This window comes from Telluria sp. RB2R28 (genome assembly GCF_059685835.1).
Genome location: NZ_JCASIK010000003.1, coordinates 517,701 through 573,842, shown reverse-complemented (window position 1 = coordinate 573,842; position 56,142 = coordinate 517,701). Strand labels below are relative to the sequence as shown.

Here is a 56,142-nt window from a genome sequence, read left to right as displayed (position 1 = left end):
ATGCAGGCGGCCATCTTCGCGCACGACCAATTGGTGGCCGGCAGTGCCGATGTCGTCGTTGCGGGCGGCATGGAATCGATGACCGGCGCGCCCTACCTGATCCCGAAGGCGCGCGGCGGCTACCGCATCGGCCACGCGCCGATGTTCGACCACATGATGCTCGACGGCCTCGAAGACGCCTACTCGCGCAACGAAAAAACGGGTGAAGGCCGCTCGATGGGCACCTTCGCCGAAGAGTGCGTGGCCAGCTACGGCTTCACGCGCGAAGAGCAGGACAACTTCGCGATCGCCTCGGTCAAGCGTGCGCAGGCCGCCGCCACCGACGGTGGCTTCGACTGGGAAATCGCACCGGTCACCGTCACCAGCCGCGCAGGCGACACCGTCATCGACAAGGACGAAGGCCCGCTCAAGGCCAAGGTCGACAAGATCCCGTCACTCAAACCCGCGTTCAAGAAGGATGGCACCGTCACCGCCGCTTCGTCGTCGTCGATCAACGATGGCGCCGCCGCTCTCGTGATGATGCGCGAATCGACCGCCAAGGAACTCGGCCTGACGCCGATCGCGCGCGTGCTCGGTCACGCCACGCATGCGCAGGAACCGAACCTGTTTACCACCGCCCCGATCGGCGCGATGCAGAAGCTGTTCAAGAAAACCGGCTGGACGGCGGGCGACGTCGACCTGTACGAGATCAACGAAGCGTTTGCTGCGGTGCCGATGGCGGCGATGCGCGATCTGGCCATCCCGCACGAGAAGGTCAATGTGCACGGCGGCGCCTGCGCGCTGGGCCACCCGATCGGCGCGTCCGGTGCGCGCATCGTCGTCACGCTGCTTGGCGCGCTCAAGCGCACCGGCGGCAAGCGCGGTGTGGCGGCGCTGTGCATCGGCGGCGGCGAGGCCACGGCGATGGCGATCGAGCTGGTGTAAACCGGCCCGCACGGTGCGCTGCAACGATGAACAAAGCATGCGACTATTGAAGGTCTATCGTTGCCAACCCTTCACAAGGAGCACAGCATGCCCACTGTATTGATCGTCGGCGCCTCGCGCGGCATTGGCCATGAAATGGCCGCCCAATATCGCCAGGATGGCTGGCGCGTCATCGCCACCGCACGCAAGCAGGAAGACTGCGATGGCCTCGTCGCGCTGGGCGCCGAAGCGCACCAGCTCGACGTGCTCGATGCCGAATCGATCGCCGCGCTGGCCTGGCGCCTGGACGACGAAAAAATCGACAGCGCCTGGCTGGTAGCCGGCGTGTATGGCCTGGCCCACGGGAGCTTCCCGACCGGCCCCGAATTCGACACCGTCATGCACACCAATGTGCTCTCGGCGATGCGCCTGATTCCGATCGTCGCGCCGTTGCTGGCCGATTCGAAAGGCAAGCTGGCGGTGCTCTCGTCGCGCATGGGCTCCATCGGCGAGCGCTCGGGCACCGACGGCACGCTGTACCGCGCCAGCAAGGCCGCGCTGAATTCGGTGCTCAAGGATGCATCGATCACCTACGGCGCGCAAGGCGTGACCTGCATCGCCTTCCATCCGGGCTGGGTTCAGACCGATATGGGCGGCAGCGGCGCCGCGCTCACCGTGCAGGACAGCGTACGCGATCTGCGCGCCACGCTGGCCAGGGTGGACGCGGGCGCCAACGGCAGTTTCCTGAACCACGACGGCGAGCCGATCGCCTGGTAACACACAATAGCGAGACCCCATGATCCTGTCCGACGAACACCAGATGATCCGCGACGCCCTGCGCAGCTTTGCCCAGGAGCGCCTGGCCCCCAATGCTGCGCGCTGGGACCGTGAGCACCACTTCCCGCGCGAAGAATTGCAGGAACTGGCGGCGCTGGGCGCCTTCGGCGTGGCAGTGCCGGAGCAGTACGGCGGTGCCGGCCTGGATTATGTGGCGCTCGCGCTGGTACTCGAAGAAATCGCGGCCGGTGACGGCGGCGTCTCCACCATCATCTCCGTCAACAACTGCCCCGTGTGCAGCATCGCGATGATGTATGCGAGCGAAGCGCAGAAACAGCAGTGGCTGCGGCCCCTGGCGCAGGGTGAGCTGCTGGGTGCATTCGCGCTGACCGAGCCGCACACGGGCAGCGACGCCGCAGCGCTGCGCACGACCGCCACGCGCGATGGCGAGCATTACGTCATCAACGGCACCAAGCAGTTCATCACCAGCGGCAAGTACGGCGACGTGGCGATCGTCATGGCCGTCACCGACAAGGCGGCCGGCAAGAAGGGCATCAGCGCATTCTGGGTCCCGACCAACACGCCCGGGTACATTGTGGCCGGCGTCGAACACAAGATGGGCCAGCACTCGTCGGACACCGCGCAGATCGTGTTCGACAATTGCCGCGTCCCGCAGGAAAACCTGATCGGCGAAGAAGGCATGGGCTACAAGATCGCGCTGTCGGGCCTGGAGGGCGGGCGCATCGGCATCGCCTCGCAGGCAGTGGGCATGGCGCGCGCCGCGTACGAGGCCGCGCTGGCGTATGCGAAGGACCGCGAAAGCTTCGGCAAGGCGATCTTCGAGCACCAGGCGGTGCAGTTCCGCCTGGCCGAGATGGCGATGAAGATCGAGGCCGCGCGCCAGCTGATCCTGCATGCGGCGTCGATGAAGGATGCGGGCCTGCCCTGCCTGAAGGAAGCCGCGATGGCCAAGCTGTTCGCGTCCGAAATGGCCGAGCGCGTGGTGTCCGATGCAATGCAGGTCTTCGGCGGCTACGGCTACGTGGCCGACTTCCCCGTCGAGCGCATCTACCGCGATGTGCGCGTGTGCCAGATCTACGAAGGCACCAGCGACATCCAGAAAATCCTGATCGCCCGCGCATTGTGAACGGACCGTTGACCCTGCAGGCGCTGGTGCCGGAACAGCTGCCGCAGTTGTTCATGTACCTCGACGACCAGCTGCAGGAAAACGGCCGCGGTGCCGTGCCGCTGTTCCAGCCCATCTCGCGCGGGCAGTCGCGCCTGCCGCCCGACAAGGCGGCGTCGTTCGCCGCCAGTTTTACCGTGCCGTTCGGCCAGCCGCGCTGGCGTCGCATGTGGCTCGCGCTCGACGGCCAGGGCGCGATCGCCGGCCACGTCGACCTGCGCGCACGGCCTGAAATTGCGGCCTTCCACCGCGCGCTGCTGGGCATGGGCGTGCACCGCGATTACCGCCGTGCGGGACTGGGCCGTCAGCTGGTCGAGCACGCGCTGGCGTGGGCCAGCGTCACGCCGCCTCTCGAATGGGTCGACCTGGATGTCCTGTCGGGCAATCTGGCGGCGCGCCGGCTGTACGAGCGCGCCGGGTTCATCGTCACCGGCGAGGTGCACGACCTGTACCGGATCGATGGCGAGTCGCACGGCTCTGTGACGATGAGCCGGCGCCTTACGCCATACCCGAGGTAGGGTGGGCGGGTTTCCCGCCCACGCGTTCAACCCACCTGTCACAAGCCCGCGCGCTCAACAGCACCACCAGAAAATTCTCAGGACACCGCTGCTTCCAGCAGCGTGATCGTCTGCGCCCGCGTATCGAGCGTCGCGCGCACACCCATGGGCAGCGTGCACTGGTTGCGGATATGCCCAATGGAATAGCCACTCACCGCCGGAATGACCAGCGGATGCAGGTGCAGCGCCAGCGTGCGCTCGAGCGTCAGCGACACGTCCTCGTGTTCCGGCCCGCAGTTCTGGCAAATCCCCACCACCAGCGCCGCCGCATTGGCAAAGCCCCCGGCCAGGTCGAGCTGCGTCATCCAGCGGTCGATCCGGTACGGCGCCTCGTTGACGTCTTCCAGGAACAGGATGCTGTTGCCGATATCGGCCGCGTACGGCGTGCCGGCCAGCGCCGCGACCATCGACAGGTTGCCGCCCATGAGCGGCCCCGTGGCCACGCCGTGCGTGAAGGTATGAATGCCGAAGTGCGGCTCCTGCGCGGCGCGTTCGGCGTTCTCGAGCGACATCGGAATCGTGTAAGTCGCTTGCGGTTCGGTCAGCACTGCCATCATGTGCTGCGTCGCATAGTCGGTCAGCGTCGACGAGGCCACCGGTCCATGGAACGTCACGAGGCCCGTCTGCCTGACGATTGCCAGGTGCAGCGCCGTGATGTCCGAATACCCGATCAGCACTTTCGGATTGCGGCGGATCAGCGCGATGTCCAGGCCCGAGAGCAGCGAGATGCAGCCCGAGCCACCGCGGATCGGCCAGATCGCCTTGACCTCGGGATCGGCGAACATCGCATGCAGGTCGGCCAGGCGCTGCTGGCTTGATCCGGCGTAGTTGCCAAACACCTCTCGCAGATAGGCGCCAGGCTTGACCCTGAAGCCCAGCGCCTCGATATTGCGCACCGCCTTCTCGATGGCGGCATCGTTCGTGTAGCCGCCCGGCGCAATCAGGCCGACAACGTCGCCCCGGCGCAGGCGTGGAGGTTTGATGAGCATGGGTCGCGAAGAGGGACGCGCAGCAGCTGATGCAGTCACAGACATGGCGGCGGCAATGGCACCAAAGTGGCGGCGGTTGATCTTCATGTGCAATCCAGAATTAGCTGTAGGGTGGACGGCAGAGCCGTCCACCCTACCGGCCCGCGAGGCTTGCAAGCCCTCAGCCGGGGTCAGGTCTGACATTCGGACACGACCTCGGCCTTGGACCTTTCCAATGGTGTCTTGCACAGTATTGGCATGGCCCGGTGCAAGCCAGTTCTGACCACCCGATTGTCGAGCTTGTGTCCGAATGTCAGACCTGACCCCCGCTTTTTGATCAGAAGAACTTGTAGGTTGCCATCATCGTGAACGAACGGCCACGCGGGTCGGCGACACGCGGCTCCCAGCTGCTGCCGGCGCCGGTGTTGCTGTCGTAGGTGATCGCGAACGGTGGATCTTCGTCCAGGATGTTCTTGATGCCGGCGGTGAGCGTCAGGTTCTTGAAGCCCGTGTAGTTCGCGGTCAGGTGGAAGATCGAGTAATCGTCTACCTTGCTGTTGTACTCGGACGGCTTGATGCGGCCGCTGGCCACGCCTGGCAGCACCTGGTCGGTGTAACCCGAGCGGAAGATATTCTGCAGCATGCCGCTCCAGTTGCCGTACTTGTAGGTCACGTAGGCGCTATGCTTCCACTTCAGGCCCAGGTCGCCGGTGTACAGGAAGCGGCCGATTTCGCTCTCGCCGAATTCGGCGTTTCTGGTGGCGCGCGACTTCTTCTCGAGCAGGCGCGAACCGTCGATGCCGATGCCCCAGATCGAACCGGTGCTGAACTTGCCGGTCATGCGTGCGCCAACCTCCAGGCCGCGCGTGATGCGCTCGCCGGCATTGAGCCAGCGCTGGTCGATCTCGGTCAGGTTGCCGGCGGCGTCGCGACGGAACTGGTCCTGGAACAGGCTGTAGTTCGCGATCATGGTCACCGCATTGAACGAGTCGATCGTGTTTTCCTTGCGGATTTCCCACAGGTCGGCATTGGCCGAGAAGCCGCCGGCCGGCTCGAACACGACGCCCAGGCTGCCCTGCTTGGCCGTTTCCGGACCCAGCGTGTTCTTGCCGCCGGTGAGAACGACCGGATTGACGGCCTGGCAACCGGCGACTGCGGTGTCGACACGGCCGCTTGGGCAGGTAGCCGGATCGGCCAGGTCCTTGCCGACATACTGGCTCTCGGTCACGCCGTTGAACAGCTGGTTGAACGACGGCGCGCGGAAGCCCTCGTTGTACGAACCGCGGAACATCAGTTGCGGGATCGGCTGGTAACGGAACGAGACCTTCGGATTGGTCGTCGCGCCAAAGCCCGTGTAATCGTCGCGGCGGATGGCGAACGTCAGCTCCAGCGCCTGCGTGACCGGCACCAGCATCTCGGCATACACGGCCTTGATGTCGCGGCTCACCTTCGGCAGCGCATTGACGTCATCGAACGGCGCATTCAGGATCGCCGGGCGCGCACTGACGGCGCGCAAGTCGCCATTGAACTTGTATTCTTCGCGGCGCAGGTCGGTGCCCAGCGCCATCATCACGGCGCCGGCCGGCAGCTTGAAGATTTCACCCGACAGCGCGGCGTCGAACTGGGTCAGCGTCGTTTTACCGCCGTACATGACGACGCCGGCGGCCGAGGTGGCGCGGATCGCATCGATCGCGGCCTGGCTCTGGGTCTGGCCCGGCAGCAGGAACGGGTTGACGATGCCCGAGCCGAGCACATCGCGCAGCGCCGCCGTGTAGTTGTAGCCGGTGCCCAGCAGCGACTCCGATTCGCTGTAGGCGCGCGACAGGCCGACGCGATAATCGTAGCGGTTGCCGAACAAGGTCAGCGGCCCATCGGCGCCCACCAGCACGCGGCTGGCCTTGGTCTCGGTGGTGATCTCGCGGTTGCCGCACTCCATGCAGCGCCAGCGGTACGCGATCGGCAAGCCGTAGTTGGCGGAGATCCCCGGGAAGGTCTTGACCAGCGCGTTGTAGACGTCATTGTAGGCAGCGCCCGTGCTCGGGTAGAACGAGCTCGCGTTGAAGGTCGACGCCGATGGCGAAATCTGGTTCGGCGAGAAGCGCTTGGACACTTCGACGCGCGAGGCGACGCCTTCGGCGAACAGCTCGTGCTCGCCGATGCGGAAGGTGGCGCGGCCCAGCGCATTGGTGTTCTTGACCGGCTGCTGCAGCACGGCGGCGCGGCCCGTATCCCAGGCGCAGCCATAGGCGGCGCCCGGCGTGTCCCACAGCTTTTCGTCGTACGCGCCCATGCCGTCGATGCTGTCGCAACCGGCGCCGCCCGGCAGGTCGAGCAGGCTGATGCCGTTGTAGGCAACGCTGCTGCCCGGCAGGGTCGGGCCGGTGCCGGTGCGCGAGAGCAGCGTTGGCGCCAGCGTCGTGGCGAAGATATTGCCGCTCGGCGTACCGCGCGTATCGACCGACACGCCGCGGTTCGGCTGGAAGGTGTTGACGAAGTCCCGCTGGTTGCCACGCAGCGCCTTGTTCTCGCTGTGGGACAGGGTCGCCAGCACGTTCCAGCCCTGGGTATCGAGGTCGCCCCAGCCGCCGGTGAGGCTGGCGCGGCCGATTTCACCGCCGCTCGCCTCGGCCACGTCGGTGAAGGCTTGCGCTTCCAGGCCCTTGTAGTTCTTGCGCAGGATGAAGTTGATCACGCCGCCGATGGCGTCGGTGCCGTACACGGCCGACGCGCCATCCTTGAGCACTTCGACGCGCTCGACCGCCGCCATCGGGATCGAATTCAGGTCGACCGCCGAGCCCTTCATGCCGTGCGTCGCGACGCGCCGGCCGTTGAGCAGCACCAGCGTCGAATCGGAACCCTGGCCGCGCAGGTTGGCGCTCGAGGCGCCGTTGTTGCCGCGCTGGGCGCCCGACGTGACGTCGGCGTTCGAGGCCAGGTTGTCCGAGCCATTGCCGTTGATGTTCAGCGTGGCGATGAGTTGCTCGGCCGTGACGATGCCCTGGTCTTCGATCTGTTTGCGCGAAATGATTTCAACCGGCAGCGCGCCCTCCTTGGCGATACGCTTGATGCTCGAGCCGGTGATTTCCACCCGCTGCATCGACGTGTCGGTTTGCGCTTGCGCCACGAGCGGCATGGCAGCAGGGGCAACTGCCCCCATCAAGGCAATCAGCTGGGCCAGTTTCTTCAATTTCACGATGTTTCTCCTTGCGTTCCGGGGCGGTCGTCGGCCGGCGCACTGTATTGGACTGCACTGCGCCGGCCTGCGTGTCGCATGCCAAGTTGATTCTTGGCATTACGTTATGTTTTCAATTCAGAGTACGCTCACAATTTTGTGACAAGCCAATGAATTATCCGGAGGGGAGTATAACCAGCGGGAATATTTTCTTGCGGAAAAACTAACGAAATCTATCGCTCGCCCCTGACCGAGCGTGCCCTTTGCGCAACATCGATATCGAGGTAGCGCCAGTTCGTGAATTCGACGGGATGGCGTTTGTAGTTTTTCAACCACGGATGCCGCAGATCGCCCGATAAAACATGGGTCAACGGCACCCACGGGTTGTACGCATGGAGCAGCTGGTTCATCTCGAAATAGAGTCTGTTTCGCTCTGCACCATCCTGCAGCAAGCGTGCTTTTTCATAGCGCACATTGTATTGAGGCAGGTTGAAACGCGCGTAGTTGGCCCGCCCTGCATTGGGCCCGTACAACAGCTGATAAAAGTTGTCGCCGTCGGGGAAATCGGCGATCCAGTTACTCTCGAACATTTGCACCGTTCCGAGGCGCGAGGCCTTGATGATCTCGGTTTTCTTGTCGGACTTGAAAACGACGCGCACACCGATGGCATTCAGGCATTTTCGCCAGAGTTCATCGCGCAGGCGCCCGCCGACGGTCGCTTCGCTGTGCATCGTCAAGGTCAGTGGCTTGCCATCGGGTGCGCGCCGAAAACCATCCGGGTCGCGCCCGTCGTAGCCATGGCTGTCGAGCAAGGCATTGGCCAGCGCCGGGTCGTACGGCACCGGACTGCGGTAGCGCGGATCGTAGCCGCGCACGTTCGGTGGCAGCGGCGACTCGGCCTTGATCGCAAACCCTTTCTTCAATAGCGCAATGTCTTCGGCGCTGTTGTACGCCATCGAGATCGCACGTCGCAATGCAATGCGGTCCTTGCTGTAGCCGCCCACGACCGGGTCGGTCATGTTCATCCACATATAGTAGGTCTGCAGCACCGGAAAGCGCGACAGCACGATCCCGCGCGTAGCCAGTTCGGGCTTCAGGGCGCCGTCGTGCACGACCATCCCGGTCATCGATTCGGGGATCTGCTCCAGATAATCGTATTCGGCATTCAAAAAGCCCAGCATACGGCCCTGGAATTCCTCGGCAATGCGCACCTCGACCCGGTCCACGCGCGGCAGGCGCTTGCCATTCAGTGCGGCGGCAATCGCCCGGTCCTCCGGGTCATTACCGGGCGTGGCTGCAAACACGGCCGTGGAATCCGGATTGGCCAGCAATACGATGCGGTCGCTGCGCTTCCACTGCCCCAGCATGAACGGCCCGGTGCCGATCGGGTGATTGCCCGCCTGGCCCGGATACGCCTCAATGACTTCGCGCGCCACCACACTGCTGGCCGCCGTCGCCAGATAGAACAGGAAATTGTTGTCGGGCGCGGTCAGCTGGATGCGCAACGTATAGCGGTCCGGCGCCTGCAGGCCGGCCACCTCTACGTCCGGGCCGAAGCGCGCGCGCAGCGCGGCGTCGCCTGCGATCTTGCCTTCGAACATATACGCCCAGGGCGACTTGAGCGCCGGGTCGTACAGGCGCTTGAGGCTGTAGACATAGTCGGCGGCCGTGACTTCGCGCTTGCGGCCCTTGAACGCAGGGTCAGGCGTGAAATGGATGCCGGGGCGGATGCGGAAGGTGTAGGTCAGGCCGTCGCTGCTGACGGTCGGCATGGCCGTGGCCGTGTTGGGGCGCAACGTGGCCGGGCGCGCCAGGTAGTCGTAGCGCAGCAGCGGGTCGAACAGGTTTTCCAGCAGCGACAGCGTGGCGTTGTCGGACGCCACTGCCGGGTCGAGCCCCGTCTCGCTGGTCGAGAGGAACATGTGCAGGACCTTGTCCTGCGCCTGTGCCTGCACGACCGGGCATGACGCAAACAGGGACAGCGACAACAGCGCAGCAGCGGCGGAGCGAAATTTCATGACGGCAGATCCTTTGGAGCATCCCATACGGCGTGCCGTATCATAGGCGCGCCGCGCCTTGGCAAGCAACGCTCATAACTTTTGCGCATGGCGCGGCTGCATTCTTTCATCCACGCGGCTTGCCCTTGGCCCCTGGGCGCTGCACAATCGTCCGAACCCGGCGGCAACGCTTCGATCAGCACCGATCAGCACCTCTCAGCATTTACTGGTTATCGATGGCACTCAATTACATCTGGACAGGCTTCTTCCTCGTCGGCTTCCTCGCAGCAATGGCGCAGTGGCTCTTCCTTGGCGACACCGAAATCTTCAAGCGCATCATCGACGGCACCTTCGACTCGGCCAAGATGGCCGTGATGGACATCGCCCTGCCGCTGGCCGGCGTGATGACGTTCTGGCTCGGGATCATGAATGTCGGCGAGAAGGCCGGCGCCATCAACCTGTTCGCGCGCGTGATCGGCCCGTTCTTTTCGCGCATCTTTCCGGGCGTGCCGCGCAACCACCCGGCCAATGGCCACATGGTGATGAACTTCTCGGCCAATATGCTGGGCCTCGATAACGCCGCCACGCCGTTCGGTCTGAAGGCCATGGAAAGCCTGCAGTCGCTCAATCCGAACAAGGATGAAGCCACCGATGCGCAGCTGATGTTTTTGGTGATCCAGACCTCGGGCCTGACGATCATTCCGCTGGCCGTGATGGCCCAGCGCGCGGTGCTGGGCGCAGCCAACCCGGCCGACATCTTCATCCCGACGCTGATCGCGACCTACACCGCCACCATCTTCAGCATCATCATGGTGGGCCTGCGTCAGCGCATCAACCTGTTCGACCCGGTGATCTTCGCCTGGATCGGCGGCACCGCAGCGCTGATCGCGTCGATGGTCCTGTCCTTCACCTACTTCCTCGACAAGACGCAGATCCAGCTGGTGTCGTCGGTCGCAGCCAACCTGGTGCTGTTCGGCGTCATCGCCGCGTTCATGACCGGGGCGCTGCGCAAGAAGGTCAATGTGTTCGAGGCCTTCATCGAAGGCGCCAAGGGCGGCGTCGAAACGTCGATCAAGATCATCCCCTATCTGGTCGGCATGATCGTGGCGATCAGCGTGGTGCGCAACTCGGGCATCCTCGGCATGGTCACGAGCGGCTTCGCGTGGGTGTTTTCCGCGCTGGGTCTGCAGACCGATTTCGTCGGCGCGCTGCCGACCGCGCTCATGAAGTCGCTCTCGGGCAGTGGCGCGCGCGCCATGATGATCGATGCGATCAAGACCTATGGCGTGGACTCGTTCGTCGGCCGCCTGGCCAGCATCATGCAGGGCGCGTCGGACACCACGTTCTACATCATCGCGCTGTATTTCGGCTCGGTCGGCATTCGCAAGACGCGCTATGCGGTCAGCTATGGCCTGCTGGCCGACCTGGTCGGCATCATCGCTGCGATCTTCGTGGCCTATCTCTTCTTCGGTTAAGGATTCACGCATGTTCAAACGCGCCACCCTCGTCCTGTCGCTGCTGTGCGCCACGTCGCTCGCCCAGGCCCAGCTACCGGCGCCGGTGGCGCAGCTGATGCAGCAAAGCGGCATCGCAGCCAGCGAAGTGGGCCTGCTCGTGCTGCGCGGCGACGCCGCCGTGCTGTCGCACCAGGCGGCGCTGCCGATGCAGCCGGCGTCGACGATCAAGCTGGTGACGACGCTGATCGGCCTTGAGCGGCTTGGCCCCACGTTCCGCGGCCGCACCGAACTGCGCACGACCGGCGACGTCAAGGATGGCGTGCTGCGCGGCAGCCTGTACCTCAAGGGCGGCGCCGACGCCGACCTGGCCGGCGAACATCTCGAGGCCATGCTGCGCGCGCTGCGCTACCAGGGCATCGAGCGCATCGAGGGCGACCTGGTGCTCGATCGCAGCCTGTTTCAGCCGGCGCGGCCGGACGTCGGCCTGCCGCCGTTCGACGAGTCGCCCGACGCGTATTACAACGTGATTCCCGACGCCCTCCTCCTCAACAAGAACATGCTGCAGCTGGACATGCGCGCGACCGGCGCCACGCTGCAACTGCGCATGTACCCGGAACTAGAACGCGTGTCTGTCACGTCGGCGATGACGCTGGTCGAGCGCGATTGCGCGAAGTGGGAAGACGGCTGGCAGCTGCCCGAGACGCGGCGCGCGCCCGATGGCCGCATCGAGGTGGTCTTGCGCGGCACCTTCCCGAAAAACTGCAACCGCAGCTACAGCGTCAATGTGCTCGACCGCGACGATTACGTGGGCCGCTTCGTGCGCCGCGCCTGGACCGATCTGGGCGGCACGCTCAGTGGCCGCACGATCACCGGCGCCACGCCGCCCGATGCGCGCGTGCTGGCCGCGCACGCCGCGCGCGCCTTGCCGGAACTGGTCCGCGACATCAACAAGACCTCCGACAACACGCTGGCGCGCCTGCTGTTTCTGAGCCTGGGCAGCCTGCAGGGCGATCCCGTCGATGGCAGCCTGGCGCTCCCGTCTGGCGAGGTCACCACCTTCGCGCGCGCCGATGCCGCCGTGCGCGACTGGCTGCGTGCACAGCGCATCGACGACACCGGGTTCGTGATCGACAACGGCTCGGGCCTGTCGCGCACCGAGCGCATCAGCGCGCAGCAGATGGGCAGCCTGCTGCAGGCGGGCTTGAAGAGTCCATGGGCGCCCGAATTCCAGGCCAGCCTGCCGATCGGCGCGGTCGATGGCACCATGCGCCGGCGCCTGGCCGGCACGCCGGCCGCCGGGCGCGCGCGCCTGAAGACCGGCACGCTGCGCAACGTCACCGCCGTGGCCGGCTATGTGCCGGATGCCAATGGCAATCTGTGCGTGGTAGTGGCGATGGTCAACAGCGAACGGGCCGGCGACGGGCGCGGGCGCGCGGTGCTCGATGCGCTGGTCGACTGGGTGGCGCGGTCGGGAACCACACAAGCGGTAGCGGCGCAGCGTTGATACAAATTGTTACGGGATTGAACCGGCTTATCTTGCAAAATTAACAAAGTAATTAATGAACTGATACATTTTGTTAGTTTTTAGTAAGAAAACTTTGCCACAATAGTCATTTGTCCGACACCGCTACCGGTGATCGGTCCGGCCGGCGCCGACGCCGGATCATCCTGTCCTGTCCGACTACCGCCGAATGATGAATCGTGTGTCGCAGGCATCATCACCTGCCGCATTGTCCATCGCATGCACATCCATTACCTGACCGGCGAGTTCGCGCGCAGCACCAGCGAAACTGCTTTCCTTTCCAGCCAGATCGAACGCACGCGCGCCATGCTCGGCTTTACGCTGCTGTTCTGCGTCGCGTTCTTTCTGTCATTTTTTGTGACGGATATCGCTGTTCTGGGCATGGCTGCAGCACTGCGCGACACGCTGCCGGCACGCCTTCTGGTCGCGGCCATCGCCGGTACCTGGGCCTGGCTGGCCTATTGCCGTCCGCTGTCGATCCGTGCCATGCGCCTGGCGGCGTCGCTGTCCGAGGGCATCGCGCTAGGCTGCTTCATGGTGGTGGCGCTGGCGCGGCCGCATGAAGTGCACTGGCATGCGATGTCGATGCTGATCATGCTGGTGGTGATCTACCTGTATATCCCGAACCGCCTGGTGTATTCAACCGCGCTCGGCACGGGCGCCTCGATCGTCTTCCTGGCGCTGGTCACGTTCATGCTGCCGCCAAGGCCCGTGTCCGACCTGGTCACGATGGCCATGCTGCTGGTGCTGATCAACACGTTCGGCATCCTGGCGGCGCGCCGCTACAACTGCGTCGCGCGCGAACAGTTCCGGCTGCAGATGACACTCAAGCAGCTCGCCCAGCGCGACCAGCTCACGGGCTGCTACAACCGCCACTACCTGCACGATCATCTGCTGGGGCATGAGCTGGAACAGGCCCGCCGCCGCAAGCATCCGGTATCGGTCATCCTGTGCGACATCGATCACTTCAAGCGCATCAACGACACCTTCGGCCACCACGAGGGCGATGCGGTGATCCGTACCTTTGCCAGTTTGCTGCACGGGATGGTGCGCGACGGCGTCGATGCCGTGGTGCGCTACGGCGGCGAGGAATTTTTGCTGGTCTTGCCCGATACCGGCCTGACGCAGGGGGCACGTCTGGCCGAGGACCTGCGCGCGGCGTTCGCGGCAAACCGGGTTGCGCCCGTTACCGATGGCCCCGGGTTGCAGACCACCGCCAGCTTCGGCCTGGCCACGTTCGATTTCGCCCGCGACGACGGGCGCATCACGCTGCCCGACCTGATCCTGGCGGCCGACAAGCGGCTGTACGCAGCCAAGCACAATGGCCGCAACCGGGTCGAAGCGATCGCGATGAACTGACGGCTACAGCACGCGCTGAAAGGTGCGCCGCACCAGGTCGCGGTCGCCGCAATCGAAGTGCCACCATTCGGTTTTGATGCCCAGGAAGCCCGCCGCCAGCATCGCCTCGCGCAGCAGGCGCCGGTTGGCCACCTGCACTTCGGTGAGGCGTCCGGCCAGCAAAAACCCTTCTTCGAGCGCCGGATGCGACAGCTCGGTCATGTCATCGAAGCCGGTGCCCATGTCCAGTTCATGGCCAGCCGCATCGACCAGCGTCAGGTCCAGCGCCATGCCGTACGAGTGGATCGAGCCGCGCGCCGGATCGGCCAGGTACAGGCGCAGGTCGGTGCCCTCGAGCGCATCCCACAATTGCTGCTGGACGCGCTGCGGCCGCAGTGCATCGAGCACCAGCACCGTCAGGTCGGGCCGGCGTTCAGCCAGCCACGCCACCACGCGCTCGAGCGCTGCGGCCGCCTGCACATGCAGCCAGGCGCAATCGAACGGCGAATACAGATCGCGTCCGACGAAGTTGTTGACGGTGGCGTAGCGCAGGTCGACCCGGATGCCGGCAATGGAATCCAGGTGCCGGAATGCCGGGCTGGCGGCAATGTCTTCGCTGGCGATGAACGCGTGCATGGTGCTGAAAGAATCCTAGGCTGGTTCGAGACAGGCGCGCGCGGTCACGCCGATGCAATTGGCCAGCTCGCGCGCGCCGTGCGACAGCGGCGCGTGACTGGCCGTCAGCAGGTACAGGTGCACGGGAATCGACGGCGACCACTGGCGGCACTGCACCTGGCCCGCTGCGGCCGATGCGGCCGTGAACGGATCGACCACCGCCGTGCCGGCGCCGGCTTCGACCAGCGAGCGGGCGATCTGGTACGTTTGCACGACGGTGCGAAACACCGGTTGCACGCCCTGCGCTTCGCAGGCCGCCATCACCATCTCGCCCAGCGGATCGCGGTCGGCCATGCCGATCAGTTCACCCGTCAAACCATCGGCCGCAATCGGCGTGCGGCATTCGGCGTCGCTCCAGGTGCCGCGCGGCGCCATCACCGTCAGCAGGCCGTGCGCGATCGGCTCGGCCACGATGCCGGGATGGCGCGGGTCCTGCAGCGACAGGCCGACATCGGCTTCGCCCAGGCGCAGTGCATTGACGATTTCGCTCGTGTGGTGCGTGGCCAGCTCGCAGCGTGTTTCGGGAAAGGCGCGGCGCCAGGCGGTCATCCCGGCCGGCAGCACGCTGACCGCAATGGTCGGCGTGGACACCAGGCGCACGGTTTCCACCGCGCGCCCCTTCAGGCTCGCGGCCAGGCGGCGGATGCCCTGCAGGTCGCGATGAAGCTTTTCGGTTTCGACGAACAGGCGGTGCGCTTCCGGCCTGGGATACAGCTTGCCGCGCACGCGCTCGAACAGCGGCATGCCCAGTTGCAGCTCGGCGTGCTGCAGCACCTTGGTCACCGCCGGCTGCGAGATATGCAGCACCTGGGCGGCGCCGCTGATGGTGCCGACCTGCATGATGGCGTGGAATACTTCGATATGGCGCAGACGCATCGCTTATCCCCCAATTGCCGCCATCATGGCGTGGTGATGACCGGCGTGGCCGGGGCCGGGGCGGTTTCCGGCGTCGGCTCGACCGGCAGGACGGGCGTCGGCTCGGGCAAGGTCGGTGTCGGTGTCGGTGTCGGTATCGGTGTCGGTGTCGGCATCGGTGTCGGTGTCGGTGTCGGCATCGGCATCGGCGCTGGCATCGCAGCTGGTGCCACGGGCGCCAGCGCTGCCGGCACCACCGGTGGCGGCGTGTTTGCCGGCGTGGTCAGGACTTCGAGCAGCGCAGCCGTCTCGGCATCGGCAACGCCCGAGATATCGCGCGGCCGGTACTTCATCTGGAACGCCGCCAGCGTGGTGCGCGTCGCGTCGTCATACATGCCGCTCTGCACCAGGCCGAAGCCGTGCGTGGCCAGCTTGCGCTGGAACCAGGCGACGTCCGGCAGCAGGGCTTCGAAGGCCGGGCGCACGGCGGCGACGCGGTTCGCGTCCGGCCACAGCACCAGGCCTTCCTGCGCCAGGCGCTGCCACGGGAACTGCGGCCCCGGATCTTGCTTCCTCAGCGGCGCGATATCGCTGTGACCGAGCACGTTCTCGGGCGCGATGCCGTGGCGCGCCACGATGTCCTTCACCAGCGGAAGCAGCGCATCCATCTGCGCCTGCGGGAACGGCGCATAGACGCGGCCCTGCGGCGTGTCCTTCCAGCCGGCGTTGACGATCTCGATGCCGATCGAGCTGTTGTTCAGTTGCGTGAAGTTCTTCCAGCTCGAATTGCCCGCATGCCAGGCGGCGCGGTTCTCGTCGACCAGGCGGTATATCTTCGGCTGCGCTTCGTCGGTCAGCAGGTAGTGCGAGCTGACCTGCTGCTGCGTCAGGATCTTGATCGAGGCCGGCGTGTTGGCCACCGTGTAGTGCAGCACCAGAAAGCGCGCGCGGCTCGACTGGCCAACCGCATCGTAGGTGGTGTCGTACTTCGGCGTGGTCGGGGCGGTGGTGGTACAACCTGCCAGCACGGCCAGGGCGAGAGCGGCAAAGATCGATTTCATGGGGATTCCTCGTTGATGTTCTTGTGGGTTGCGCGCGCGGGCGGCGTGGCGGCCGGTTGCAATGCGAGCCGCGCGGCGCCGTGGTGGGCGCGCAGGCCGGTCTGCGTGAGCTCCAGCCCGGCCGGCAGCGCGGCGCGCATGGTCTCGATGATCAGTGGATGCAGTTCGCTTGCGCGGCCGGCCAGCACCACCGGACGCGGGCCGAAACGGCGCGTGAGCGCCAGCGCCAGGCGCGCCAGTTCCAGGCCGGCTTCGCTCAGGATCGTGGCAGCGGCCGGATCGCGCTGTGCGCTGGCGGCAACGGCCAGCGCCAGCTTGCCGATCGCGCCGCGCTCGCCCTGATAGATGAACTGGCGCGACACATTCCAGTCAGCGCCGCCGATGTGTTCGAACACGGCCTGCGCCAGCGGCGAATCGCGCCAGCAGCCGGGCTGCTCGTCTTCGTTGCGCCAGATGTGGCGCAGCGCTTCGCGCGCGATCCAGAAGCCCCCGCCGCCATCGTCGAGCAGCACGCCGCGCCCGCCGGCGCGATGAAACACGTGGTCGGCGTCGATGTAGGCGCCGATCGAGCCGGTGCCCGCGTACACGAGGTAGCCGGCGCCGGGCGCGAAATTGGCGCGGTACGCCAGTTCGATATCGTTCGACAGCGTGACGGCGCTGGGCGCGACGCCCAGCAACTGGGCCAGCCACGATTGCAGCAGTTCGTCGTCGCCGCCGAACCCCGTCAGGCCGGCCTGGATGCGCAGCGGACTGGCATGTGCAAGCACCGCCGCCGCCAGTTCTTCGAGGCTGGCGCGCACCGCTGCGCGCCCGTCGGACGTGGCCATCTGCAGCGCCGACAGGCCCGCCACCACACCGTCGGCCAGGATGGCGCCGCCGGGGGCCGCCAGCGCCCAGCGCGTCTCGGTGCCGCCGGCGTCGATCCCCAGGCCAAACCCGCTCACGTTGTCACGATCAGATGACATCACAAAATCCGCCCATAAAACCCGATGCTACCTGCATTACGCTTTGCCCCATACCCGCACCCGTGCGCCCTCGTTGCCCAGGCGGTCGACTGCGCTGACCACCACGATCTCGGCCGCGCCCAGCGTTGCGTCATCCGGCACCGACCAGGCCACGCGCACCGCCGGCACCACGGCGAAGCGCCATTGACCACCATGGCGCGACCAGACCGCGTACAGCGCATTGGCCTTGCCCGCCTTGAGCGTCAGGTCGACCGAGCGCGCGCGGCGTGAGGACCCTACCAGCGGCGTACCGGGCCGCTCGGTGCCCAGCCACGGCGTGGCCGGCACCAGCGCCTGACCGGCGTAGCGGGTCGTGCGCAGCTGGTCGGCGATCCCTTTGCGGTTCTGCATCAGGGCCACCATGCTGAAGTGGACGTGGCCGGTAGCCAGCGGCCGCGTACGGGTCAGGTCGACCTGCGCCAGCACCTCCTGCGGCTCGTAGGCCTTGGTCGGCGCACCGATGCGGCTCGTAAACAGGCCTGGCCAGATGTGGCGGCGCTGCGGATTTTGCCTGATCCAGTAATCGAGCAGCACGCCGTAGGCCTGGCCCGGCGGCTTGATCGGCCAGTACAGCTGCGGCACGAAGTAATCGAGCCAGCCTTTCTCGAGCCACAGTTCGGCGTCGGCATACAGCTTGTCGTACTGCGAAAAGCCGTTGATGCCGGGCGGGCGGCGGTCCGGGCGGCCCAGTCCAAAGGGACTGACGCCGAAGCGTACCCAGCTCTTTTCGGCGTGGATCCCCTTGTACATCGCTTCGATCAGGCGGTTGACGTTGTCGCGGCGCCAGTTGGCACGATCGAGCTGGCCGCCGCCGGCCAGATAGCGGTGCCAGGCCGGATCGTCCGGGAAGTCCAGTTCGCGCGTGCCGGTGCGCCCGTCAAGGGCTGCGGCGTTGCCGGCCACCTGCGGCGCGGCGTCGACCGGGTACGGATAAAAATAATCGTCGATGTGCACGCCGTCGATGTCGTAGCGGCGCACGACGTCGAGGATCACGTCGAGCGTCTGCTTGACGGCGGCCGGCTCGCCCGGGTCCATCCACATGAATTTGCCGTAGCGCTTGACGATCGCCGGATTGGTGTTGGTGATGTGGTTCGGCGCCGACTGGCCGCGCGACGCGTCCATGCGCGCGCGATAGGGATTGAACCACGCGTGCAGCTCGATGCCGCGCGCATGCGCTTCGGTGATCCAGTACGCGAGCGGATCGTAGAACGGCTGCGGCGCCTTGCCCTGGATGCCGCTCAGGTATTCGGTCCACGGTTCGAGGTTCGACGGATAGATGGTGTCGGCGGCCGGGCGCACCTGCAGCACGATCGCATTCAGGTTCATGGCCTGGGCGCGGTCGAGGATGGCGAGCACTTCCTGCTGCTGCTTGGCAGCGCTCAGGTTCGGTCGGCTGGGCCAGTCGATATTGGCGACCGTGGACACCCAGGCGGCGCGAAACTCGCGCGGCGCGGCCGGCGGCTCGTTGCCACCGATGAAAGTTGTGGCGCCGGGCTTGGTGGGCTTGGTGCCGCAGGCGGCCAGGCCCAGGGCGACGGCGCTGGCCATGCCGAGCGTGAAAGTACGTTTGTTCAGGTTGGGAAGCAAAAAAGAACTCCTTGATGTTGCTGTACCGGAGGTTGACGCTCCGCGCCGGCGCCACGTCGGGCGCGGCAGCGCGGGCGTCAGCCGTCCGCTTATTTTTTTCCGAATTCCGGATCGATCTTGACGAGCGCCGCCACGATGAAGGCGGGAATGGTCGCAAGACAGGTCCAGATGAAGAAGTGCTGGTAGCCGAGGTATTCCTGCAGGTCGCCGCTCCACATGCCGGGCACCATCATCCCGAGCGCCATCAGGCCCGTGCAGATCGCATAGTGCGCGGTCTTGTTCGGGCCATCGGCCACCATGATCATGTACATCATCATCGCGGTAAAGCCGAAGCCGTAGCCGAACTGCTCGAGCGCGAGGAAGCTTGATACGACCATCAGGTCGGTCGGCTGGGTTTGCGACAGGTAGACGAAGACCACGTCAGGCAAGTGAATCGCAAACACCATCAGCCACAGGCAGCGCTTGAGGCCCACGCGCGAAATCAGCCAGCCGCCGGCCAGGCCGCCTAGCGTCAGCGCGATGATGCCCACCGTGCCGTAGGCGATGCCGTATTCGGCGGTCGTTAAACCCAGGCCGCCGGCGCTGATGGGGTCTTTCAAAAATGGCGCGACGAGTTTGAGCAGCTGCGCTTCACCGAGGCGGAACGTGAGGATGAACGCGACGATCATCCAGATATCGCGCTTCTTGAAAAAGGCGACGAAGGTGCCGACGAAGTCGCGCAGCGGGTTGTCGCTCTTGGGGACGGCGTGGTCATCATCCGGCACGGGCAGCGCCCACTGGTGCCACGCAAAGGCGGCGAAGAACAGGCCGGCCAGCACGTAGAACACGATCGACCAGGCCTGGCGCACATCGCCCAGGCTCACGGCCAGGTAACCGGCCAGCACCACTAGCGGACCTTGTCCGAACAGCGTGGCCAGGCGGTAGAAGGTGCTGCGCACGCCGACGAACGCCGCCTGCTGCTTCTGGCGCAGGCCGAGCATGTAGAAGCCGTCAGCCGAGATGTCGTGGGTGGCGGAGCTGAACGCCATGATCCACAGGACGGCCAGGCTGACGACGAAGAAGGTGGGCAGGTGCAGCACCGTGCCCACGGCAATCAGCGAGGCGCCGACGGCCAGTTGCAGCAGCACGGTCCAGCGGCGCTTGGTGCCGAACATGTCGACGATCGGGGACCACAGCGGCTTGATCACCCACGGCAGGTACAGCAGGCTCGTATAGAAGGCGATGTCGGAATTGGAAATCCCCATGTCCTTGTACATGATGACCGACAGGCTCATCACGACGACATACGGAATCGCCTGGGCAAAGTACAGGGACGGCACCCACAGCCACGGGCTGTTCGCTTGCGGTTTTTGCATGACTCTTTCGTGCGCCGTGCAGGCCGGTGCTGCTGAAAGGGCGCGTGCTTACGCGAGCGCCTGGCGCACGCTGCCGCGCGCCGCTTCCAGCAGCGCTTGCGCCTGCTCGACACTGGTTTGTTTGGACAAGGCCACGATCGCGGTCTTGACGTGGAAGCCGCATTGTTCCAGCACCGCCTGCGCGGCCGCCTCGTCGGCGCCGGTGGCAAAGCTCGTCAGGCGGATTGCACGTCGTACCAGTTTGGCATTGGTGGCCTTCAAGTCTACCATCAGGTTGCCGTAAACCTTGTTCAAACGCACCATCAGCGCGCTGGAAAAGGTGTTCAGCGCGATCTTTTGCGAGGTGCCCGCTTTCAGGCGCGTGCTGCCCGAAATGACTTCGGCGCCCGTGTCGAGCGTGATGCCGATCTCCGCCTGCGTGGCCACCGGCGCATCCGGGTTGTTGGCAAAACCGACCGTCAGCGCGCCGGCGGCGCGGGCGGCGCGGAGCGCGCCCAGCACGTACGGCGTGGCGCCCGACGCCGCCAGCGCCAGCACGACATCGTTCGGGCCCACGTTCACACCCGCGATATCCACCGCGCCCTGCTCCAGGTCATCTTCAGCGCCTTCGACTGCGGCGAACATCGCGCCGTGGCCGCCGGCCAGCAGCGCCACCGCGCGTTCGGCGGGCCAGGAAAAGGTGGGATACAGCTCGACGCTGTCGAGCACGCCGAGGCGGCCCGAAGTGCCGGCGCCGACATAGACCAGGCGCCCGCCCGCTTCCATGCGCGGCAATGCGGCTGTCACGGCAGCGGCGATGCGCGGCCCGGCGCGGCGCACGGCGTCCACCGCATGGAACTGGTCATCGACCAGGGCATTGACCAGTTCGGTCGTCGGGTACTGGTCGAGCGCGGTGTGCGCCAGGGAGGGGGTTTCGGTATTGAGCATCGCTGTCTCGAACCTGCACAGTTTGGTTAAAACCAGTGTAATACCACTTTGACAAGCGCTTCCATGAAAGGATCGGGCGCCGTCATGCCGCCAGGTTATGCATTCAGGCTTGCCGGCGCAGCTCGGCCACGAAATCGTAATGGTCGCTGCGGCAGTAGGAATGGGTCAATTCAACAGGCTGGCCCGATTCGAGATACCCCACGCGAGTGATGAACAGCACCGCGCGGCCCTCGGGCACCTCGAGCCGCGTGGCCAGCTCCAGGTCGGCATTCATCGCGCGGATGTGCTGCAGCGCGCGCACCGGCAGGTGGCCCGACTTGGACAGGTGCGCGTACAGGGACGCGGCCACCAGCTCGGGGCGCGGCAGTACGGCGGCCGGGATCACGCTCACTTCGTAGGCCATGACGATGTCGTCGGCAAAGCGCAGGCGCTCGAGGCGCGCCACGCGCGCGCCGGGCGACAGGCCGAGCGAGAGCTGCTCGTCGGCGTCGGCCAGCATCGTGTCGCGCCGCAGCCATTGCGAGCGTGGGGTATAGCCGCGCTGCTGCAGTTGCTCGGAAAAGCTCGACAGCGTCGACAGCGGCTGCTCGATGCGCGGCGCGATGTAGTTGCCAGAACCGCGCCGGCGCACAACCAGGCCCTGGTCCACCAGCTGGTCGATCGCCTTGCGCGCCGTGACGCGCGAGACGTCGAGCTGCTCGGACAGCATGCGCTCGGACGGCAGCGCCTGGTCAGCCTGGTAACGGCCATCGCGCACGTCCTGCGCCAGCTTGCGCGCAAGCTGCTTGTAGAGCGGCGAATTGTCGTCGTGGTCAACCTGGAATCCGGGGCTGGGGCTGTTCATGGCATCGTGGCAAGGGGGGCGGGCATACGACGAAAGCATACCACTTGCGACCAATGCAAAACGGTTATGCCCTGCGCACGGGTATTCATTGGTCAAGGGTTTCGCGCAGTCCGTATGCTGGACCGATAGTCACAATCACGCAACGCCAAGGGACGAACATGAATCACGGCAGGCGCACCCTGCTCGGCATGGCCATGCTGGGGACGATGGGACCATTATTTGCAGCGATGCCAACAGGCGGTGGCGCGGCAGACACCTTGCAGCGCCAGCTCGACGCCGAACTGGCGGCGATTGCCGACGATCCGTCCTGCCCGCTGGCGAGCCTGTCGGTGCTGGCGCTGCGCGCCGGGCAGCCGGTGTACGAAGGCGCCTTCGGGCGGCGCACGATCGGCAACGGCCTGTTCCCCGACCGCCCGGCCACACCGGCGACGCTGTACCGGATTGCGTCGATCTCGAAACTCGTCACCACGCTCGGGCTGATGCGGCTGCTGGAAGCCGGGCGCGTCGACCTGGACGCCGACGTCTCGGGCTACCTCGGCTTCACGCTGCGTAATCCCCATTTCCCGACCCAGGCCATCACGCTGCGCCAGCTGCTCGTGCACACGTCGTCGCTGCGCGATGATGCAGGCTACTTCTGGCCGGCCACGACGGCGCTGAAGGACGTCGTCACGCCGGCTGCGCAGCCGATGTGGTCAAGCCTGGCCGGACCGGGCGCCTACTACACCTACTGCAACCTGGGGTTCGGCATCATCGGCACGATCATGGAGCGTATCGCGGGCGAACGGTTCGACCTGCTGATGACGCGCCTGGTGCTGCAGCCGCTCGGGCTGCAGGCCGGCTACAACCCGGCCGGATTGCCAAAGGCCGCGCAAGACCAGATCGCAACCATCTACCGCAAGCGCGCCGTCGACAGCGAGGTCTGGGCGCCGAACGGGCCATGGATCGCCCAGGCCGACGATGTCGGCGCGCGGCCACCGGTACCGCCACCGGGCCTGGACGGCTACGTCCCGGGCACCAACGCGACACCCTTCAGCCCGACCGGCGGCTTGCGCATCGCCGCGCGCGACCTGGGCGTCATCATGCGCATGCTGATGGCTGGCGGCGTGCATGGCGGGCAGCGCCTGCTGCAGGGCGCGACGCTCGAGCGCATGTTCGCGCGCCACTGGTCGTACGACGGCGTGGGCGGCAATGGCAATCCGCTGGGCAGCATCCTTAGTCCGCGCGGATTCGGTAACGCCCATTATCCTGACCGCCCCGGCCTGCGGCTGGCGCCAGGCTTCGATGCCGTGGGCCACCTGGGCGACGCCTACGGATTGCGTTCCGTGTTCGCCATGGACCGCGCACGGGGCCATGGCGTGGTCGTGCTGGCCGGCGGCACGGGAACCGACCCGGCCGCTACGCCAGGGCGCGAGACGGCACTGGCGCGTTATGAAGAGCGCATCGTAGCGGCCTTGCACCGCCGCGCGATCCTCGGGCTGGCCGATTGACCGGCATGCGGGCGCGTACATATATCCCGGTTATGAGCGCGCGCGCTAGATTCATTGGCAGTGCGTGCCTGCTGCCCCTAAGCTCCCTGTCCCCACCCGAAAAAAAGAGTCTGGCATGCAGCACATAATCGTCATTGGCGGCGGCGTCGTCGGCCTGGCCTCCGCCTGGTGGCTGCTCGAGGCGGGCCACGAGGTCACGCTGCTCGAGCGCGCGCCGGACGTGGGCAGTGGCGCCAGCTACGGCAATGGCGGGCAGCTCAGCTACCGGTACGTGGCGCCGCTGGCCGACGCCGGCATCCCGCTCAAGGCCTTCAAATGGCTGTTCCAGGCCGACGGCCCGTTGCGCTTCAGGCCCGAGGCCGACCTGCGCCAGTACCGCTGGCTGGCCAGCTTTTTGGCCCACTGCCGCGCCGACGTCAACCGCCGCACCACCGCCAAGCTGCTCGAGCTGGGCGAGCTATCGCGTCGGGCGATGGCCTCGCTCTCGCTGGTCGTGCCGCCCGAACGCTTTGGGTGGCGCGACGCCGGCAAACTGGTGGTGTTTCGCACGCGCGCCGCATTCGATGTCGCCGCATCCAAACCGGGCGCCGGCCAGATCTGGTCGCCCGAAGAATGCACGGCGCACGAACCCGCGCTGGGCGCGGCCCAGCACCTGCTGGCCGGCGGCATCTATAACCCGGGCGAAGCGGTGGCCGACTGCCACGCCTTCTGCGTGGCGCTGGCCGAACGGCTGGGCGAGCATCCGCGCTTTCGCGGTGTCGTCAACAGCACCGCGCTGGGACTGCGTGCAGAGCGGGGCCGCATCACCGGCATCGACACCGTTGGCGGCCTGATCACGGCGGACGCGTATGTGCTGGCCGCCGGCATCCAGAGCCGCACGCTGGCCGACACGGTCGGCATCTACCTGCCGCTGTACCCGCTCAAGGGCTACAGCCTGAGCGCCCCGATCCGCCAGGACGACATCGCGCCCGAAATCAGCGTGACGGATTTCGAGCGCAAGGTGCTGTATGCGCGCATCGGCGACCGCTTGCGGGTGGCGGCGATGGTCGACATGGTGGGCGAGGATGTCTCGCTCGATGCCAAACGCGTTGCGGGCCTGACGCGCCTGGTGCGCGAGACGATGCCGCGCGCGGCGGATTATTCGCAGGTGTCGGCGTGGGCCGGGTTGCGCCCAGCCACGCCGGGCAGCGCGCCGATCATCGGCGCCACGCGCTACGACAATCTGTGGCTCAACGTCGGGCACGGGCCGCTGGGCTTCACGTTTGCCTGTGGCAGCGCGGCCGTGCTGGCGGATCTGGTGCAGGGGAAGGCGCCACCGTTTGCGCTCGATGGCTTGACGCTGCGCGGTCAAGTATGACGAAGGTGATCGCTCGTCGCCATGAAGCGCAGATTTACGCCTCTGCCATCTCACGAGGCTGTATGGTTTCCATAATCATCTTGCCTTCAGTTTGAATGGCTTTTCGCAGTTCGTAGGCCATTTGCAGGTTGAGCCAGAACTCTGGCGTCGTCCCGAAGTAACGCGACAACCGCAGCGCCGTGTCTGGTGTTATGCCGCGCTTTTCACGGACGATGTCATTGACTCGAGCAGGAGTGAGCCGCAGGGCACCAGCGAGCGCATTCGAGGACATTGCCAGTGGCGCCAAATACTCTTCACGCAAAATCTCTCCGGGATGGATCGGACGCATTCCGTTGATAAACATTGCACCTCCATGTGCTGCTGCATTGTTAGTGATAATCGACAATTTCCACATCTACCGGACCATCGTCGGTCCAGACAAAACATATTCGCCACTGCTTGTTGATCCTGATGCTGTATTGCCCGAGCCTGTTACCTGACAAAGCCTCGAGCATATTGCCTGGTGGTGATCGAAGATCACGCAACTCAGTTGCGGCATTGAGCATGGTCAGCTTCCGCTCAGCGGCTGCCAGGAAATTAACAAAACGCGTTACCCGCCGTCCTTCAAACAGCGCCCTGGTGTCTGCACTAGCAAATGATCGAATCATTCTGAAAGATCGGAAACCACACGACGTCTAATTTTATATCGTTTACCGATAAACAGTAAACACCCGCGTGATTAAAACTGCGGCACGCTTTCGGCGGCATATAACACCAGCTTGTCTCAGACGAATACGAAATCGCGGATAATTGCCGCCATGCCTTCCCGCCCTACCTCCCCCTGCCCCTGCGGCGGCTCCTCGTTCGACAGCTGCTGCGGCCCTTTCCTGGCCGGCGCGGCCCTGCCGCCCACGGCCGAACACCTGATGCGCTCGCGCTATACCGCCTTCACGCTGGGCGACGAGGCGTACCTGCGCGCCACCTGGCACCCGAGCACGCGGCCGCAAGAGCCGATCGTCGACAACGAGCCCGTGCGCTGGCTTGGCCTGGAGATAAAAACTGCTTTACGTTTACGTCAACGTAAAGCAGAATTGCCGGACGTTCCAGGCGAACACGATCACCCGCGCGACGAAGACCACGTCGAATTCGTCGCCCGCTTCAAGGTGGGCGGGCGCGCGCACCGTCTCCACGAGCGCAGCCGCTTCGTGCGCGAAGCCGGCCCCGATGGCGCGCCACGCTGGTTTTACCTGGACGGCAGTTTCCCCGACAAGCAGTAAGCGCCGCCAGGCACGCAGGGCGGCGACAGACCAGAGGACGGCACATGCCCCAGATCGAAAGCAAACTGAACCCGCGCAGCGAGGACTTCAAGGCCAATGCCACCGCCATGCAGGCCGTGGTGGACGACTTGCGTGCGCGCGTGGCGCAACTGGCGCAGGGCGGCGGCGCCGAGGCCAGTGCGCGTCACCTCGCGCGCGGCAAGCTGCTGCCGCGCGAGCGTGTCGAACATCTGCTCGATCCGGGTACGCCCTTCCTCGAATTCTCGCAACTGGCCGCCTATGAGATGTATGACGGCGCCGCGCCCAGCGCCGGCATCATCACCGGCATTGGCCGCGTTTCCGGCCACGAATGCGTGATCGTCTGCAATGACGCCACCGTCAAGGGCGGCACCTATTACCCGATGACGGTCAAGAAGCACCTGCGCGCGCAGGAGATCGCCGAGCAGAACAACCTGCCCTGCATCTATCTGGTCGACTCGGGCGGCGCCAACCTGCCGAACCAGGACGACGTGTTCCCCGACCGCGACCACTTCGGCCGCATCTTCTACAACCAGGCGAACCTGTCGGCCAAGGGTGTCCCGCAGATCGCCGTGGTGATGGGCTCGTGCACCGCGGGCGGCGCGTACGTGCCGGCGATGAGCGACGAGTCGATCATCGTCAAGGACCAGGGCACGATTTTCCTCGGCGGCCCGCCGCTGGTGAAAGCGGCGACCGGTGAAGTCGTCAGCGCCGAAGACCTGGGCGGCGGCGACGTGCACACGCGCCTGTCGGGCGTGGCCGACCACCTGGCGCAGAACGATCCGCATGCGCTGTCGCTGGCGCGCACGATCGTGTCGAACCTGAACCGCGTCAAGCCGCAGCAGGGCGAACGGCGCGCGAGCGTCGAGCCGCACTATCCGGCGTCGGAACTGTACGGCGTCATCCCGGTCGATACGCGCAAACCGTTCGACGTGCGCGAAGTGATCGCGCGCGTGGTCGACGGCAGCGTGTTCGACGAATTCAAGGCGCGCTACGGCACGACGCTGGTGTGCGGCTTCGCCCATATCCACGGCATGAAGGTCGGCATCATCGCCAACAACGGCATCCTGTTTTCCGAGTCGGCGCTGAAGGGCGCGCACTTCATCGAGCTGTGCTGCCAGCGCAAGATTCCGCTCGTGTTCTTGCAGAACATCACCGGCTTCATGGTCGGGCGCAAATACGAAAACGAAGGCATCGCGCGCAACGGCGCCAAGATGGTCACGGCCGTGGCCACGGCGGCGGTGCCGAAGTTCACCGTCATCATCGGCGGCTCGTTCGGCGCCGGCAACTACGGCATGTGCGGCCGCGCGTTCTCGCCGCGCTTCCTGTGGATGTGGCCCAATGCGCGCATCTCGGTGATGGGCGGCGACCAGGCCGCATCGGTGCTGGCCACCGTCAAACGCGACGGCATCGAAGGCCGCGGCGGCCAGTGGTCGCCCGAAGAAGAAGCCGCATTCAAGCAGCCGATCCGCGACCAGTACGAGCACCAGGGCCACCCGTATTACGCGTCGGCGCGCCTGTGGGACGATGGCGTGATCGACCCGGCCGACACCCGCACGGTGCTGGGCCTGGGCTTGTCGGCCGCCATGAACCAGCCGATTGGCGACACGACGTTCGGCGTGTTCCGCATGTAAGGGGATGACCATGACCTATGACACCCTGCTTGTGACCGTCGCCGACAAGGTCGCCACCGTTACCCTGAACCGCCCCGACCTGCGCAATGCCTTCAACGAAGGGGCGATTGCCGAACTGGCGCGCGTGTTCGATGAACTCGGCCGCCACGACACCGTGCGCGCGATCGTCCTGGCCGCCAACGGCCCGTCGTTCTGCGCCGGTGCAGACCTGAACTGGATGAAGAAGATGGCCGGCTACTCGCATGACGAGAACCATGCCGATGCCATGCGCCTGGCCGACATGCTGCGCACGATCTACCTGTGCCCCAAGCCAGTGGTCGCGCGCGTGCAGGGCGATTGCTACGCCGGCGGCATGGGCCTGGTGGCCGCCTGCGACATCGTCGTCGCGAGCGACACGGCCGGTTTTTGCTTGTCCGAAGTGAAGCTCGGGCTGATTCCGGCTACCATCTCGCCTTACGTGATCAAGGCGATGGGCGAACAGGCGGCGCGCCGCTACTTTATAACGGCCGAGCGCTTCGACGCGGCCGAGGCGCAGCGCATCGGTGTTGCGCACACCGTCGTGGCGCCGGAAGCGCTCGACGCGACCGTCGCCGGGATCGTCAAGGCACTCGTGAACAACAGCCCGCACGCCGTCCGGCAGGCCAAGACGCTCGTGCGCGAGATCGTCGGCCAGCCGGTCGACGATGCGCTGCTGCGCGACACGGCCGGGCGCATCGCCGCGATCCGCGCATCGACCGAAGGCCGCGAAGGCGTGGCCTCGTTCCTTGAAAAGCGCAAGCCGACATGGATTAACTAGTATTGGAACTTTATCGTGAAGCAGCAAACCACCTCCTCCGACTGGATCGCGCGCAGCCTGCGCAGCGTCTGGCATCCCTGCACGCAAATGCAGCATCACGAAGAGGTGCCGCTGATCGCGGTCAGCCATGGCAAGGGGCCGTGGCTGTACGACTATGACGGCAAGCGTTACCTGGACGGCATCAGCTCGTGGTGGGTCAACCTGTTTGGCCATGCCAACCCGCGCATCAATGCTGCGCTGAAGGACCAGCTGGACAAGCTCGAACACGCGATGCTGGCCGGCTTCACGCACGCGCCGGTGGTCGAGCTGGCCGAACGGCTGGCGGCGCTCACCGGCCACGCGCTGGGCCACGCCACGTTCGCGTCCGATGGCGCATCGGCCGTGGAAATCGCGATGAAGATGAGCTTTCACGCGTGGCGCAATGCCGACCAGTCGGCCAAGCAGGAATTCGTCTGCCTGCAGGGCAGCTACCACGGCGAGACGATCGGCGCGCTGTCGGTCACCGACGTGCCGCTGTTCAAGGACGCCTACGGCCCGCTGCTGCGCGCATCGCACGTGGTGAGCGCGCCCGATGCCCGCAGCGCCTTCGAGGGAGAGACGGCGCAGGACGTCGCGCGCCGCGCGATCCTCGAAGTGAAAGCGCTGTTCGAAGAACGGGGCGACAGGATCGCCGCCATCATCGTCGAGCCGCTGGTGCAGTGCGCCACCGGCATGGCGATGTACGACCCGCTGTATCTCAAGCTCCTGCGCGACCTGTGCGACCAGCACCGCGTGCACCTGATCGCCGACGAAATCGCGGTCGGCTGTGGGCGCACCGGCACCTTCTTCGCCTGCGAGCAGGCCGGCATCTGGCCGGACTTCCTGTGCCTGTCGAAAGGCATCAGCGGTGGCTACCTGCCGCTCTCGCTCGTGCTCACGCGCGACGATATCTACCAGGCCTTCTACAGCACCGACATCACGCGCGGCTTTCTGCATTCGCACTCTTACACCGGCAATCCGCTGGCCTGCCGCGCGGCGCTGGCCACGCTCGACATCTTTGAAGAAGACGATGTGTTGAACCGCAACCGCGAGCTGGCCACCAGGATGACGGTGGCGCTGGCGCCGCTGGCCGACCATCCGCGCACGCGCCACTTCCGCCAGCGCGGCATGATCTTCGCGTTCGACGCGATCGAACCGGATACCGATCTTGCCTCCACCTTTGCGCGCCGCTTTTTTTCGACGGCCGCCGAGAACGAACTGCTGCTGCGCCCCATCGGCCGCACCGTGTACCTGATGCCGCCGTACGTGCTGGACGAAGAAGAAGTCGCGGGCCTGGCGGCGCGCACGATCAAGACGTTCGAATCCGTCATTGCGGGGTGATGGGATGGACTTGATCGCCACCATCGACCGCCAGCTGGACACGCTGGCCGCGCGCAGCCTCACGCGCCGCCGCCGCATCACCGATGGCGCCTGCGCGCCGCGCCAGGCGGTCGACGGGCGCGACCTGCTGGCTTTTTGCAGCAACGATTACCTGGGCCTGGCCGCGCACCCGCGCGTGATCGAGGCGCTGCGCGAAGGTGCGCAGCTGTACGGCGCCGGCAGCGGCGCCTCGCACCTGGTGTCGGGCCACAGCCGCGCACATCATCTGCTCGAAGAAACGCTGGCCGCGTGGATGGCGCCGCACCTCGAGCAGGCGCGCGCGCTGACGCTGTGCACCGGCTACATGGCCAACCTCGCGATCCTCAGCGCCCTCGGTGTCGATGCCGATGCGATGATCTTTTCCGAGGCGCTGAACCATGCGTCGCTGATCGACGGCGCCCGGCTCGCGAAAGCGGGCGTCACGGTCTACCCGCATGGCGACGTCGAGACGCTGACGCAACTGCTGGCCGCCAGCAGCGCCAGCACGAAGATCGTCGTCACCGACAGCGTGTTCAGCATGGATGGCGACCTGGCGCCGCTGCCGGCGCTGCTGGCCGCATGCGAGCGCCACGGCGCCTGGCTGGTGGTCGACGATGCCCACGGCTTCGGCGTGCTGGGCCAGAACGGACGCGGCGCACTGGAACATTTCGGCCTGCGCTCGAACAACCTCATCTACATGGGCACGCTGGGCAAGGCCGCCGGTGTCGGCGGCGCCTTCGTTGCCGCGCACGCCAGCGTGATCGAGTTGCTCATCCAGCGCGCGCGCCCGTATATCTACACGACGGCCTGCCCGCCGGCGCTTGCACACGCCTTGCTCGCCAGCCTTGCTATCATGGGCGGTGACGAGGGCGCCGAACGGCGTGCACATCTGGCACGACTGGTCGGGCAGCTGCGCGGTTCGCTGCGGCTGGAACGCTGGCAACTGGCAGCATCGACCACCCCGATCCAGCCCGTCATCATCGGCAGCAACGACGCTGCGCTGCACGCCGCCAGCCGCCTGCATGACCAGGGCTTGTGGGTGCCAGCGATCCGCCCGCCAACCGTGGCGCCCGGCACCGCGCGCCTGCGCGTGACCTTGTCCGCCGCCCATGCCCCGGATGACGTGGCACGGCTGGCGCAGGCGCTCAACGAACTGGAAAAGGCCGCACCATGAACAATCTGAATGAAACCGATGCACCGGTCATCGTGCAACCCGCACTGGACCCCGAGGTCGACCTCACCGAACTCGACGAGCCGGTGTTGGAGCCTGAACTCGAACTGCGCGCCGACGATCTGCCAATGCGCTTTGCGTGCTTCGTCACCGGCACCGATACCGAGATCGGCAAGACGCTGATTTCGGCCGCCATCCTGCACAAGCTCGTGGCCACGGGCCAGCGCGCCTGCGGCATGAAGCCGGTCGCGGCCGGCGCTGAAGAGAAGGACGGCGCGCTGCACAACGACGACGCCGACCAGCTGATCGCCGCCGGCAACGTGCACCTGCCGGCATCGCTGACCACGCCCTACCTGCTGCGCGAACCGGCCGCGCCCCACATCGCCGCCGCCCTTGAGGGCGTGACGATCGAGCTGGTGCCGATCCTGGCCGCCTTTGCCGAGGTCCAAGCCGCGTCCGACGCGGTCGTGGTCGAAGGCGTGGGGGGCTTCCGCGTGCCCTTCAACGACGACTTCGACAGCGCCGACCTGGCCGCACAACTGAACCTGCCCGTGATCCTCGTCGTCGGCGTGCGCCTGGGCTGCATCAGCCATGCGCTGCTGACGGTCGAAGCGATCGTGGCGCGCGGCCTGGTGCTGGCCGGCTGGGTCGCCAACACGGTCGACACGGACATGCGCTTTGCGCAAGAGAACATCGAGGCGCTGGCACAGCGTATCCCGGCGCCGCTGCTGGGCCGCGTGCCACGCCTGAACGAACCGACGGCTGCTGCGGCAGCCGAATTTATCGACCTCGCCGGACTGCCAGGCTGGCCGTCCACGCGGGTCTAGTTTTTGAAGGAACCGAAATGACCAATATGAACACTGTCGCCCTGCACCGTCCAACGGCAGCCATCAAGCCGCCAGAGAATGCGACCTGGCCGCTGGCCGACGTGCTGGCGCTGTTCGACCTGCCGTTCACGGAGTTGATGCATCGCGCGTCGACCGCGCACCGCCTGAACTTCCCGGACGGCGACGTCGAACTGGCGACCCTCCTGTCGATCAAGACCGGCGGCTGCGAAGAAGACTGCGGCTACTGCCCGCAGGCGGCGCGCTACGACACGGGCGTCGAAGCCAAGAAGCTGCTCGACATCGACACCGTGCTCGACGCGGCGCGCGCGGCCAAGGCCAGCGGCGCCACGCGCTTCTGCATGGGCGCGGCGTGGCGCAGCCCGAAAGAGCGCGACATGGACAAGGTCGAGACGATGGTGCGTGAAGTGAAAGCACTGGGCATGGAAACCTGCGCCACGCTGGGCATGCTCGAAGCCGGCCAGGCCGAGCAGCTCAAGCGCGCTGGCCTGGACTACTACAACCACAATATCGACACGGCGCCGGACTTCTACAACAACGTCATTTCGACCCGCGAATACCAGGACCGCCTGGACACGCTGGGCCGCGTGCGCGAAGCGGGCCTGAAAGTCTGCTGCGGCGGCATCGTCGGCATGGGCGAAACGCGCGAGCAGCGCGCCGGCCTGATCGCGCAACTGGCGAACCTGAACCCGTATCCCGAATCGGTGCCGGTCAACCACCTGGTGCAGGTGGCTGGCACGCCGCTGCACGGCATGGACAAGCTCGACCCGATCGAATTCGTGCGCACCATCGCGGTCGCGCGCATCACGATGCCGCAGGCGCGCGTGCGCCTGTCGGCGGGCCGCCGCGAAATGGGCGAAGCGGTGCAGGCGATGTGCTTCATGGCCGGCGCCAACTCGATCTTCTACGGCGACAAGCTGCTGACTACCGAGAACCCTGAGGCCGATGACGACCGCGTGCTGCTGGAAAAGCTCGGCCTGAAGACCCGCGCGGCGACGCTGGACTCGGCGCCGAAAGAGGCCTGCGGCTGCTAAGGCCGTACTAAGCGCAGTACTAAACGCCGTACTAAGCGCAGTATCCGCGCGGCCGGGGAGACACGGCCGCGCAAGCACCACCCGAACAACCATAAGCGAAAGATAACGCGCATGTTCACCAAACTCCTCATCGCCAATCGTGGCGAGATCGCCTGCCGTGTCGCCGCTACTGCGCGCCGCATGGGTATTCGCACCGTCGCCGTGTATTCCGAGGCCGACGCCGGCGCCAAGCACGTCGCGGTCTGCGATGAGGCCATCCTGATCGGCCCCGCCGCTGCCCGCGACAGTTATCTGCGCGGCCAGAAAATCATCGAGGTCGCCAAGGCCACCGGCGCGCAGGCGGTCCACCCCGGCTATGGCTTCCTGTCCGAAAACGCCGAGTTCGCCGACGCCGTCCACGCCGCCGGCCTCGTGTTCGTGGGCCCGCCTGCAGCATCGATGCGCGCGATGGGTTCCAAGTCCGCCGCCAAGCAGCTGATGGAAAGCGCCAACGTGCCGCTGGTGCCGGGCTACCACGGCGACGCGCAGGATCCCGCTTTTCTGCGCGAGCAGGCCGACCGCATCGGCTACCCGGTGCTGCTCAAGGCCAGTGCCGGCGGCGGCGGCAAGGGCATGCGCGTGGTCGAGCGTTCCGAAGACTTCGAGGGCGCGCTGGCCTCGTGCAAGCGCGAAGCGATTTCCAGTTTCGGCGACGACAAGGTGCTGGTCGAGAAGTACCTGATCCGCCCGCGCCACATCGAGATCCAGGTGTTTGCCGACAGCCTGGGCAACTGCGTCTACCTGCACGAGCGCGATTGCTCGGTGCAGCGCCGGCACCAGAAGGTGCTGGAAGAAGCGCCCGCTCCCGGCATGCCGCCGGAGCGCCGCGCCGCGATGGGCGAGGCCGCCGTGAACGCTGCGCGCGCGGTCGGCTATGTCGGTGCCGGTACCGTCGAATTCATCGCCAACCAGGACGGCTCGTTCTACTTCATGGAGATGAACACGCGCCTGCAGGTCGAGCATCCGGTGACCGAAATGATCACCGGGACCGACCTGGTGGAGTGGCAGTTGCGCGTCGCCTTTGGCGAAGCGCTGCCGAAACAGCAGCATGAACTGGGCATCCACGGCCACGCGATCGAAGCGCGCGTGTACGCCGAAAATCCCGAGAAGGGTTTCCTGCCGTCGATCGGCACCTTGCGCCATATGGACGTGCCGCGCGCGGTCGCGTTCGAGCTGGGCAGCGACGGCGCCAATCCGGCCGCCGTGCGCGTCGATTCCGGCGTGCGCGAAGGCGATGCGATTTCGCCGTTCTACGATCCGATGATCGCCAAGCTGATCGTCTGGGGCGCGGACCGCACCCAGGCGCTCGCGCGCATGTCGCAGGCGCTGAGCGAGTTCCGCATCGTCGGGCTGGCCACCAATATCGCGTTCCTGAAACGCCTGGTCGAGGGCGAGGCGTTTGCCACGGCCGACCTGGACACGGGCCTGATCGAGCGCCATGGCGCGACGCTGTTCCCGCCTGCCACGCCGGCGCCGCTGGGCGCACTTGCCCTTGCCGTGTTCGCGCTGCGCGAGAACGCCGCCAACGCGGCCAACGATGCCGATCCGTGGAGCCAGGCCAGCGGCTGGCGCATGAACGGCGACTACCGCCGCGTGCTGTCATGGTCCGACGAATTCGGCGCCTGCCGCGTTGGCCTGACCTACCGCCGTGACGGGCTCGAGATCGACCTCGACGGCCAGGCGCAGCGCGTGGAACGCGTCGGTGGCACTGGCGACGATCTGGCGCTGCGCCTGGGCGAGACGGCCGTCCAGGGCGTCGTGCGCCGCGACGGCGACGTGTTCCATGTATTTACCGGCGGTCAGCATTTCACGCTGACGTACAATGATCCGATGGCCCACGCCGGCGAAGTCGAAACGCTCGGCGGTCGCCTGACGGCGCCGATGCCGGGCAAGGTGGTGGCGGTGCTGGTCCAGGCCGGTGCCACCGTGGTGAAGGGCGAACCGCTCGTCATCATGGAAGCGATGAAGATGGAGCACACGATTGCTGCGCCGGGTGATGGCGTGGTCGAGGACGTGCTGTACGAGGTCGGCGACCAGGTTGCCGATGGCGCGCCGCTGCTGGCCTTCAAGGCGGCGTAAGCAACACCCATAAAAACCACCCTACACGATGAGGGGGAGACATGCGTATTGTCCTGTACCGGGGCGATGGCGTCAGCGAGCCTTGGGAACACGCGTTTGCCAGCGTGCTGCCCGGGATCGAGACCGTCATCTGGAAAGAAGGCGAGCAACTGGCGCACTGCGATTACGCAGTGCTGTGGAACCCGGCCCCCGCGCTACTGGCCCAGCTGGGGAGCGTCAAGGCGATCTTCCTGATGGGCGCCGGCGTCGACGCGCTGCTCAAGTTTGGCGACGCCTTGCCCGACGTGCCGCTGGTACGCCTGGGCGACGCCGGCATGGGCGTGCAGATGGCCGAGTATGTGGCGCATGCGGTGCTGCGGTACTTCCGCCGCTTCGATGAATATGAACAGCAGGCCAGGCACGGCGCGTGGAATCCGCTGCCCCAGCATCCAAAGGAATCGTTCACGATCGGCGTCATGGGCCTGGGCCGGCTGGGCATGCCGGTGGTCGAGGCGATGCGCCATTTCGGCTTTCCCGTGCGCGGCTGGAGCCGCAGCCCGAAAGACATCCCGGGCGTGCCAACCTATGCCGGCATGGCGCAATTCGGCGACTTCTTGCACGGCACGCGCGTGCTGGTCTGCCTGCTGCCGCTGACGCCAGAGACCACCAACCTGCTCGACCGCCACAACCTGGGCAAGCTGGCGCCTGGCGCGTACCTGATCAACGTCTCGCGCGGCGCGATCCTGGCCGAGCCGGATCTGATGACGCTGATCCGCTCCGGGCACATCGCCGGCGCCACGCTCGACGTGTTCCGCCACGAGCCGCTGCCGGCCCAGCACCCGTTCTGGAACGAGCCGCGCATCGCCCTCACCCCGCATATTTCGGCGCTCACCATGCGCCAGGACGCCGTGCGCCAGATCGTCGCCAAGATCGACGCCCTGGAACGCGGCCAACCGGTCGATGACCTCGTCGACCGCCAACGTGGATATTAAGAAATGACACCCCTGCCAACCAAGGTCAAGATTGTCGAAGTCGGCCCCCGCGACGGCCTGCAAAACGAAAAAGAAGCGCTCGGCGCCGACGTGAAAATCGAACTGGTCGAGCGCCTGGCGCGCGCCGGTTTCGTCAATGTCGAGGCGGCGGCGTTCGTCTCGCCCAAATGGGTGCCACAGATGGCAACCTCCGCCGAGGTGCTGGCGCGCATCGAACGCCGGCCCGGCACGATCTACTCGGCGCTGGTGCCGAACATGCAGGGCTTCGAGGCCGCGCTGGCCGGCAAGGCCGACGAGGTCGTGGTATTCGGCGCAGCGTCCGAAGCGTTTTCGCAAAAGAACATCAACTGCTCGATTGCCGAGTCGATCGCGCGCTTCGAACCGGTCGCGCGCGCTGCCAGGGAACACGGCCTGCGCCTGCGCGGCTCGATCAGCACGGCGTTCGGCTGCCCGTACCAGGGCGCCGTGTTGCTCGATGCCGTGGGCGACGTCGTGGCGCGCATGCGCGACCTGGGCTGTGACGAGATCGATATCGCCGACACGATTGGCGTGGCGACCGCGCGCCAGACGCAGGCCGTGATGCTGCGCGCGGCGCAGGCATTCCCGATGGGCCAGCTGGCTGGCCACTTCCACGACACGTATGGCCAGGCGCTGGCGAATATTTATGCGGCGCTGGAAGTAGGCGTGGCGATTTTCCACTCATCAGTGGCGGGCCTGGGCGGCTGCCCATATGCCAAGGGCGCGACCGGCAATGTGGCAACCGAAGACGTGCTGTACCTGATGCAGGGGCTGGGAATTGAAACGGGCGTGGATCTCGACCAGGTAGTCGATGCCGGGCTGTTCATATCAAAGCAACTGGGCCGCAAGAGCATCAGCCGAGCCGGCAATGCGCTGGCGGCCAAACGGGCCGGGTGACCTGCAGGCCCCCGGTGTGCCGGGGGCTGTTTCAAGGAAAACGGCCGCACAACGAAAAAAGCCGACAACTCACGTTGTCGGCTTTTCTCTTAATGCTGGTCGGAGTACAAGGATTCGAACCTTGGACCCCCTGGTCCCAAACCAGGTGCGCTACCGGGCTGCGCTACACTCCGAAGAAGCAAGATAATACCGGCTTGCCGTCACTTGGTCAAGGATTTCGCGTCAAAATCCTTACTCACCCCGGATCTGCAGCGCCCGCTCATACAAGGCATTCTTCTTGCGCCCCGTGATCTGCGCCGCCAGATTGGCCGCCTGCTTGACGCTGCATTCCGTCAACAGGATCTGCAGCACGCGCTCGGCCTCGATGTCTTCGGCATCGCTGGCTTCCACCGCCCCCTCGACCAGCACGACGAACTCGCCCTTCTCGCGGTGCGCGTCCGCCTTGACCCAGGCCAGCGCCTCGCCCAGCGTGCAGCGGTGGATTTCCTCGAACATCTTGCTCAGTTCGCGCGCAAACACGACCTGACGGGTCGGCTCGAACGCGGCCACCAATGCTTCAACGCAATCGACGATCCGGTGCGGCGCCTCGTAGAACACAAGCGTCGAGGTTTCGCGCGTCAGTGGCGCCAGCGCCGTCTCGCGGCCCTTGGCCTTGGCCGGCAGAAAGCCGACAAAGTGGAAGCGATCATTGACCAGGCCGCTGGCCGACAGCGCCGTGATCGCCGCCGACGGGCCTGGCAACGGCACCACGTTCAGGCCGGCAGCGCACACGGCGTCAACGATGCGCGCGCCCGGATCGGACACGCCCGGCGTACCGGCGTCGGACACCAGCGCCACCCGCTGACCGGCGCGCAGGCGCTCGACGATTTTATCGGCCACCTCGCGCTCATTGTGCTGGTGCGCCGCGATCGTGCTCTTGGAGAGACCAAAGCGTTGCAATAACGCGCCAGTCTTGCGCGTGTCTTCACAGGCGACGACGTCGGCCAGGGCGAGCAGGTGTAAAGCACGCAGGGTGATGTCGGTGACGTTGCCAATCGGAGTAGCCACGACATACAGCGTTGCGGTAGGATAGGACTGCTGGGCCGCCTCGCCCATGACGGGAAGTCGGGCGATGTCGATGGTCTGCTGTTCTGTCATATAGGGTTCCGATGCTGAAGAAAAAAAATCTCACGGGCTTGATTGCCGCCTCTTTTACGACCTTGCTGGCCGCGTGCGGCAGTACGCCCCTGCCACCCGATACCGGTTGTGGCGTGCCAGGCGGATTGTGCGGCCCAGGCGCGTCAGTGACAAGCCCTGCGCCAATCGCACCTGCTTATACACCACCTGCGCCGCGTTCCGATAGCGGTGTCCAGACCAGTCCGGTCGAATTGCCGCCGAGCGCCGACGGCAGCACGCCAAGTGCAGCGGCGGCGCCAGGTGGCCCGACCCTCCGCGTCGCGCTGCTGCTACCCCTCGAATCGCAGGCGCTGGCCCAGCCGGCCGAAGCGGTGCGCGCCGGCTTCATGGCCGCGTACGACCAGCAGCGCGGCAACGTCACCGTCAACCTCGTGCCCACCGGCGACTCGTCGCAAGCCGCGCTCGACGCCTACCGCATGGCGGCCGCAGAGAACGACATCGTGGTCGGCCCGCTCGCGCGCCCTGCCGTCGCGGCTCTGGCCACGAGCGGCGCCGTCACCAAGCCGACCATCGCGCTGAACCACCCGCAGGTCGCATCCGCGCTGCCGTCCAAGATGCTCGTCATCGGCTTTTCGCTCGAAGACGAAGCGCGCCAGGTGGCCGACTGGGCTGCGGGCGAGCAGCCGTCCGGCCAGGCGCTGGTGCTGACCGGGCGCGCCACCTGGCAGCAGCGCCTGTCGGGCGCCTTCAGCGCGCGCTGGTCCGAACTGGGCCGCACCCAGACCACGGTCGAGCTGCCCAATGCCGGCGGCTACGTCGACGGCAATGCGCTGGCCGACCTGCGCGCGCGCCTGCAATCGCAGCCGCCGCAACTGGTCTATGCGGCGCTCGACGCCAATAGCCTGCGCCAGGTGCGCAGCGCGCTCGGCACCTCGACGCCCACCTATGGCACGGCCTCGGTCAACCCGGGCCGTGACCCGGCCAGCATCCCGGCCGAACTGGTCGGCGTACGCATCCTCGACCTGCCGTGGACCGTGCAGGCCGATCACCCGGCCGTGGCAAGTTACCCGAGCTGGAGCAGCGGCGGCCAGGGCCTTGACCTGCAGCGCCTGTACGCGCTGGGCATCGACGCCTACCGCATCGCGCGCGAACTGTCGCTGCGCCCGTCCGGCGCATTCGAGCTCGACGGCGCCACGGGCCGCCTGTCGATCGACATGGGGCAAGGCGCGCGCGCGTTCCGCCGCGTCGAAACCGGCGTGGTCGTGCGGGATGCGATGCCTGGTGCCGATGGCGCCGCCGTGACCGGCCGCGTGTTCGAAGCGGTCTCCACCGGCCAGTAATATGTGGCCCGGGCGCCTGTCCCAACGGCAGGCCCAGGGCCACCAGTATGAACTTGCCGCCAGCGCCTACCTGCGCCGCCGCAGGCTGGTGCCGGTGGACGAAAACTTTCGCTGCAAGGGCGGCGAAATCGACCTGATCATGCGCGACGGCGCCACGCTCGTATTCGTCGAGGTACGCCAGCGCGCCAGCAGCAGACAAGGCGGCGCCGCAGCCAGTATCACGCCGGCCAAGATCCGGCGCCTGGTCTGCGCGGCCCAGGTGTACCTGCTGCGCTTTCCCGTCACCCCGCCCTGCCGCTTCGACGTCATCGCCATCGATGGCGAACACATCGAGTGGCTGCAGAACGTGATTGAAGTGTAAGCAATTTTTACCGACCTTGCCCAGTGCCCCTTGCTACTACACTATAATCCTCGGCTATGAATACACAACGCATCCTCGCTCACTTCCAGGAGAGCGCTGACCTGAAGATGAGGTCGGCTGCAACCCTGGCTCCCCACATTTCGCAGGCGGTCGAACTCATGTTCGGCGCCCTGTCCAATGGCAACAAGATCCTGGCCTGCGGTAACGGTGGTTCGGCCGCCGACTGCCAGCACTTTGCTGCCGAGCTGGTCGGGCGCTTCGAACGCGAGCGCTTCCCGCTCCCGGCCATCGCGCTGACCACCGACACGTCGATCCTGACCGCCGTCGGCAACGACTACAGCTTCCGCGAAATCTATTCCAAGCAGGTGCAGGCCTTCGGCCAGGCCGGCGACATCCTGCTGGCCATTTCCACTTCGGGCAACTCGGGCAATGTGCTCGCGGCGGTCGAAGCGGCGCTCGAGCGCGAAATGCGCATCGTGGCGTTTACAGGCAAGGACGGCGGCCAGTTGGCCAAGCTGCTGACCGACGCCGACGTCCACGTCAACGTCCCGCATTCGCGCACCGCGCGGATCCAGGAAGTTCACCTGTGCGCCATTCACTGCATCTGCGACGGCATCGACGTCGCGCTGTTCGGAGGAGACGAGAATGCGTAATACCCGCCGTTTCACGGCCGTGCTGTTGACGAAAGTCGTTCTGGGTTCGGCCCTGCTGGCTTCGCTGTCGGGCTGCTTCGGCCTGATCGTCGGCGCCGGCATCGGCGGCGCCGTCTCGGCGGTCGACCGCCGCACGCTGGGCGCACAGACCGAAGACAAATCGGTCACGGTCAAGGCCGAGATCAAGATGCGCGAAGTCACGAATGGCGACGGCAACATCAATGTCACGAGCTTCAACCGCAAGGTGCTGCTCACCGGCGAAGTCCGCGACGAGGCCATGAAGGCCGCGGCCGAGCGCGAAGTGCGCAAGATCGAAAACGTCGTGTCGGTTATCAACGAACTGAAGATTTCGGGTTCGTCGAGCTACACGTCGCGCTCGAACGATGCGCTCATCACCACCAAGGTCAAGGCCAGCCTGGTCGACATGAAAACCGTGTCGGCGATCTCGTTCAAGGTCACGACCGAACGCGGCGTGGTCTACCTGATGGGTCTTGTGACCCCGCGCGAAGGCAATATCGCCGCCGATGTCGCCAAGGGCGTCTCGGGTGTGACGCGCGTGGTAAAGATCTTCGAATACATCAGCGAAGAAGACGCACGCGCCAAGCAGACCAACGCGCAGAACGCACCGCAGGGTTCCTGAATCCCGGGTGCATCCGCACCATGCAAAAAAGCGGCAGGGCTATAATGGCCCTGCCGCTTTTTTTATTCGATCGCCGAACATGACCGCATCCACACCCTCCCGCTCCTGGATCAAGCCTGCCGCCATCGGCGCCGTCGTGCTGGCGCTGGCCGGTATCGGCTACGCCTCGCTGGCCAGCAGCACGCCGGCCCCGGACGTCACGTTCATCAGCATCGCCGGCGACAAGGTGTCGACGCAGTCGCTGCGCGGCAAAGTCGTGATGGTCAACTTCTGGGCCACGTCGTGCGTCACCTGCGTCAAGGAGATGCCCGACATGGTCGCGACCTACAACAAGTACAAGGGCCAGGGCCTGGAATTCGTCGCCGTCGCGATGCAGTACGACCGGCCCGACTACGTGCTCAATTTCGCCGAGCAGCGCAAGCTGCCATTTACCGTGGCGCTCGATTCCGCGGGCGATATCGCGCGCCAGTTCGGCGACGTCACGCTCACGCCCACCACCTTCCTGATCGACAAACAGGGCCGCATCATCAAGACCTATGTCGGCGCGCCGGACTTCGGCGCGGTGCACAAGCTGATCGAGAAAGAGCTGGCCGGCTGATTCTGGTTACGCTTTTGGATACAGGATCATCTGCGTGCAACGGAACAGCGCGATGGTCTTGCCGCTGGCCTTGTCCGTGACGGTGGCGTCCCAGATCTGCGTCGTGCGGCCCAGGTGCACGGCGGTGGCGACGCAGGCGATGGTGCCTTCGCGCGCGGTGCCCAGGTGGTTCGATTTCAATTCGATCGTCGTGAAGTTCTGCGCGCCTTCCGGCAGGTTGCTGATGCAGCCGTAGCCGGCGCAGGTATCGGCCAGTGTGACGACGCTGCCGGCGTGCAGGTAGCCGTTCGGCGCCAGCAGGTGCGGCGCGACGGGCATTTCGGCGGCCAGCTTGCCGGGGCTGACTTCAAGAATCCGGATGCCCAGGTGGCCGGGCAGGTAGGTTGCGCCGAAGGTGTTGAAGGCGTCGGGAGTGTGCGGGGTGCTCATGGGGTTGTCTCGGTGTTTTTATGAAAGCGGCATCGTACACCGAGACCATGCTTGGCGTCAGCGGCGCCGGCCTTCATGGTGCTTGCCACCCTTGCCGCCACTTTTTCCACCATGCCGCTGCCGGGCCGCCGCGTTCTGCTGCTGCAGCAGCGCATCGACGCGCTCGGACGCTTCGCGCGCCAGCTCCTGCGCCAGCGCGATGCTCGGGAAGTAGTCCGGCGCCCGGTACCCCAGCCACGCATAGGCCGAATACACGCGGCACTGGTCCTCGACCTCTTGCAGGTTCATGTAAAACAGCTGCTGCGGATTGCTGTGCCCATGCAGCTTGACGACGATCTTCTTGGCCAGCGACAAGCACCAGTGCTCCCACGCCTTCTGCAGCGCCGGCACGCGGCTCGAGATCGGCACCAGGGAGAGCATGAACTTGTCGGCCACGGACAGCGGCAGCGTGTCGAGCCACTCGGCGCGCTCGTTCTGGTCTTCGGTGATGCGGGGGTAGAAGAAGCCGTCCGGCACGTCGATATTGTGGACAAACCGCTTGAGCAGCTTGACCAGCGACGTTTCCCCGGTCACCGACGAAATGCGGTGCAGCTGCTCGAGCGACGGCGCCACGGCAAAGCCGCTCGTTGCCACCGCCGGGATTTTTTCCTTCATCAGCGAGCGCATGACCTGGTGCGTCTCGTCGTCGTAACCGACGACGAAGCCTTCTTCGTGCACGCCGTAGCGCCCTGCCCGGCCCGCGATCTGCTTGGCCAGCGCAGCGGAGATTTCTTCTTCCTCGACGCCGTTGTACTTGACCGTGGTCGTCATCACGATGCGCGCGATCGGCATGTTCAGCCCCATCGCCAGCGCATCGGTGCCAACGACGATATCGGCCTGCCCGTCGCGGAAGCGCTCGGCCTGCGCGCGGCGCACTTCGGGCGACAGGTTGCCGTAGACGGTGGCCACCGACAGCCCCTTGTCGGTGATCATGTCGCGCCACTTGAGCACCTCACGGCGCGAGAACGCGATCACGGCGTCGCCGCGGCGCAGGTTCGACAGCTTGCGCACGGCCATCGGTTCCATCTCCAGAGGCCCCATCCGCTTGAGCACGTGCACCTCGAGCGGCACATCGAGCCGCTGGGCCAGCGCCTCGATCGCACGGCGCGCTTCGGGCGCGCCGACCAGGTACACGACCGCCGCCGGCGCGCCGCACACGGCAGCGGTCCAGGCGGCGCCGCGGTCGCGGTCGGCCAGCATCTGGATCTCATCGATCACGGCCACGTCGATCGGCGTTTTGGTGTCGAGCATTTCGACGGTGCTGGCGACGTGCGTCGCGCCCTCCACCAGGCGCCGTTCCTCGCCCGTGATCAGGCTGACCTTGATCGCCTCACCGTGCGGGCGCGCCGCCTGCAGGCGCTCGTAGTTTTCCAGCGCCAGCAGGCGCAGCGGCGCCAGATAGACGCCGCTGGGCGCCTTGGCCAGCGCTTCCATCGCGCGGTGCGTCTTGCCCGAGTTGGTGGGGCCCAAGAGCGCAATGAACTTGCGGCCCATGCGGCTGGCGACGTCGAACGAGCGCGGGTACTCGGCCAGGTTGATGCTTTCCTTGGTGCGCGCCGCGTGGCGCTCTTCGGCGTCGCGCTCGATCGCGTGGGTCAGGCGCTGCGAAATCCGCTGGAACACATACTCGGCCGGCTCGGACGTCTGCAGTTCGTCCAGCACATCGAGAAACAGCATCGGATCGTAGCCGGCGTCGTCGGCGTCGCCCGCCAGGTCGCGCACGAATTCCTCGGCGTCTTGGTGCAGGCGCGCGAGGTCGGCGTCACCGGTGCGCTCTTCGATCAGCGCGCGCCGCCCGGCCGCGTCCAGCTTGCGCCACTTGCTCGGCTTGGCCAGCACGCCGCGCGACGGCACCAGGCGGTACGGCACCTGCAAGCCTTCGTAGCGCACCACGCCCGAGAAGCGCAGGAACACGCGGCCTTCCAGTTTGACCAGTTCGATGCCGCGCGCGGCCAGGTCAAGTGCGCGTTCGAGCGCGGCGTCGTCTTCGGGAATATCGGCGGGGGTGTCGTTCGGGAGAATGCTCATGGCTGGCTGCGCAAAAATCGGTTGCCGCTACTATATCGCGGATGCGAATCGCGCACGGCCACCGGCCAGTTTCCTGTCGCGCTACCAGCCCTTCTCGCGTTACAGCACCGCCGTGTAGATGGTCTTGCCCGCCAGGCCCATCATGAACAACCCGAATCCCCGGCGCAACACCAATGTCGGCAATGCCGCCGCCGCCCACACGCCGAACCTGGACGCCACCACCGCACACACGCTCATCACCAGCAGCGCATGCAGGTCGATATAGCCCCAGCGCCAGTCGTGCGGTGCGCCGGCAGTCACGCCGAAGCCGATCATCGCGCCCAGCGAGATGGGCAGGATGACGCCGGTGGCGGTGCCGATCGCACGGCGAATCGGTAATCCGACGTGGGTCAGGAAGAACGTGATGACCGAAGCGCCCCCCATTCCCGCCAACGAATACGCCACGCCTGACAATACGCCGGCAGCCACCCGGAAGCGCACGAAGGCCACCGACACTGTCCCGTCATGCTCGCGCTGGATCAGCAGCTTGAACCCGAAATAGGCCAGCATCAGCGCCAGGCCAAGCGCAAGCCAGACGCCCGGTATGCGCGTTGCCACCAGGGCGCCTGACGTCGCCCCCAGGCCTGCGGGAATGCACAGTTTTTTCAGCCAGACAAAATCGACATTGCCACGCTCGCAATGACTCAGAAATGATGCCATGCCGGTGAATGCCATGGTGGCGAGCGAGGTACCGAATGCGAGGCGAATTGCCTCGTTATTTTCCATGCCGCCACTTTGATACAGATACATCAGCACTGGAATGACAATCGCGCCACCACCAATACCGAATATCCCCGCCATAAAACCTGCGGCAACGCCCGCTGCGATCAGATTGAATAACATGAGCACTTTTCATTTGAACGAACGGGTTGAATTTGACTGAGCGCGGGTGCCGTCCGCAACCACAGTTGCGCTCATACACCGATGTTGAGACATCAGGCGTGCAGGTCGGTCGCGATGCCGCCACAGGTGCAATGCGCGGCGGGGGATATCGGCATGGGTTTTCTCGATAGTCGCAGCCATGGCGTCGGGTCAATTTGACCAGTTTGGGAATAGCTTTCCAAAATTTCTCGCATTGACAGGAAATGTCAAGGCATACATAAGATGCGCACAATCTTGTTATTTCGGCATGAATCACACGCGCGACAGTATCACGCGGAGCCAATTCTTGATGTCCCTAATAATGAAGTAAGCCTTTAGCGAGAATCGTCAACGTCGAATATTTTTCGTTTTCGTTGAGCATGCGCTGGAACAAAACCACATTAGCATCGCGCTAAACATTATTCAATTTATCCGGCATAACATTCCCATTGAGGGAATAATATTCACTGAGCATAATGCTTGAAATTTACGGAAGTTATATTCGGTGATAATCAGTATTATAATGATGACCGCTATTTTATGGGTCGACGTGATTCCTTGTACTAAATCAGTGTGATGAAAATATTTACGAGCAAAAACAAGAACTATCTCTGAGTTTTGGAAGAAGAAAGCTCAGGCAGTAGATGAATACAACGATACCGGCTACCGAAAAGCAAGCGCTGCGGAATTTCTACTGCGTGGCTGGTGGTGCTAAAGACAAGGCATCTGAAGGGCACCTCGAACAACCTGTTGTGCGCTGGATTTTCGGTTTGTGAGGAACGCCCTAAGCCCGCACGACTACGCTTCTCGCCCGACACTGCTGATGCTCGGAACGGTTTTTCCAGGTGCCCCGAAGAAGCAACCGGTCTGGCAAACGATGCGGTCCGGGATTTGAGGGCTGCATGCCGCCGAATTGCTGCGACGGTATTTCAGCCCGCGCAGCCTCCCGTGCACCAGCCTTGCAGTTTCTGATCCACCCGGTCGATTGACTATGGACGTCTGCAAAGACCAGGGTGATATCCCGGCCAAGGTCCTACCATCGCAAGTCCGTGCCCACCGCCGCCCGGAGCTATGCCAGCATTGGTCACAGCAGCAGCAGTATTGGGATCTATTCCCACGAATAGATTAGTAACAAATACCCAACCGGGAGGACACTGATTCGTCGGCTGCACTATTAATTTTGTGCCCTTGACAAGCTCAACAATACTGCTGCTGTGACTAGCCGTTTGAGTTTGATTTGCGACGACGCTAGTTTGAAGCGCCGAAACAGTCGTTTTCAATTTAAATAATTCAGCCGTTAAGCTGACCATTGTGTCCACAACATTCCCATCCTTATCATATTGCTTCCAGGGGATAGTTAGCGTTTCTGGGCCGACCGTGTTAAAAACTTTCACATATCCCGGCTTGGCCCGATCCTTTCTACTGCAATGAAGCGTCGCGGACTCGCCTGCAGTGAGCGTGATTCCATCACCTTCACTTCCACTCCAGAGGCAATCAATACCCTGAGATTCCGAATGCCGCAACTGCGCGGTAGCTTTCGGCACCCCTGGCTTAAAGTGTGCAGAAATATCGAACTCGTCTGGAAGCATCGATGCGGCATTGACTTTAAATTGCAAGCTATCCCTTGCACTTATGCATGCTTGATATGCATCAAATGCACCAGGTGCGATCGTATCAACGTACTGTCGATAAGCGTTTTGGCTAACTGATGAGCGGTTTGTCGCTGAGCATACCTTGCTGGCAATCGTTTCGACTGATGCATTTTCCTGGCCAAAAGATGCAGAAAAAAATTTATAACTTGCTCCGAAATTTTTATCCGAGCTTGTGCTTGCGCCTCTACTGTATGCGCTGCAAAAATTCGCAGCTTCCTGTCCGAATGCACTGCTGTCAGTTACGGTTACAGCCGCTGTTTTAGAGAAAACTATGATACTTTCGCACTCCTGCGCTCGCGCAGCGTTACATGCGAGCAAAAACAAATAAGCAAGAAACTTTTTCATTTGAGCTCCTATTTCTTAGCAACCGGAGAGTGGCGTGAACAAGCCATCCATTATATAAACATAATTTAATATTTTGGACTCCATGTGCAATGTGATATTTTTTGATTTAGCACAAGCTAAGGGACGGGAATAGCAAAGGCACTAAATTTCGGCGCAGGCAGATGTGCGCTCTAGCGCTGCGTTAGCTAAGTTTCGGCGTTTGTGTTAATTGAACAGGTTCTTGACAGCTAACTACTATCAAGCTGGGAAAGACGGTTGATGCCTAAACCCCCCCATGAAATTTGCTGAAGCTAAATTTGAATGTGCCAGATGCATTGCTCATGAGTCAAGATTCGCATCTTTTCAATGGCTAGGAAGCATTGAATTAAGAATAAAAAAGCCATCGACTTTTACCTCGATGGCTGATATTTCCTACAAATAAATGTCGAAATAGCGTTGTTGAATTGTCTCGCTATCTTGTAACTAGTCTCATTATCTTCTACTCGTTCGCAACTTACGCCGCCACGCCCGCGTTATGCGCCTGCTGGTCGGCGTGATACGACGAACGCACCATCGCGCCTACGGCCGCGTGCACGAAGCCCATTTCGTAGGCTTTTTGCTCGAACATCTTGAAGACGTCCGGGTGCACGTAGCGGCGCACCGGCAGGTGCGAGTTGGTCGGCGCCAGGTACTGGCCGATGGTGAGCATGTCGATGTCGTGATCGCGCATGTCCTGCATCACTTGCAGGATTTCTTCATCGGTCTCGCCCAGGCCGACCATGATGCCCGACTTGGTGACCGCGCTCGGGTACATCTTTTTGAAGTCGCGCAGCAGCACCAGCGAGTGCGTGTAGTCGGCGCCCGGACGGGCTTCCTTGTACAGGCGCGGCACGGTTTCCAGGTTGTGGTTCATCACGTCGGGCAGGCCGTCGGCGAAGATGTTCAGTGCTTTTTCGAGGCGGCCGCGGAAGTCGGGCACCAGCACTTCGATCTTGGTGTTCGGGCTCGAGGCGCGGGTTTTCTGGATGCACTCGACAAAGTGGCCGGCGCCGCCGTCACGCAGGTCGTCGCGGTCGACCGACGTGATCACGACGTACGACAGGCGCAGCGCGGCGATGGTCTTGGCCAGGTTGGCCGGCTCGTTGATGTCGAGCGGGTCAGGGCGACCATGGCCGACGTCGCAGAACGGGCAGCGGCGGGTGCACTTGTCGCCCATGATCATGAACGTCGCGGTGCCCTTGCCGAAGCATTCGCCGATGTTCGGGCAGCTCGCTTCTTCGCACACGGTCACCAGGTTGTTGGCGCGCAGGATGTCCTTGATTTCGTAGAAGCGCGACGAGGCGGTGGCCGCCTTGACGCGGATCCAGTCGGGCTTTTTCAGGCGCTCCATCTCGGCGATCGGCACGATCTTGATCGGGATGCGCGAGGTCTTGCTGGCGCCTTTTTGCTTTTCGCTGGCGTTGTAGGCGGCTGCGGCGGCGACGCCGGTATCGATTTCGGAAGTCATAGGCTCGTTGCCCTCGCGGGGCTGTCAGTTGGTTTGTTCGGGTCTGGCTGGACACCCTCAGGTGCCAGCTGATCGACCAGGGCCTGGGCCAGCGCCCGCTGTACATCGTGCAGCGGCGCCTCGACGCCCATCGTGCGCATATCGACTGTGACCAGTCCGGAGTAACCGCACGGATTGATCCAGGTGAACGGGGCCAGGTCCATCGCCACGTTCAGCGATACGCCATGGTAGGTGCAACCATTGCCGCGTACTTTCAGGCCCAGCGCGGCGATCTTGGCGCCTTTGCGCGGACCGTCTGCGATATAGATGCCGGGTGCACCGGCAACGCGCTCACCGCCAAGATTATACGCCCCTAACACATCGATCACCGCCTGTTCGATTTTTTCCACAAACTGGCGCGCGTACAGCTTGCCGCCCGGCTTGTTGCGGCGCAGGTCCATTAACAGATAGATCACGACCTGGCCCGGCCCATGGAACGTCACTTCGCCGCCACGGTCGGTCTGGATCACCGGGATGTCGTGCGGGGCCAGCACGTGCTCGCGGTCAGCGCCCAGGCCCAGCGTGAACACGGGAGGATGCTCGACGATCCACAGCTCGTCGCGCGATTCGGGCGTGCGCGCGTCGGTGAAGGCGCGCATTGCGGCAAAGGTGGGCTCGTAGTCGGCCTGGCCGAGGTCACGAATCAGGGGGGAGGTCGCTGACATCTGGGGCGAACGCCGTTACAGGACCATCTTGACCATCGGATGCGTCGACAGCGTGCGGTACACCTCGTCGAGCATTTCGCGGCTGGTGGCGCGGATGGTCACGGTCAGGCCCGTGTAGTTGCCCTTGGCCGACGGCCGGGTTTCCAGCTTGCTCTCGTCGAAGGTCGGGTCGAGCTGGGTCACCAGCGCCACGATGGTCGGGGCGAAGTCGATGTGGCTCGCGCCCATCACCTTGATCGGAAAGTCGCTCGGGTATTCGATGAGGGAATCTTTGGGGTCCATGGCTGTAATCCTGTGCAAAAGCGCATTGTAGCCAATACCGGCGGTTTCGCCCTGAGGGTGGGCTGAAAACCGCTGGTACCGGTCAGCGCTCCACGCGCGACACGCCGCGCGCGTCGGTGTTGGCGCGCTGGTCGTTGTTGCGCTGCGCCGGGGTGAAGGCGGGCGCCGACGGCTGCGGACGCGGCGCCGGTGGCGCCACCATCTGCGGCGGCGCGGCAGGGCGCTGCGGCGCGTTCAGCATCGCAGCAGGCTCGGGACGCGGCTGTGGGCGAGATTCGGGCCGCGGTTCAGGACGTGATTCCGGCCGCGCAAACGCTGGCGCATTGGTCGACAGCACCGGTTGCCGCTGAATGCGTTCGGCCTGCTCGCGCATGCGTTCGCGCCCCATCCGCTCCCGGTCGTTGCGCTCGACCTGGAACCGCATGCGGTCCATCTGGTTGCGGTTCTCGAACTCGCGCCCCATGCGTTCGCGCTCGCCCTGTTCGAGCAGCGCCCGCTCCTGGCCCGCCATGCGCTCGCGCGCCAGCCGCTCGCCGTTATTGCGCTCGCGCGTGAGCCGCTCCTGCTCGCCGCGTTCGCGCGCCTGCTGCTCGAACTGCATGCGGTCAAGGGCAGGGCGCTCAAGGGCTGGGCGCTCGAGGCCGGGCCGCTCGAAGCCGATACGCCCGACATTTGCGCGCTCAAGCAGATCGCGCCGGTCGCGGTTCCAGCCGGCGCGCGCCACCAGCGGTGGCGGCGGCGCGCTGCCCGGCGTGCCGGGCGCCAGCTGCTCCGGACGGTTCGGACGCGGCGCGCGCGGAACGATCACCGGACCGCGCCCGCCGAACTGTTCGCGCGGCACGACGGTCAGGCCATTGTAGCGACCTGGCTGCTGTTGCTCGCGGCGGGTGGCGTGGCGCCAGTCGTTCAGGCGGCGCAGGCGCTCGCTCGACAGGCGGTAGCCCGGTACATAGCGGTCATACGGGCTCAGTGGATACCAGCCATGCGCCGCCAGGTTGTGCGACTGGAAGCCCACATTCCAGTTGCTGCCGCCGACCCAGCCGACCAGTGCCGGCGACCAGACAGGCCGCCGCTCGAGACGGCCCGGCGCCCAGGCCCAGCGATTGCGCACCTGCACCCAGCGCCCGTAGTGGAAGGGCGCGTACCCCCACGGCGCATTGTCGACCCAGGTCCAGCCCCACGGGGCGATGAAGGTCCAGCTGCCATCGCGGTAGGGCGTCCAGTCGGCGGCCACCTGCGGGGTCCACAGGCTGCCGTAGTCCGAACTCGTGCTCCAGCTGCCGTAGCGGTCGAGTTCTTCGTAGCCGGTCATCTCGGTGCCGATATGGCGCGAGGATTGTGCTGCCACCAGGGCCTGGTCGCGCGTGAGCGACCAGTCGTCGAAGTTGTCACGCTGCGCCTGCAGCGTACGCACGTCCTCATCGCGCACCTGGGCCGCGCGCCCGCCACGCACGGTCAGGCTGGCACCGGCGCCGTCGACCTGTGCTTCGCCATCGAGCACGCTGACCAGGCTCGTATCGCGCTCACGCTCGGCGTCCACGCGCAGGCGCCCCGGCTGCGTCAGGCGCACGGTGGCTTGCGCCGTGCGCAGTTCGAATTCGGGCACGACGTCGACGTTCAGCACGCGCACGCTGACGCTGCCGTAATGCAGGCGCAGGCGCAGGCTGTCGTCGTCCAGTTCCGTGACCTCGAGCGAGCTGTCGCCATCGAGCCGGATGGCGGTGGAGCCAATCCGCAGCTCGGTGCGCGCGCCAGGCGCGGTGGAGATCAGGTTGCGCGACGTGATCGGCCAGTTCAGTTGGGCCGGGGACGATTCGGCGCCGACGTCGCCACCGATGTCGACCTTGCCCTGGACCAGGGAGATGCGTCCGGCCCGGCCCGGGGCCTCGGCCAGTTGCGTGTCGTCCAGCACCTGGCCCTGTTCGAGCGCGTCGGTCTGCAGCACCGTTTGCGCGGGCACGGACGTGGAAAACGCCGCCAGTACGAGCAATGCGGCGGTCGGGGCGAAACGAGGGGTCATGGTGGTGCTCCGGAGGGGGAACGCAGACGGAATGCGACAAACGCATTACAACGCGCGCCCGCTGGCGGGGCAACGCGGCTTACAAACAGTTGCATCTGCCGGCAGACCGGCGTGTCAGCCCGGATGACGCTTGACGAAAAACAGCATCGAGCCGATCACCACCAGCACGCCGCCGAACACGCGGTTCTGCAGTTTCATGTGGCGCGGATCGCGCATATAGCGCTGCATCGACGCGGCCAGCGCCGCGTAGCAGTGCATGACGACCGAATCGATGACGACCATCGTCACGCCCAGGATCGCCAGTTGCGTGAGCAGCGGGGCGTCTTTCGAAATGAACTGGGGCAGCACCGCGACCATGAAGATGATGCCCTTCGGGTTGGTGGTGTTGGTCAGGAAGCCCGTCAGCACGCGGCGGCCGAACGGCGGGTGCGCTTCCAGGCCGACGGTCGATGCGGCAGGGCCGGGCGCGGGGGCAGCGCGCCACTGGCTCACGCCCAGGTAGATCAGGTACAGCGCGCCGACCACCTTGACGATCGTGAAGGCGACCGAGGACGCCAGCAGCAGCGAGCCGACACCGGCGCCGGCGATGATCAACACCAGTATCAGGCCCAGTTGCAGGCCCAGCACCGTGGCGCTGGCTTTCTTGAGGCCATAGGCCAGGCCGTGCGACATCGACAGCACCGCGCCGGAACCGGGCGAAATGGCGATCAGGGAACCGGCGATGACGAAGGCGATCCAGGTGGCGAAGCTCATGGTGGCGGGTAGAAAATGGGGAACAGCGGGGAGGGTGGACGACGAAACGCTACTGCATCAGCCTCGCGCGCGCGACCCGCACAGGGGCCGCGGCACAAGGCCGTGGGATGGTGCTTACTTCTTTTTGGTCGGGTTGACCGATGCCTTCAGGGTCGCGCCAGCCGAGAAACGCGGGCTCTTCGACGCCGCGATCTTGATCACTTCGCCGGTGGCAGGATTGCGGCCCTTGCGTGCAGCGCGCTTCGTCACCGAGAAGGTGCCAAAGCCGGTGATGCCGACCGTGTCGCCTTTTTTGAGGCGCTCGGTGATGATCTCGATGATCGTGTTCACGGCCACGCCAGCGGCAGCACCGGACATCTCGGTACGCTTCGCGAATTCTGCGATCAGTTCGCCTTTTTTCATAAATCCCTCCGGGGTTAAAAGAGCGGGAAGATTAGCATAAATATTGCTAAGTGTAATGCCGCGCCAGGAGGGAAATCTGCAAGGAAGCCTTATGCGACGCCAGTTTCGCCGGTTGGACCGTTCAAACGGTTGCGCAGCGCGGCGTTGATCAGGGTCTGGTATCCGGTGCCGCAACGCTCGGACAGGGTGCGAAATTCGTTGAGGACTTCGTCGTCGAGATAGATGGTGATGCGGGTCTTGCGCTTGGGAGGACGGACACGGCGAACGGGAGCGGCGGCCTGGATCGAATCGGTGTTCATGGGATCTCCTTGATGGGGGACGAGGCTGCAGCACCGCAACCTTCAGCATGAACGATACGTACAGCGCATCCGGCGCGCGCGGCAAAAGCGACGAGATGCAGATTGGCGGGGTTGAAACGCAAAAACCGGCGCTGAACCGTGTAGGTACTTTACGGCGCCTCGGTTACTATCATTGCAACTTAATTTTGAAGGAGCACGACCCATGGCTGGAGCAAGTTTACTGACCTTACTGGACGATATCGCGACCGTCCTCGACGACGTTGCCGTGATGAGCAAGGTCGCCGCCAAGAAAACCGCCGGCGTCCTGGGCGACGACCTGGCTCTCAATGCGCAGCAAGTCACAGGCGTGCGCGCCGATCGCGAACTGCCCGTGGTCTGGGCCGTGGCCAAAGGCTCGTTCGTCAACAAGGCGATCCTGGTGCCGGCGGCGCTGGCCATCTCGGTGTTCCTGCCGTGGCTTATCACACCGCTCCTGATGATCGGCGGCGCCTTCCTGTGCTTCGAAGGCGCCGAAAAGCTCGCGCACAAATTCCTGCACAGCCCTGAGGAAGATGCGCAGCACAAGGCGGCGCACGTGGCGGCGGTGGCCAATCCCGAGGTCGACCTGGTCGCGCTGGAAAAAGAAAAGATCAAGGGCGCCGTGCGCACCGACTTCATCCTGTCGGCCGAGATCATCGTGATTTCGCTGGGCACGCTGGTGGGCGTCGCCTTTGGCCAGCAGGTCGCCGTGCTGGTGGCGATCGCCATCATGATGACGATCGGCGTGTACGGCCTGGTAGGCGCCATCGTCAAGATGGACGATGCGGGTCTGTACCTGAGCAAGAGCCAGAACGGCGCCGCGCGCGGCCTGGGCAAGGGCTTGCTGGCGTTTGCGCCGCGCCTGATGAAGGTGCTGTCGGTGGTCGGTACGGCCGCCATGTTCATGGTCGGCGGCGGCATCATCGCCCACGCCATCCCTGCCGTGCACCACTTCGCGCAAAGCATGGCTGCCGGCGTGGCTGACGTACCGGCCATCGGTGGCGTGCTGGCGTTCCTGGTCCCGACCCTGGTCGACGCTCTCGTCGGCGTGCTCGTCGGTGCGATCATCGTCGCCGTCGTGACGCTGATCCAGCGTATGCGGGGCAAGAAAGGCTGACGTGCTGGCGCAGCTGCGGGCCTTGATGCAGCCACCGGCCGGCATGGCGTTCGACTTCAGCCAGCCGGCCGGCGAACCGGCGCTGGCGCCGGCCGGCGGCATCACCTGGCAGGTGTTCGCCAACCCGGTCGCGCTGTTCGTTGGCGGGGTAACGGCAGTGCTGCTCGAGCTGGCCGAACCCTCGGTGCGCACCGGCGTCTGGGACCACAGCAGCTTCCGGCGCGACCCGGGCCTGCGCCTGCGCCGCACCGGCTTTGCCGCGATGATGACGGTGTATGGCCCCCGCTCGGCGGCCGAACAACTGATCGCGAACGTGGTGCGTATCCACCACCACGTGCAGGGCACCACGCCGGCCGGCGTGCCGTACCACGCGGACGATCCGCGCCTGCTGGACTGGGTCCAGGCCACGGCCACCTTCGGCTTTACCGAGGCGTATCACCGCTACGCGCGCCGTTTGTCGGCGCTGGAGAAGGACGCAGCGTTCGCCGAGGCGCAGCATGCGGCGCGCTTGTATGGCGCGACAGGTGCGCCGCGCTCGTGGAGCGAGTGGGACGCCATGCTGGCGCGCAGTGCGCCTGGTTTGGAAGGGTCGGCCATCCTGGCCGATTTCATTCGTATCATGGCCGAGGCGCCGATTCTGCCGGCGCCCCTGCAGCCGCTTCAGCGTTTGCTGGTACGCGCCGCCATCGAGATCACACCGGAGCCGGTGCGCTCATTGCCGCAGCTACGCGGCCATGGCCTGCGGTTTGGAGAAGCCACGCTGGTGCGGGCCCTGGCGCGCGGCGCCGGCTTGCTGCCACTGGGCGACACGCCACCGGCGCAGGCCGCCCGGCGGCTGGCGACAGCCAGACCGCACTAGTAGCACACCATCACTTCGGCGGCTGATTGCGCCGCAAGAACATCGAGCCCAGCGCCATGCCGACGGCAATCGACGTGTAGACCACACCCAGCGACTTGTTCGACAGGCGTTTCTGGTACCCCGGCTGCAATGGCCGTGGCGTCAGCTTGTGGTCGGTGAAGGCGGCGAAGGCCGACGTCGCCGCTGCCGAGGCCAGGACGGCCGACGGGTTCTTCTGATCAAGCACGCCGCCCATGACACGCTCGAACACCAGTGCCCAGACAGTGGCGCTGGCATGGTGAATCAACAGGCCAGGCACCGTATAGCGCAGCGAGAAACGGTCGCGGTAGCTGGCTTTGCGGCCGTGCACATAGTGACTGACAGCATTGGTTGCAGCATAGGGGCTGCCAGTATCTTTCTTTGCGACCAGCGCCATGGCCACCGTCGAGACAATACTCGAGGCCGCACCGGAGACGAGTGCGCGCTGTATTACCGTATATTTCATACAATCCTCTTTTCGATCGCGTAAAGGGAACATCGGATGCGGATTTTGCTGACGGGTGCAAGCGGGTTTGTTGGGCAACACTTGTTGCAAGCGTTGCTGACCGAAGGCCACCACGTCGTCTGTGCGGTGCGTCATCCCGAAACGAGCGACGACCCGCGCCTCAGCTATATCCATGCTGATTTCACCAACGATAACAATAAATCAACCTGGCTGTCGCGCCTCTCGGGAATCGACGCCGTGATCAATACGGTCGGCATTTTTCGCGAGAGCGGCCGCCAGACGTTTGTCCGCCTGCACAAGGAAACGCCGCGCGCCCTGTTCGCCGCCTGCGCTGAATCGCATGACGTGCAGATGGTGGTCCAGCTGTCCGCGCTGGGCGCCGATCGCGAGGGGACGACGCCGTATCACGTGTCCAAGCGCGAGGCCGACGACTACCTCGCGTCGCTGCCGCTG

General features: G+C 65.1%; 53 protein-coding genes, 1 tRNA gene and 1 pseudogene (2 of these 55 running past the window's edge). 28 read left to right on the top strand and 27 right to left on the bottom strand.

Annotated elements, in window-relative coordinates; genetic code table 11:
- The 4 genes from AC56LV_RS14880 to AC56LV_RS14865 form a co-directional block, all read left to right on the top strand.
- On the top strand, positions 1 to 924 hold the 3' portion of the coding sequence (locus AC56LV_RS14880) for an acetyl-CoA C-acyltransferase (RefSeq protein WP_332531255.1). 276 nt of this gene lie to the left of the window's left edge; only the last 924 of its 1,200 coding nucleotides appear in the window; the start codon falls outside the window, past its left edge; it ends in the stop codon at positions 922 to 924.
- Between the two features lie 87 nt (positions 925 to 1,011).
- Positions 1,012 to 1,680 carry an SDR family oxidoreductase gene (locus AC56LV_RS14875; protein ID WP_499558722.1) on the top strand — a complete coding sequence of 223 codons (669 nt, stop codon included), beginning with the start codon at positions 1,012 to 1,014 and terminating at the stop codon, positions 1,678 to 1,680.
- Positions 1,681 to 1,699: 19 nt separating this feature from the next.
- On the top strand, positions 1,700 to 2,827 hold the full coding sequence (locus tag AC56LV_RS14870) for an acyl-CoA dehydrogenase family protein (protein ID WP_499558720.1): 1,128 nt from the start codon (positions 1,700 to 1,702) through the stop codon (positions 2,825 to 2,827).
- Entirely contained in the window at positions 2,824 to 3,384 is a 561-nt protein-coding gene (locus AC56LV_RS14865) for a GNAT family N-acetyltransferase (protein ID WP_499558719.1), read from the top strand. The genes AC56LV_RS14870 and AC56LV_RS14865 overlap by 4 nt, the downstream gene beginning before the upstream one ends.
- 77 nt (positions 3,385 to 3,461) lie before the next feature.
- On the opposite strand, the gene AC56LV_RS14860 is transcribed toward AC56LV_RS14865, so the two are convergent.
- The 3 genes from AC56LV_RS14860 to AC56LV_RS14850 all read right to left on the bottom strand — a co-directional run bounded on the left by AC56LV_RS14860 (position 3,462) and on the right by AC56LV_RS14850 (position 9,581).
- Positions 3,462 to 4,412, bottom strand: a complete 951-nt coding sequence (locus tag AC56LV_RS14860) for a S66 peptidase family protein (RefSeq protein ID WP_499558717.1) — start codon at positions 4,410 to 4,412, stop codon at positions 3,462 to 3,464.
- Positions 4,413 to 4,728: 316 nt separating this feature from the next.
- Complete coding sequence (locus AC56LV_RS14855) at positions 4,729 to 7,584, bottom strand: TonB-dependent receptor domain-containing protein (RefSeq protein WP_499558715.1); 2,856 nt, start codon at positions 7,582 to 7,584, stop codon at positions 4,729 to 4,731.
- 212 nt (positions 7,585 to 7,796) lie between these two features.
- A complete protein-coding gene (locus AC56LV_RS14850) occupies positions 7,797 to 9,581 on the bottom strand; it encodes an ABC transporter substrate-binding protein (protein ID WP_499558713.1) in 1,785 nt (594 codons plus the stop codon).
- A gap of 215 nt (positions 9,582 to 9,796) precedes the next feature.
- Between AC56LV_RS14850 and AC56LV_RS14845 the strand changes: the two genes are divergently transcribed.
- From AC56LV_RS14845 to AC56LV_RS14835, 3 genes are all read left to right on the top strand, one after another.
- Positions 9,797 to 11,035: a nucleoside recognition domain-containing protein gene (locus AC56LV_RS14845; RefSeq protein WP_499504158.1), complete on the top strand. Its 1,239-nt coding sequence runs from the start codon at positions 9,797 to 9,799 to the stop codon at positions 11,033 to 11,035.
- Positions 11,036 to 11,045: 10 nt separating this feature from the next.
- Complete coding sequence (dacB, locus tag AC56LV_RS14840) at positions 11,046 to 12,521, top strand: D-alanyl-D-alanine carboxypeptidase/D-alanyl-D-alanine endopeptidase (protein WP_499558711.1); 1,476 nt, start codon at positions 11,046 to 11,048, stop codon at positions 12,519 to 12,521.
- A gap of 237 nt (positions 12,522 to 12,758) precedes the next feature.
- Positions 12,759 to 13,898: a GGDEF domain-containing protein gene (locus tag AC56LV_RS14835; protein WP_499558710.1), complete on the top strand. Its 1,140-nt coding sequence runs from the start codon at positions 12,759 to 12,761 to the stop codon at positions 13,896 to 13,898.
- Between the two features lie 3 nt (positions 13,899 to 13,901).
- Here AC56LV_RS14835 and AC56LV_RS14830 read toward each other — a convergent pair whose 3' ends face one another.
- From AC56LV_RS14830 to AC56LV_RS14795, 8 genes and pseudogenes are all read right to left on the bottom strand, one after another.
- Complete coding sequence (locus tag AC56LV_RS14830; protein WP_499558708.1) at positions 13,902 to 14,513, bottom strand: M15 family metallopeptidase; 612 nt, start codon at positions 14,511 to 14,513, stop codon at positions 13,902 to 13,904.
- Positions 14,514 to 14,528: 15 nt separating this feature from the next.
- A complete protein-coding gene (locus AC56LV_RS14825) occupies positions 14,529 to 15,428 on the bottom strand; it encodes a LysR family transcriptional regulator (RefSeq protein WP_499558706.1) in 900 nt (299 codons plus the stop codon).
- 260 nt (positions 15,429 to 15,688) lie between these two features.
- Positions 15,689 to 16,474: pseudogene (locus AC56LV_RS14820) on the bottom strand (N-acetylmuramoyl-L-alanine amidase); the annotation flags it as partial.
- On the bottom strand, positions 16,465 to 17,433 hold the full coding sequence (locus tag AC56LV_RS14815) for an N-acetylglucosamine kinase (protein ID WP_499558704.1): 969 nt from the start codon (positions 17,431 to 17,433) through the stop codon (positions 16,465 to 16,467). The gene AC56LV_RS14815 and the pseudogene AC56LV_RS14820, both read right to left, overlap by 10 nt.
- Before the next feature lie 36 nt (positions 17,434 to 17,469).
- Positions 17,470 to 19,059, bottom strand: coding sequence for a glycoside hydrolase family 10-like protein (locus AC56LV_RS14810; protein WP_499558703.1), 1,590 nt, complete (start codon positions 19,057 to 19,059; stop codon positions 17,470 to 17,472).
- Positions 19,060 to 19,148: 89 nt separating this feature from the next.
- Positions 19,149 to 20,414 carry an MFS transporter gene (locus tag AC56LV_RS14805; RefSeq protein WP_499558701.1) on the bottom strand — a complete coding sequence of 422 codons (1,266 nt, stop codon included), beginning with the start codon at positions 20,412 to 20,414 and terminating at the stop codon, positions 19,149 to 19,151.
- A gap of 48 nt (positions 20,415 to 20,462) precedes the next feature.
- Complete coding sequence (gene murQ, locus AC56LV_RS14800) at positions 20,463 to 21,341, bottom strand: N-acetylmuramic acid 6-phosphate etherase (protein WP_499558699.1); 879 nt, start codon at positions 21,339 to 21,341, stop codon at positions 20,463 to 20,465.
- Between the two features lie 103 nt (positions 21,342 to 21,444).
- A complete protein-coding gene (locus tag AC56LV_RS14795) occupies positions 21,445 to 22,185 on the bottom strand; it encodes a GntR family transcriptional regulator (RefSeq protein WP_183555034.1) in 741 nt (246 codons plus the stop codon).
- Positions 22,186 to 22,343: 158 nt separating this feature from the next.
- Between AC56LV_RS14795 and AC56LV_RS14790 the strand changes: the two genes are divergently transcribed.
- Positions 22,344 to 23,672 carry a serine hydrolase domain-containing protein gene (locus AC56LV_RS14790; RefSeq protein ID WP_499558697.1) on the top strand — a complete coding sequence of 443 codons (1,329 nt, stop codon included), beginning with the start codon at positions 22,344 to 22,346 and terminating at the stop codon, positions 23,670 to 23,672.
- A 115-nt stretch (positions 23,673 to 23,787) separates the two neighbouring features.
- On the top strand, positions 23,788 to 25,029 hold the full coding sequence (locus AC56LV_RS14785; protein WP_499558695.1) for a D-amino acid dehydrogenase: 1,242 nt from the start codon (positions 23,788 to 23,790) through the stop codon (positions 25,027 to 25,029).
- Positions 25,030 to 25,063: 34 nt separating this feature from the next.
- On the opposite strand, the gene AC56LV_RS14780 is transcribed toward AC56LV_RS14785, so the two are convergent.
- Both AC56LV_RS14780 and AC56LV_RS14775 read right to left on the bottom strand, forming a co-directional pair.
- The gene (locus AC56LV_RS14780; RefSeq protein ID WP_499558693.1) at positions 25,064 to 25,372 is read right to left on the bottom strand and encodes a HigA family addiction module antitoxin; all 309 of its coding nucleotides are present in this window, start codon (positions 25,370 to 25,372) and stop codon (positions 25,064 to 25,066) included.
- Between the two features lie 25 nt (positions 25,373 to 25,397).
- On the bottom strand, positions 25,398 to 25,676 hold the full coding sequence (locus AC56LV_RS14775; RefSeq protein ID WP_499558691.1) for a type II toxin-antitoxin system RelE/ParE family toxin: 279 nt from the start codon (positions 25,674 to 25,676) through the stop codon (positions 25,398 to 25,400).
- A gap of 150 nt (positions 25,677 to 25,826) precedes the next feature.
- On the opposite strand from AC56LV_RS14775, the gene AC56LV_RS14770 reads away from it, so the two are divergent.
- The 10 genes from AC56LV_RS14770 (at position 25,827) to AC56LV_RS14725 (ending at position 37,164) form a co-directional block, all read left to right on the top strand.
- Positions 25,827 to 26,285, top strand: a complete 459-nt coding sequence (locus AC56LV_RS14770; protein WP_499558689.1) for a YchJ family protein — start codon at positions 25,827 to 25,829, stop codon at positions 26,283 to 26,285.
- Between the two features lie 44 nt (positions 26,286 to 26,329).
- Positions 26,330 to 27,937, top strand: a complete 1,608-nt coding sequence (locus AC56LV_RS14765) for a carboxyl transferase domain-containing protein (RefSeq protein WP_499558687.1) — start codon at positions 26,330 to 26,332, stop codon at positions 27,935 to 27,937.
- Between the two features lie 10 nt (positions 27,938 to 27,947).
- Complete coding sequence (locus tag AC56LV_RS14760; RefSeq protein WP_499558685.1) at positions 27,948 to 28,733, top strand: enoyl-CoA hydratase/isomerase family protein; 786 nt, start codon at positions 27,948 to 27,950, stop codon at positions 28,731 to 28,733.
- Positions 28,734 to 28,748: 15 nt separating this feature from the next.
- The gene (bioA, locus tag AC56LV_RS14755) at positions 28,749 to 30,092 is read left to right on the top strand and encodes an adenosylmethionine--8-amino-7-oxononanoate transaminase (protein ID WP_499558683.1); all 1,344 of its coding nucleotides are present in this window, start codon (positions 28,749 to 28,751) and stop codon (positions 30,090 to 30,092) included.
- 4 nt (positions 30,093 to 30,096) lie between these two features.
- The gene (bioF, locus tag AC56LV_RS14750; RefSeq protein ID WP_499558681.1) at positions 30,097 to 31,284 is read left to right on the top strand and encodes an 8-amino-7-oxononanoate synthase; all 1,188 of its coding nucleotides are present in this window, start codon (positions 30,097 to 30,099) and stop codon (positions 31,282 to 31,284) included.
- Complete coding sequence (gene bioD / locus AC56LV_RS14745) at positions 31,281 to 32,108, top strand: dethiobiotin synthase (protein WP_499558679.1); 828 nt, start codon at positions 31,281 to 31,283, stop codon at positions 32,106 to 32,108. The genes bioF and bioD overlap by 4 nt, the downstream gene beginning before the upstream one ends.
- Before the next feature lie 26 nt (positions 32,109 to 32,134).
- On the top strand, positions 32,135 to 33,160 hold the full coding sequence (bioB, locus tag AC56LV_RS14740) for a biotin synthase BioB (RefSeq protein ID WP_258837398.1): 1,026 nt from the start codon (positions 32,135 to 32,137) through the stop codon (positions 33,158 to 33,160).
- Positions 33,161 to 33,271: 111 nt separating this feature from the next.
- Entirely contained in the window at positions 33,272 to 35,278 is a 2,007-nt protein-coding gene (locus tag AC56LV_RS14735) for an acetyl/propionyl/methylcrotonyl-CoA carboxylase subunit alpha (RefSeq protein ID WP_499558678.1), read from the top strand.
- A gap of 41 nt (positions 35,279 to 35,319) precedes the next feature.
- Complete coding sequence (locus AC56LV_RS14730) at positions 35,320 to 36,249, top strand: 2-hydroxyacid dehydrogenase (protein ID WP_499558676.1); 930 nt, start codon at positions 35,320 to 35,322, stop codon at positions 36,247 to 36,249.
- Positions 36,250 to 36,252: 3 nt separating this feature from the next.
- On the top strand, positions 36,253 to 37,164 hold the full coding sequence (locus AC56LV_RS14725; RefSeq protein WP_499558674.1) for a hydroxymethylglutaryl-CoA lyase: 912 nt from the start codon (positions 36,253 to 36,255) through the stop codon (positions 37,162 to 37,164).
- 96 nt (positions 37,165 to 37,260) lie between these two features.
- Here the strand turns inward: AC56LV_RS14725 and AC56LV_RS14720 are convergent.
- A tRNA-Pro gene (locus AC56LV_RS14720) sits at positions 37,261 to 37,337 on the bottom strand.
- Between the two features lie 58 nt (positions 37,338 to 37,395).
- Entirely contained in the window at positions 37,396 to 38,301 is a 906-nt protein-coding gene (rsmI, locus tag AC56LV_RS14715) for a 16S rRNA (cytidine(1402)-2'-O)-methyltransferase (protein WP_499558672.1), read from the bottom strand.
- A 146-nt stretch (positions 38,302 to 38,447) separates the two neighbouring features.
- Here rsmI and AC56LV_RS14710 point away from each other — a divergent pair, with 146 nt between their 5' ends.
- From AC56LV_RS14710 to AC56LV_RS14690, 5 genes are all read left to right on the top strand, one after another.
- Positions 38,448 to 39,620 carry a penicillin-binding protein activator gene (locus tag AC56LV_RS14710; protein ID WP_499558670.1) on the top strand — a complete coding sequence of 391 codons (1,173 nt, stop codon included), beginning with the start codon at positions 38,448 to 38,450 and terminating at the stop codon, positions 39,618 to 39,620.
- Between the two features lies 1 nt (position 39,621).
- Positions 39,622 to 39,981, top strand: a complete 360-nt coding sequence (locus AC56LV_RS14705; RefSeq protein ID WP_499558668.1) for a YraN family protein — start codon at positions 39,622 to 39,624, stop codon at positions 39,979 to 39,981.
- Between the two features lie 56 nt (positions 39,982 to 40,037).
- Positions 40,038 to 40,634 (top strand): phosphoheptose isomerase, encoded by a 597-nt coding sequence (locus AC56LV_RS14700; RefSeq protein WP_183555000.1) that lies wholly within the window; start codon positions 40,038 to 40,040, stop codon positions 40,632 to 40,634.
- A complete protein-coding gene (locus AC56LV_RS14695) occupies positions 40,627 to 41,274 on the top strand; it encodes a BON domain-containing protein (protein WP_499558666.1) in 648 nt (215 codons plus the stop codon). The genes AC56LV_RS14700 and AC56LV_RS14695 overlap by 8 nt, the downstream gene beginning before the upstream one ends.
- Before the next feature lie 79 nt (positions 41,275 to 41,353).
- Positions 41,354 to 41,872: a TlpA disulfide reductase family protein gene (locus AC56LV_RS14690; RefSeq protein WP_499456080.1), complete on the top strand. Its 519-nt coding sequence runs from the start codon at positions 41,354 to 41,356 to the stop codon at positions 41,870 to 41,872.
- 6 nt (positions 41,873 to 41,878) lie between these two features.
- On the opposite strand, the gene AC56LV_RS14685 is transcribed toward AC56LV_RS14690, so the two are convergent.
- From AC56LV_RS14685 to AC56LV_RS14635, 11 genes are all read right to left on the bottom strand, one after another.
- Positions 41,879 to 42,301 carry a PaaI family thioesterase gene (locus tag AC56LV_RS14685; RefSeq protein ID WP_499558664.1) on the bottom strand — a complete coding sequence of 141 codons (423 nt, stop codon included), beginning with the start codon at positions 42,299 to 42,301 and terminating at the stop codon, positions 41,879 to 41,881.
- A gap of 57 nt (positions 42,302 to 42,358) precedes the next feature.
- A complete protein-coding gene (locus AC56LV_RS14680) occupies positions 42,359 to 44,368 on the bottom strand; it encodes a helicase-related protein (RefSeq protein WP_499558662.1) in 2,010 nt (669 codons plus the stop codon).
- A 99-nt stretch (positions 44,369 to 44,467) separates the two neighbouring features.
- Positions 44,468 to 45,250, bottom strand: coding sequence for a sulfite exporter TauE/SafE family protein (locus AC56LV_RS14675; protein WP_499558660.1), 783 nt, complete (start codon positions 45,248 to 45,250; stop codon positions 44,468 to 44,470).
- A 1,007-nt stretch (positions 45,251 to 46,257) separates the two neighbouring features.
- A complete protein-coding gene (locus AC56LV_RS14670) occupies positions 46,258 to 47,265 on the bottom strand; it encodes a hypothetical protein (protein WP_499558658.1) in 1,008 nt (335 codons plus the stop codon).
- 493 nt (positions 47,266 to 47,758) lie between these two features.
- Positions 47,759 to 48,751, bottom strand: coding sequence for a lipoyl synthase (gene lipA / locus AC56LV_RS14665; protein WP_183554972.1), 993 nt, complete (start codon positions 48,749 to 48,751; stop codon positions 47,759 to 47,761).
- A complete protein-coding gene (lipB, locus tag AC56LV_RS14660) occupies positions 48,748 to 49,455 on the bottom strand; it encodes a lipoyl(octanoyl) transferase LipB (protein ID WP_332531218.1) in 708 nt (235 codons plus the stop codon). Before lipB ends, lipA begins: the two co-directional genes overlap by 4 nt.
- A gap of 15 nt (positions 49,456 to 49,470) precedes the next feature.
- The gene (locus AC56LV_RS14655; RefSeq protein WP_183554968.1) at positions 49,471 to 49,737 is read right to left on the bottom strand and encodes a DUF493 family protein; all 267 of its coding nucleotides are present in this window, start codon (positions 49,735 to 49,737) and stop codon (positions 49,471 to 49,473) included.
- Positions 49,738 to 49,819: 82 nt separating this feature from the next.
- Complete coding sequence (locus AC56LV_RS14650) at positions 49,820 to 51,757, bottom strand: DUF6600 domain-containing protein (RefSeq protein WP_499558657.1); 1,938 nt, start codon at positions 51,755 to 51,757, stop codon at positions 49,820 to 49,822.
- 114 nt (positions 51,758 to 51,871) lie between these two features.
- Complete coding sequence (locus AC56LV_RS14645) at positions 51,872 to 52,510, bottom strand: LysE family transporter (RefSeq protein WP_183554964.1); 639 nt, start codon at positions 52,508 to 52,510, stop codon at positions 51,872 to 51,874.
- 114 nt (positions 52,511 to 52,624) lie between these two features.
- Positions 52,625 to 52,912, bottom strand: a complete 288-nt coding sequence (locus AC56LV_RS14640) for an HU family DNA-binding protein (protein ID WP_183554962.1) — start codon at positions 52,910 to 52,912, stop codon at positions 52,625 to 52,627.
- Between the two features lie 89 nt (positions 52,913 to 53,001).
- Complete coding sequence (locus AC56LV_RS14635; protein WP_499558655.1) at positions 53,002 to 53,211, bottom strand: BrnA antitoxin family protein; 210 nt, start codon at positions 53,209 to 53,211, stop codon at positions 53,002 to 53,004.
- Positions 53,212 to 53,258: 47 nt separating this feature from the next.
- On the opposite strand from AC56LV_RS14635, the gene AC56LV_RS14630 reads away from it, so the two are divergent.
- Genes AC56LV_RS14630 through AC56LV_RS14620 form a run of 3 tightly spaced genes read left to right on the top strand, consistent with a single transcriptional unit; the run spans position 53,259 to position 55,205 of the window.
- Positions 53,259 to 53,435, top strand: coding sequence for a hypothetical protein (locus AC56LV_RS14630; protein WP_499456085.1), 177 nt, complete (start codon positions 53,259 to 53,261; stop codon positions 53,433 to 53,435).
- Entirely contained in the window at positions 53,414 to 54,346 is a 933-nt protein-coding gene (locus tag AC56LV_RS14625) for a DUF808 domain-containing protein (protein ID WP_499558653.1), read from the top strand. The genes AC56LV_RS14630 and AC56LV_RS14625 overlap by 22 nt, the downstream gene beginning before the upstream one ends.
- 1 nt (position 54,347) lies before the next feature.
- The gene (locus AC56LV_RS14620; protein ID WP_499558651.1) at positions 54,348 to 55,205 is read left to right on the top strand and encodes an oxygenase MpaB family protein; all 858 of its coding nucleotides are present in this window, start codon (positions 54,348 to 54,350) and stop codon (positions 55,203 to 55,205) included.
- 10 nt (positions 55,206 to 55,215) lie between these two features.
- On the opposite strand, the gene AC56LV_RS14615 is transcribed toward AC56LV_RS14620, so the two are convergent.
- The gene (locus tag AC56LV_RS14615; RefSeq protein WP_258836890.1) at positions 55,216 to 55,689 is read right to left on the bottom strand and encodes a hypothetical protein; all 474 of its coding nucleotides are present in this window, start codon (positions 55,687 to 55,689) and stop codon (positions 55,216 to 55,218) included.
- 36 nt (positions 55,690 to 55,725) lie between these two features.
- Here AC56LV_RS14615 and AC56LV_RS14610 point away from each other — a divergent pair, with 36 nt between their 5' ends.
- A protein-coding gene (locus AC56LV_RS14610) for an SDR family oxidoreductase (protein WP_499558649.1) crosses the window boundary here: on the top strand, positions 55,726 to 56,142 show its 5' end (the start). Its footprint extends 873 nt past the window's final position; 417 of the gene's 1,290 nt are visible here — the first part of the coding sequence; it begins with the start codon at positions 55,726 to 55,728; its stop codon lies off the right edge, out of view.

What these genes read in the sequence shown, in the direction of transcription:
- AC56LV_RS14795 (WP_183555034.1), bottom strand. Translation starts at nt 22,185, where the DNA reads ATGAACAGCCCCAGCCCCGGATTCCAGGTTGACCACGACGACAATTCG.
- AC56LV_RS14770 (WP_499558689.1), top strand. Translation starts at nt 25,827, where the DNA reads ATGCCTTCCCGCCCTACCTCCCCCTGCCCCTGCGGCGGCTCCTCGTTC.
- AC56LV_RS14870 (WP_499558720.1), top strand. Translation starts at nt 1,700, where the DNA reads ATGATCCTGTCCGACGAACACCAGATGATCCGCGACGCCCTGCGCAGC.
- AC56LV_RS14695 (WP_499558666.1), top strand. Translation starts at nt 40,627, where the DNA reads ATGCGTAATACCCGCCGTTTCACGGCCGTGCTGTTGACGAAAGTCGTT.
- AC56LV_RS14640 (WP_183554962.1), bottom strand. Translation starts at nt 52,912, where the DNA reads ATGAAAAAAGGCGAACTGATCGCAGAATTCGCGAAGCGTACCGAGATG.
- AC56LV_RS14825 (WP_499558706.1), bottom strand. Translation starts at nt 15,428, where the DNA reads ATGCGTCTGCGCCATATCGAAGTATTCCACGCCATCATGCAGGTCGGC.
- AC56LV_RS14830 (WP_499558708.1), bottom strand. Translation starts at nt 14,513, where the DNA reads ATGCACGCGTTCATCGCCAGCGAAGACATTGCCGCCAGCCCGGCATTC.
- AC56LV_RS14725 (WP_499558674.1), top strand. Translation starts at nt 36,253, where the DNA reads ATGACACCCCTGCCAACCAAGGTCAAGATTGTCGAAGTCGGCCCCCGC.
- bioD (WP_499558679.1), top strand. Translation starts at nt 31,281, where the DNA reads ATGAACAATCTGAATGAAACCGATGCACCGGTCATCGTGCAACCCGCA.
- bioB (WP_258837398.1), top strand. Translation starts at nt 32,135, where the DNA reads ATGAACACTGTCGCCCTGCACCGTCCAACGGCAGCCATCAAGCCGCCA.
- AC56LV_RS14630 (WP_499456085.1), top strand. Translation starts at nt 53,259, where the DNA reads ATGAACGATACGTACAGCGCATCCGGCGCGCGCGGCAAAAGCGACGAG.
- AC56LV_RS14805 (WP_499558701.1), bottom strand. Translation starts at nt 20,414, where the DNA reads ATGCAAAAACCGCAAGCGAACAGCCCGTGGCTGTGGGTGCCGTCCCTG.
- AC56LV_RS14730 (WP_499558676.1), top strand. Translation starts at nt 35,320, where the DNA reads ATGCGTATTGTCCTGTACCGGGGCGATGGCGTCAGCGAGCCTTGGGAA.
- AC56LV_RS14850 (WP_499558713.1), bottom strand. Translation starts at nt 9,581, where the DNA reads ATGAAATTTCGCTCCGCCGCTGCTGCGCTGTTGTCGCTGTCCCTGTTT.
- AC56LV_RS14790 (WP_499558697.1), top strand. Translation starts at nt 22,344, where the DNA reads ATGAATCACGGCAGGCGCACCCTGCTCGGCATGGCCATGCTGGGGACG.
- AC56LV_RS14875 (WP_499558722.1), top strand. Translation starts at nt 1,012, where the DNA reads ATGCCCACTGTATTGATCGTCGGCGCCTCGCGCGGCATTGGCCATGAA.
- AC56LV_RS14635 (WP_499558655.1), bottom strand. Translation starts at nt 53,211, where the DNA reads ATGAACACCGATTCGATCCAGGCCGCCGCTCCCGTTCGCCGTGTCCGT.
- AC56LV_RS14680 (WP_499558662.1), bottom strand. Translation starts at nt 44,368, where the DNA reads ATGAGCATTCTCCCGAACGACACCCCCGCCGATATTCCCGAAGACGAC.
- dacB (WP_499558711.1), top strand. Translation starts at nt 11,046, where the DNA reads ATGTTCAAACGCGCCACCCTCGTCCTGTCGCTGCTGTGCGCCACGTCG.
- AC56LV_RS14625 (WP_499558653.1), top strand. Translation starts at nt 53,414, where the DNA reads ATGGCTGGAGCAAGTTTACTGACCTTACTGGACGATATCGCGACCGTC.
- AC56LV_RS14690 (WP_499456080.1), top strand. Translation starts at nt 41,354, where the DNA reads ATGACCGCATCCACACCCTCCCGCTCCTGGATCAAGCCTGCCGCCATC.
- AC56LV_RS14815 (WP_499558704.1), bottom strand. Translation starts at nt 17,433, where the DNA reads ATGTCATCTGATCGTGACAACGTGAGCGGGTTTGGCCTGGGGATCGAC.
- AC56LV_RS14765 (WP_499558687.1), top strand. Translation starts at nt 26,330, where the DNA reads ATGCCCCAGATCGAAAGCAAACTGAACCCGCGCAGCGAGGACTTCAAG.
- AC56LV_RS14615 (WP_258836890.1), bottom strand. Translation starts at nt 55,689, where the DNA reads ATGAAATATACGGTAATACAGCGCGCACTCGTCTCCGGTGCGGCCTCG.
- AC56LV_RS14645 (WP_183554964.1), bottom strand. Translation starts at nt 52,510, where the DNA reads ATGAGCTTCGCCACCTGGATCGCCTTCGTCATCGCCGGTTCCCTGATC.
- AC56LV_RS14835 (WP_499558710.1), top strand. Translation starts at nt 12,759, where the DNA reads ATGCACATCCATTACCTGACCGGCGAGTTCGCGCGCAGCACCAGCGAA.
- AC56LV_RS14735 (WP_499558678.1), top strand. Translation starts at nt 33,272, where the DNA reads ATGTTCACCAAACTCCTCATCGCCAATCGTGGCGAGATCGCCTGCCGT.
- AC56LV_RS14650 (WP_499558657.1), bottom strand. Translation starts at nt 51,757, where the DNA reads ATGACCCCTCGTTTCGCCCCGACCGCCGCATTGCTCGTACTGGCGGCG.
- lipA (WP_183554972.1), bottom strand. Translation starts at nt 48,751, where the DNA reads ATGACTTCCGAAATCGATACCGGCGTCGCCGCCGCAGCCGCCTACAAC.
- rsmI (WP_499558672.1), bottom strand. Translation starts at nt 38,301, where the DNA reads ATGACAGAACAGCAGACCATCGACATCGCCCGACTTCCCGTCATGGGC.
- AC56LV_RS14700 (WP_183555000.1), top strand. Translation starts at nt 40,038, where the DNA reads ATGAATACACAACGCATCCTCGCTCACTTCCAGGAGAGCGCTGACCTG.
- AC56LV_RS14780 (WP_499558693.1), bottom strand. Translation starts at nt 25,372, where the DNA reads ATGTTTATCAACGGAATGCGTCCGATCCATCCCGGAGAGATTTTGCGT.
- AC56LV_RS14775 (WP_499558691.1), bottom strand. Translation starts at nt 25,676, where the DNA reads ATGATTCGATCATTTGCTAGTGCAGACACCAGGGCGCTGTTTGAAGGA.
- AC56LV_RS14655 (WP_183554968.1), bottom strand. Translation starts at nt 49,737, where the DNA reads ATGGACCCCAAAGATTCCCTCATCGAATACCCGAGCGACTTTCCGATC.
- AC56LV_RS14675 (WP_499558660.1), bottom strand. Translation starts at nt 45,250, where the DNA reads ATGTTATTCAATCTGATCGCAGCGGGCGTTGCCGCAGGTTTTATGGCG.
- AC56LV_RS14845 (WP_499504158.1), top strand. Translation starts at nt 9,797, where the DNA reads ATGGCACTCAATTACATCTGGACAGGCTTCTTCCTCGTCGGCTTCCTC.
- murQ (WP_499558699.1), bottom strand. Translation starts at nt 21,341, where the DNA reads ATGCTCAATACCGAAACCCCCTCCCTGGCGCACACCGCGCTCGACCAG.
- AC56LV_RS14785 (WP_499558695.1), top strand. Translation starts at nt 23,788, where the DNA reads ATGCAGCACATAATCGTCATTGGCGGCGGCGTCGTCGGCCTGGCCTCC.
- AC56LV_RS14760 (WP_499558685.1), top strand. Translation starts at nt 27,948, where the DNA reads ATGACCTATGACACCCTGCTTGTGACCGTCGCCGACAAGGTCGCCACC.
- AC56LV_RS14670 (WP_499558658.1), bottom strand. Translation starts at nt 47,265, where the DNA reads ATGAAAAAGTTTCTTGCTTATTTGTTTTTGCTCGCATGTAACGCTGCG.
- lipB (WP_332531218.1), bottom strand. Translation starts at nt 49,455, where the DNA reads ATGTCAGCGACCTCCCCCCTGATTCGTGACCTCGGCCAGGCCGACTAC.
- AC56LV_RS14685 (WP_499558664.1), bottom strand. Translation starts at nt 42,301, where the DNA reads ATGAGCACCCCGCACACTCCCGACGCCTTCAACACCTTCGGCGCAACC.
- AC56LV_RS14705 (WP_499558668.1), top strand. Translation starts at nt 39,622, where the DNA reads ATGTGGCCCGGGCGCCTGTCCCAACGGCAGGCCCAGGGCCACCAGTAT.
- bioF (WP_499558681.1), top strand. Translation starts at nt 30,097, where the DNA reads ATGGACTTGATCGCCACCATCGACCGCCAGCTGGACACGCTGGCCGCG.
- AC56LV_RS14860 (WP_499558717.1), bottom strand. Translation starts at nt 4,412, where the DNA reads ATGCTCATCAAACCTCCACGCCTGCGCCGGGGCGACGTTGTCGGCCTG.